We start from the raw sequence: 57,477 nt of genomic DNA on the forward strand, positions 1-57,477 counted from the left end.
AAATTCCCAAGAATTCCCAAAGGCAAATTGCCTGCGAAGCCTACTCGCAGTAAGCATTCCCAAAATTCCCAAAATTCCCACGATGAAATCGCTTCGCTAGGTCTGTTCAGAGGGGCTTGAAATGGGTATTAGCCGGCTGATGGTAAAGATTGATGATTCTCATCGTGAGCGTGTCGACGATTGAAAGTTCTGGCAGGCTCTAATATGTCATTGAGGGTTCATGGCGGTGCGCCCTAGGCGGGGTTTGTGTTATTCTCCGGCACCTGAAAGCGCGACAAGGTGAGCTGTATTCGCGCTTCCTAGCCTTTCGTTTTTAGTACACAAGAAGGTACACGGAAACGATGGTTTCTTGAGATTTCCATAAATATCAAGTGGCGCGTGTCCCTGTCGCGGGACCATTTTTATCAAGCCGCTTCGCCCTTTCGGCGGGCGGCTTTTTGCTTGTTCAGGATTCAAGCTATGAAAGTCCCCGTTCAAGTGCTTGTGCATCAGAAGACTCGCACGCTCGAACTTATTTATCAAAATAATGCTCGTGCGGTTTTTCCCTTTGAGTTTCTGCGTGTGTTTTCTCCGTCTGCTGAAGTTCAGGGGCACTCTCCTGACGAAGCTGTTCTGCAAGTAGGAAAGGCGGAAGTGGGATTGAAAGGAGTAGAGCCCGTGGGACAGTATGCTCTCAGGCTTCTCTATGACGATGGTCACGATTCAGGCGTCTACAGTTGGGACTATTTTGAGAAGCTTGATCATGAGCGTGATGTGCTTTGGCAGAAATACCTTGAAGAACTAGAAAAAGTGGGTGCTTCACGCGATCCTCATGATCCTAGAAATGCTCCTTTTGTGACAAAAAATAGACCTCCGCACGGTGGCTGCGGACATGCCTAATCCCTCAATCATTTGAAGATAAAATGACGGATAAATCGAAAAAAAACGTGAGTGAAGCGGAAAAACAAATTGATTTTGGGTTCATTAAAGTTGAAGAAGCCAAAAAAGAAGAGAAGGTTCGTGAGGTTTTTGATAGTGTGGCCCCGAAGTACGATCTAATGAATGACATACTCAGCTTTGGTATGCATCGTGGTTGGAAGCACCGTTGCATTCGAGAGGCGGAAGTCACTCGGGGCATGAAGCTACTGGATATCGCAAGCGGGACCTGTGATCTGGCAATTGCTTTTGCACATCGGACAAATGCAGAAAATATTACCGCTACCGATATCAACTATGAAATGCTCAGCTATGGCCGTCAACGTTTGGAACAATTAGGCCTCAATTGTCAGGTGATACAGGCAGACGCTGAACATCTTCCTTTTGAAGACAATGCGTTCGATCGTGTGACGGTGTCTTTTGGCATCCGTAATATGACTCACAAGGATCGTGCTTTGGCTGAGATGCTCCGCGTACTCAAACCGGGTGGAAAGCTTTTGGTGCTTGAATTTTCCAAGTGTGCTCCTCTCTTAAAGCCTTTTTACGATTTTTACTCGTTTCACTTCATGCCCTGGTTGGGAGGAAAAATTGCAGGAGATGCTGATTCTTATAGATATTTAGCTGAATCTATTCGCATGCACCCTGATCAGCCAACCTTTGCAAATCTAATGCGATCAGTCGGGTTTTCTCGTGTGAAGTGGCACAATCTGACTTTCGGAGTTTGCGCGCTCCACATCGGTATCAAGCCATAAAAATGCGCTCTTAGCGATCGGATTCCCCGATTGATCCCCTGCGGCGAGAGACCCGTCGCATCGACTTCTCAAAGGAAAAGTTAATGAAGAATCTCATCGCAGCCCTCGTCGTCTGTGTAGCCCTTGCTACCACGTCGTTCGATGCTGATGCAGCTAAACGCTTCGGCGGTGGAGCAAGTTTTGGCAAGGCCGCTCCCACCTTCTCGCAGCGTGCTCCGACAGCTGCTCCGGCGGCGCCTTCAGCACAGCCTAGAGCTAATCAAGCTCAGCCCAAGGCGGCTCCGGCACCAACACCAGCACAAAAACCATCCATGATGCGCAGTGTGCTTGGTGGTATCGCTGCAGCGCTTGGCATTACTGCACTCTTGAGTCTTCTCGGTATTAATGGTGCAGGGATTTCCAGTCTGATTACTGGTTTACTGCTTGCAGTTGTGGTCTTTTTTGTTGTGCGCATGTTCCTGATGCGCCGTCGTCCTCAAACTGCAGGTGGCCCAGCTGGATCCAATCCGTTTGACCAACAGCGTCAGACTGATATGGAGCAGACTATGCAGCGCGAGTCGAATTCTGCTCCCCAGCAAAACTGCCAACAGTCGCAGGGGGGTGTTCGTAGCGGCAGTCTCATGGATCAATTAATGGGAGGCGCTGCTTCGGAATCTTCCAGCACTGCCGAGAGCTCCGGACTTGTCGATGTGACGCCTGTAGATTTTGATCGTGAAGGATTCTTGAAGACGGCCCGCGACAACTACCTAAAGCTTCAACAAGCCTGGGATACAGGTAATGTGATAGAGATTTCTGACTTCACGTCAAATGAAATTTTTACTGCCGTGACGCATCAGTTGCGTGAGCGCAAGGGTGAGGTTTACCACACCGAAGTGAAAACTTTGGAAAATGAACTCCTTGGCATCGCTCAGCAGGACGGTACCTACTATGCAAGTGTTCGCTTCTCTGGTTCGCTTGTCGTAAATGGAGAACCTGAAACCTTTGATGAAATCTGGGTGCTTGAAAAACCTGTGACAGGGACTGGTGGTTGGCTTCTATGTGCCATTCGCCAAAACGAATCTAGTGCACAGGCATAAAGTTGAATTATTGTCGACAATAAGCGATCGGATGGTCGGCATAAAATAGCATACAGGGCCATAAACGCTTTCCAGAACTTATTGTTAACTAGTTGAATGCACTGCATTTTTTAGCGAATGCAGTGCATTTTTTTTGATCTCGATAAAGTCTTGCCCGATTCCTGACTTCAGGGAATACATTAGGGGGCATGAGAGGCGCGTATTTGGGGTGTGAAACCTAAAATGCGCGAGAAATAAATCTTACGGTTTTCCGTTCAACGTCGTTTTTATAAGGATTAGGAAGAGATGACGCTGACTGGTTTTGTCCTGCTCTATATCGTTGCTACGATTGCTATCGGTGTTATTGCAGCGACTCGTGTCAAGAACACGAGTGACTTTGCTCTCGCCGGCCGCAGCCTCCCGCTGCCTATGGTCATTACGGCAACTTTTGCGACATGGTTCGGCTCAGAAACGATTCTTGGGCTTCCTGGACGCTTCATTGAAAGCGGAATTGCCGGGGTGATCGAAGAGCCTTTTGGGTCAGGCATGGCACTGATCCTGGTGGGTACGTTTTTTGCTCACAAACTCTATAAGCAGAACATCCTTACGCTTGGTGACTACTATCGTGATCGTTACGGGCGCTCTGTAGAGTTGCTTTGTTCAGTCGCGATTGTTATCAGTTACCTTGGCTGGGTAGGCGCTCAAGTAACGGCGCTTGGTCTAGTCATTAATCTGATCACTGAAGGCGCAGTCTCGATGACCACCGGTATGGTGATTGGGGCGGCTGTGGTATTGGCTTATACGATGGTCGGCGGCATGTGGTCGGTAGCGATGACGGACTTTGTGCAGATGATAGTCATCGTTGTAGGTCTTGTTGCCATCCTGTGGTTTGCGACCGACCTTGCTGGCGGCATGGATAAGGTTGTCGACTATGCCCGCGGACGCGACCTCTTTCACGCATTTCCTGAACCCACGACCACTGGCTGGCTCTTTTGGATTTCAGCTGCGATGACGATGATGATCGGTTCAATTCCTCAGCAAGACGTTTTTCAGCGCGTCATGTCTGCAAAGAATTTGCCGACGGCAGTTGCAGGTCCCATCCTTGGGGGATCGTTTTACATTCTTTTTGCTTTCGTGCCGATGTTCATCGTTGTTGCCGCCATTCTTGTAATGCCGGATGCCGCTGAAAAGATGTTGTCTGAGGATCCGCAGCAGCTTCTTCCGACGCTCGTGCGCGATTACATGCCGATGTGGCTGCGTGTAGTATTTTTCGGTGCTGTGCTCTCGGCTGTTATGTCGACGGCCTCTGCGACGATGCTGGCTCCATCCACAATTTTTGTTGAGAATGTGCTTCGTCACTTTATGAAAATCGACGATCGCAATATGCTTCGAGCCATGCGCCTCTCCGTCGCTGTTTTCGCTGTTTGCGTTCTATCCTATTCGATCGCGCTTGAGGGGGCAGCTATTTATGACATGGTGGCAATGGCTTATCAGTTTCCGGTTGTAGGAGCTTTCTGGCCGCTCGTTTGCGGACTTTATTGGAAGAAGGCTACGCGTCTGGGCTGCTACATTTCGATTTTCCTTGGTAGCGCAGTCTGGGTGGTGCTTACCTGGTCAGCTTTAGGTGAAGTGTTTCCGAATGTCTTGGGTGGCTTTATTGCTGCTGGCTTCGGTATGGTTGTGGGGTCTTTGCTTCCGACCGCCGACAATAAAAAGTTTTTAGCTGAGCGCCATCGCAATCTCATGAGTCGTCCGGTTGATGCGGAGGTTGGTCGCGGTCGCCTTCCTGCAGTTGTGACGGTTTCAGCCTCGATTTGATCATTCAAGGCTTTCTTTTACGAGTGATTGGAAGGGCTCTGCTTCGGCAGAGCCCTTCGTTCGTTAGAATTCGCTCCATTCATACAGTCTGGGATTCATCATGAACGTAGTTGTTCTCGCTGCAGGTAAAGGCAAACGTATGCACTCTAGTTTGCCCAAAGTGCTTCAGGCGCTTGCTGGGCGCCCGCTGCTTGACCATGTACTTGATGCCACGGCGGGCTTAGCCGATCATCCGCGAGTGGTTGTGATTGGGCATGCTGCTGATATCGTGAGAAAGCATTACGAGGGCCGCACAGATATCGTCTTTGCATTTCAGCAGGAACAGCTAGGTACGGGGCATGCACTTATGCAGGCGCTGGCAGCAATTAACCCCGAAGATCCCTTGACGCTGGTCTGTTTGGGGGACGTACCATTGTTATCCCAAAAGACGCTGATGGCCATGGCTGAGGCGGGAGCTGATGGCAGTTTAGTATTACTAACAGTAGAGCTTTCGGATCCAACAGGATATGGACGCATTGTGCGCAATGCTTCAGGTGCCGTAGCTTCAATCGTTGAGGAAAAAGATGCTTCCTCCGAAGAAAAACGAATTTGTGAAGTGAATACCGGCATCATGTGCCTCCCGACAGCTCATCTTGCTGATTGGCTCAGTCGTCTGAAAAATCAAAACGCTCAAGGGGAGTACTACCTTACCGATGTGATTGGTCTCGCCTTTAATGACGGCGTGTCGATTACAACAGTCCATCCAGAGCATGTCTGGGAGGTCGAAGGAATCAACTCCAAATCACAGCTTGCACGGCTTGAAAGGGTGTGGCAGCGAGTGCAGGCTGAACGACTTCTTGAGGCCGGTGTGACGATTATTGACCCCGATCGATTCGATTTGCGCGGTGAACTCACTTGCGGACAAGATGTGGAAATCGATGTGAATGTCGTCTTTGAGGGACGAGTCGTGATTGGCAGCAATGTAAAGATTGGTGCCAACTGCGTCATCAGGGATGCCCAGATAGCCGATGGTGTACAGATTCTTCCGTTCTGCCACATTGATGGTGCATCAGTAGGGACGGGAAGCCGAGTGGGTCCATACTCTCGCCTTCGCCCTGGCGCCAAACTCCTGGGAGAAAACCACATTGGTAACTTCGTTGAGGTGAAAAAGTCTGTGGTGGGGCTTTCAAGCAAAGTGAACCATCTCACTTATATCGGAGACGCTTCAATCGGCGAACGCGTCAACATTGGAGCGGGGACTATTACCTGTAATTACGATGGCGTAAATAAATTTCGCACTGAGATCGGTGATGATGCCTTTATTGGTTCAGGTACTGAACTTGTCGCTCCTGTCTTGGTTGGTGCTGGTGCCACAGTGGGGGCGGGCACAACAGTGACGCGTTCTGTTCCTGCAGGCAAACTGGTGGTTGGCCGTGCGAGGCAGATAGTGGTGGAAGGGTGGACTCGCCCGGTGAAAAAGAACTGATTGAATTGTGGGAGAAGACATATGTGTGGCATTGTGGCTGCGGCAGCTCGTCGTAACGTCGTTCCGTTGCTTATTGAAGGGTTGCGGCGATTGGAGTATCGGGGTTATGACTCCTGCGGCATAGCCACCGTTGGCGATGATGGGCTCCGCCGCGCACGTTCAACTCAGCGAGTTGCCGAATTAGCGCGACAGGCTAAAGAACTCAATGCTCCGACAGGGATTGCACATACGCGATGGGCCACTCATGGAGCACCAGAAGTCTGCAATGCTCACCCCCACTTTTCCCGTGGACTCATCGGTCTCGTGCACAACGGCATTATTGAAAATTACGAGTCCATTCGAGAGCGTTTGAAGAATCTCGGCTATGACTTCACCAGTCAGACGGATACAGAGATGATTGCCCATCTCATTCATTCGAACTATCAAGGTGATCTGCTTGAAGCCGTAAAAAAAAGTGTGCTTGAACTTGCCGGCAGTTACGCGATTGCAGTTATTTGCAAGGATGAGCCTCATCGAGTCGTTCTGGCTCGTCAGGGTTCTCCTCTTGTAGTAGGTATTGGCAATGGTGAAATGTTTGCAGCTTCAGATGCTATGGCTGTAGCTGGTATCACTGACCGAATTTTGTATCTCGCAGAGGGTGATGTCTGTGAAATTACACCGGATGCTGTAGATGTTTTCGCTCGAAATGGGAGCGAATTTATGTCGGTTGAACGTCCGGTGCGCACAGTTCAGGCCTATTCCCACGCAGTGGATCTGGGACCTTATCGCCATTACATGCAAAAAGAGATTTTCGAGCAGCCTCGTGCCATCAGCGATACGCTCGAAGGCGTTGCCGGCATTACGCCTAAACTCTTTGGATCAGAGGCCGAGACGGTTTTCACTGGTGTGAAACGTCTGCTTTTCCTGGCTTGCGGTACTTCTTATTACGCTGCGCTGACGGCAAAATATTGGATTGAGGCTATTGCGGGACTTCATTGCGATGTTGAGATTGCAAGCGAGTATCGCTACCGTATTTCTGTGCCAGATCCGGACACATTAGTGATAACGATTTCACAGTCTGGAGAGACGGCTGATACATTGGCGGCGCTTCGTCATGCTGCCGAGTTGGGAATGACAAAGTCCCTGACGATTTGCAACGTTGCTACATCGGCTATGGTGCGCGAGAGTCGCCTTGCTTATGTGACGCGTGCTGGTGTAGAAGTCGGTGTTGCGTCAACAAAGGCGTTTACTACTCAACTTACGGCTATCTATCTCTTGGCGCTGACTCTCGCCAAACTCAATGGCCGACTCACGCCAGAGGACGAAGAAAGAGAACTTAAGGCTTTGCGCCATGTTCCTGCAGCGTTGGGAGCTGTACTTGCTCTTGAGCCTCAGGTGATTGATTGGGCTGAAAGATTCGCGCGGAAGGAGCACGCTCTTTTCCTCGGACGAGGCATGCATTATCCGATTGCCTTGGAAGGTGCTTTGAAACTAAAGGAAATCAGCTATATCCACGCAGAGGCGTATCCAGCAGGTGAATTAAAGCACGGCCCATTGGCACTCGTGGATGAGGATATGCCGGTTGTAACGGTCGCGCCGAATGATCGGCTTCTGGAGAAACTTAAAAGCAACATGCAGGAAGTCCGTGCCCGAGGGGGCGAACTGTATGTTTTTGCCGATGGGGATAGCAACATCACCTCTGAGGAAAGAGTGCACGTCATTCGTTTGCCGGAAAATTACGGCATGCTCTCTCCTATTCTGCACGTCGTACCGCTCCAATTGTTGGCCTATCATGCCGCTCTCGTTTGCGGGACGGATGTCGATAAACCAAGGAATCTCGCTAAGAGCGTGACAGTGGAATAAGCTGGTTGGAATTCAAAGAAAGACCCTATTGGAATAAAGAAGTTTCCAAGGGGTCTTTTTTATTGAATTCAAGTTGAAGTTAGCCACCGGCGATGAAAGTTCGGATGCCAGATCCGACGAACTGAACGCCAATACAGATCAGCAGAAACCCCATCAGCTTACCGATGACGAGAGTTCCAGAGGGGCCAAGGCGATTTGAAATGACATCGGAATAGCGCATGATGAACCATGAGAGACTGGTTGCGCACAGAATCGCTAGCGCCGTCCATGCAAAAGCGATAGCCATATCGATATAGCCCGGGAGCTCTGCAATTTCTGTAGAAAATCCGATGACCACAGCGATCGTACCGGGACCCGCGATACCCGGCATGGCAATGGGGAAAAAAGCATAGTCCTCGCGGTCGCGGCGAACAATCGGCGCTTTGTTCGGAGAATTACCTCCAAAAAGCATTTGATAGCCAATCGCTGCGACAACGAGACCGCCTGCAATGCGCATCGCACCGTACGAAATGCCAAAAAACGCAAGCAGTACATTGCCGCAGACAAGACTCACCAGCATGATGGCTGCAGCATAAATGCCAGCCCAATTAGCTTGTTGACGCCGTCTTTCCTCACTCATGCCTTGTGTAAGACTGATGAAGAGAGGCATTTTGGATGGCGGATTCGTGATGGTGATGAGCGAGACGAGACCGCCGAGGAAATATTGAAAATGGAGGGCTTCGAACATGGCTCCGGCTTCCCGGAATAAAGCAACACGGTGTTCAGTTCGCAGAAGCTGACGCCGCTGAGGATGAAGCTTTTGCAAAAAAGTGCAAATAGAGCTTTCAAACTAGGTAATTCTACCTGTGAACGGACTTGGGTTTGGCGAAGAAGCATAAAAGAGGAGTATTAGAAAAACCCCGCATACTGTTTTTGTATGCTATAACTCTGAACTCTTGTTCAAAGTGAACGCATGTTCATTTGCACAAACCAAGTTCCATGGATCAGTCAAGTCGGGTTGAGTTGAGAATGTTGTTGAAACAAAAAACGCTTCATGCTGCGATAGGCCTTGCGCTCAGTGCGGTTGTGCTTTTGACGGGCTGCGAAAAAAATACATTCGTCAGCTCTGCCATCGCCGCAGAGCATCAAATGCCTCCTCAGGAAGTCGTTGTGGTAACGGCTAAGGCCGAACCTCTGCATATTGCGACGGTACTCACCGGTCGGACAAATTCCTACACTGTTGCTGAAGTTCGTCCGCAAGTGAATGGAATCCTGCAGAAGCGTCTTTTTAAAGAAGGGCAGGAAGTGAAGGCTGGTGATCCGCTTTATCAGATTGACCCGGCCATTTATGAAGCTCAGCTGAAAAGTTCAGAAGCTTCGCTTGCGCAAGCGCGCGCTCAGCTTACGCAAGCAGCAGCAGATGCTAAGCGCTCGCGAGAACTTGTGAAAACTAATGCTGTTTCTAAGCAATCTGATGATGCTGCACAGGCAGCCATGAAGACTGCTCAAGCAGCCGTGAAAGCTGCGGAAGCTGCTGTACTGACTGCCAAGATTAATCTTGACTATACGAAGGTTCGCTCGCCTATTTCTGGTCGAGTGTCGCGTTCAGAATTTACGGAAGGCGCGCTGTTGTCGGCTTATCAGACAACTGCTCTTACGACGGTGCAGCAGCTCGATCCGATTTATGTTGATGTGACACAGACTGCCGACGACATGCTTCGCATTCAGCGTGAAATTGCGGCAGGCACGCTTAAGACCGATACTCAGGGAGCTGCTGAAGTAGAGCTTATTCTCTCAGACGGATCGAAATACGCTCAAAAGGGCAAACTCACTTTTACGGATGTACAGGTTGATGAAAGTACTGGCTCTGTGCGTCTGCGTGCTGAATTTGCCAATCCTGACCGTCTTCTGCTTCCAGGTATGTTTGTCCGAGCCAATCTTGTTGAAGGCTTGCGTCCGGACGGGATCCTTGTACACATGCAGTCTGTCATGCGTGATACGCGCGGCAATACTTACGTTTATGTCGTTGATAAGGACAATAAAGTCGAGCGTCGCAATATTGTTGCCACTCAAACGCAAGGCACTTTCTGGATTGTTGATTCCGGTATCCAGGCGGGTGACCGTGTGATCTTTGAAGGTTTTCAACGTACAGCGCCGGGCGCAGTTGTGACCCCAAAAGAATACGATCCCAAATCGGCTCCCGAAGGCAAGCCGCTCTTCTAACCCCGGAGACGCTGATTCATGTTTTCGCGTTTTTTTATTGACCGCCCAGTTTTTTCTTGGGTGATCGCGATCATCATCATGCTAGCCGGTATCCTGTCGATTTCGACGCTGCCGGTGAGTCAGTATCCTCAGATCGCTCCTCCTCAAGTGAGCATCACCGCGACTTATCCTGGTGCATCTGCGAGCACGATTGAAAATACCGTAACGCAGGTGATTGAGCAGAACCTCACAGGGCTCGACGGCTACCTCTATATGCAGTCGACTTCGGATTCCGCGGGGCGCGTAAGTATCACGGTGACATTTGAAACTGGCACCAACCCCGATATGGCGCAGGTGCAGGTGCAGAATAAGATCTCAACTGCTCTTACTTCTCTGCCGCAGGTAGTTCAACAGCTCGGCGTCACGATTCAGAAGACCTCTGCCAATTTCTTGATGGTGGTTGGTTTTGTGAGTAAGGACCCGTCTATCAAGACGGCTGACTTGGGCGACTTCCTGACCTCGAACATTCAGGAACCGCTTGCGCGTGTGAGCGGTGTGGGTGAAGCTCAAGTATTTGGTGCGTCTTATGCCATGCGCGTCTGGCTTGATCCGGACAAACTTGTTAAGTACAAGCTCAATCCGTCAGATATTACGTCGGCGATCAGCGCACAAAACATGCAGGTTTCGACCGGCAGTCTTGCTGCACAGCCGACTGACGGCAAGCAGGAGTTTACGGCGACTATTTCTTCATCGAGTTTGCTTGAGACTCCCGAAGATTTCCGCAATATTCTCTTAAAGGTGACAGAGGAAGGCGCAAATGTCTATTTGCGTGACGTTGCCGAAGTAAAACTGGATCAGAAGGACTACATAGCGTTGGGTACTTTCAACGGCTATGCAGCCTCGGGTATGGCCATCAAGCTGGCTTCTGGTTCGAACGCTTTGGAAACGCAGGCTGCGGTACTGAAACGAGTAGAGGAATTGAAGAGTTTGATGCCTCAAGGCGTTGAGGTCGTCGTTCCTTTCGATACGACGCCTTTCGTTCGCGCGGCTCTGCATGAAGTGGTGAAGACGCTGATTGAGGCCATTATTCTGGTGGTCTGCGTTATGTTCCTCTTCCTGCAGAATTGGCGTGCAACGATCATTCCGACGATCGCTGTGCCAGTTGTGCTTCTGGGCACCTTCGGCACGCTTGCTGCTACGGGGTTCTCAATTAACATGCTGACGATGTTCGCCATGGTGTTGGCAATTGGTCTGTTGGTTGACGACGCTATTGTGGTAGTGGAGAACGTCGAACGTGTGATGCGTGAGGACGGAACAGATCCGCACACCGCAACAGTGAAATCAATGGGGCAGATTACTGGGGCATTGGTTGGCATTGCAATGGTGCTGTCAGCTGTGTTTATCCCGATGGCCTTCTTTGGCGGATCTACCGGCGTGATTTATCGGCAGTTCTCGATCACCATTGTTTCTGCAATGGTGCTTTCCGTCATCATTGCACTGACATTGACGCCGTCGCTTTGCGCCAAGATCTTGAAGCCCATTGACCATGATGAGCATATGGGCAAAGGTGGGTTCTTTGGATGGTTTAACCGCGGCTTTGAAGCGCTTACTTTTGCAGTGCGCGACGGTGTAGGCGGATTTATTCATCATCCGCTGCTGCTCGTCGTCTGTTATGCACTCGTTGTGGGGGGCATGGTTTGGGGCTTCATGAAAACTCCAACGGCCTTCATGCCGGGTGAGGATCAGGGTGTAGCGCTGATGCAGGTGCAATTGCCGCAGGGCGCGACGATGGAACGTACGGATCACGAAGTGACTCGTATCCAGAAATTCTTGGAAAAAACGGAGTCCCGCGATATAGATTCGTTCTTCGCCGTGCGCGGGTTCTCGTTCGCAGGTTCCGGACAAAACATGGCCTTGGGCTTCGTTAAGCTCAAGGACTGGAGTGCTCGACCCAATGACGATCAGAGCGTACTTGCTATTCAGCGACGCGCGATGGGCGCATTCATGATGTCTCCTGAATTCAAGAATGCCAGCAGCTTCCTTTTCCCATTGCCAGCAGTGCCGGAATTGGGCGTCGCAGACGGCTTTGATTTCTATATTCAAGACGAAAAAGGCGCTGGTCATGCCAAGATGATGGAGCTGCGCAATAAGTTTCTTGCGGCTGCAAATCAGGACCCTCGTCTGACGATGGTTCGTCACAACGGTATGGACGATACGGCGCAGATGCATCTGAAGCTCGACAACGAGAAGCTTTCGGCCTACGGACTTGATATTGCTACAGTCAACTCCGCGCTTTCTACGGCGTTGGCCGGCAGTTACGTCAACGACTTCCTTGATCGTGGTCGTATTAAAGAAGTGTGGGTCCAAGGTGTGCCATCTTCACGCATGCAGCCTGTAGATTTGAATCGCTGGCACATTCGTAACAGCAAGGGTGAGATGGTTCCACTCTCGACTATTGCTGAAGTCGAATGGAACTATTCGAGTCCTCGTCTGGAGCGTTTCAATGGTTTGGCGGCTTTGAATATTCAGGGTAGTCCTGCTGCTGGTGTGTCTTCTGGTGAGGCGATGCAAGCTATTGAAGAGATAGCCGCAAAGGTATTCCCTGAAGGATATTCAATTGCATGGAACGGCGTTTCTTATCAAGAACGTCAGGCTGGCTCGCAGGAAGCAGCGCTTTATGCCATTTCGCTTCTCGTGGTGTTCCTCTGCTTGGCGGCTCTTTATGAAAGTTGGTCAGTGCCTATTGCCGTGCTTCTGGTAATTCCTTGCGGTATCGTCGGTGCTCTGGGGCTCACACTGTTCCTTGGCATGAATAACGATGTTTACTTCAAGGTTGGCATGCTGACAACGATGGGGTTGGTGTCTAAGAACGCTATTCTGATCGTTGAGTTTGCTAAGGAGCTGGTTGCCGCAGGGGAAGACGTGGTAAAAGCTGCTTTGCATGCTGTCGAACTGCGCCTGCGCCCGATTTTGATGACTTCGCTTGCTTTCGGGCTGGGGGTGCTGCCGTTGGCTATTGCGCACGGTGCTGGCTCCGGCGCGCAAAATGCCATTGGTGTGGGCGTGCTTGGCGGGATGATCACGGGCACGATCCTTTGCGTGGCTTTGGTACCGGCATTCTTTGTCTTCGTGACGCGTATCGCGCATCGCATCTCCGGCGGGCCTAATGCGCCGGTGAAGACGGTACAGGCCTGATACCTCTGACTTCGGAGTGCGGCGGCTTTAACAGCAGCCGCACTCACAGAGCAAAATGTAAGAAATTCCTGTCTGTGACAGAAGGTGAATACAAATGAAGAAGATGCTGTCTCTTATGCCACTGGCGGCGGCACTTGCCCTTGCGGGTTGTGTGAATTTGGCGCCAGACTATGAGCGTCCGGAAGCGCCTGTAGCGCAAGCCTGGCCAGAAGGTGAGTCTTACGCTAATAGTGAATTGAAGCGCGAAGAGCTGCCTAAATGGCAGACCTTCATTCAGGACGATCGCTTGAAAAAAGTCATTGAGCTTGCGCTTTCCAATAACCGCGATTTGCGCATCGCCGCGCTCAATGTTGAGAATGCGCGTGCACTTTACGGCGTGCAGCGTGCGGATCTTTTCCCAACAGTCGCTGCTGCAGCTTCCAATGCAACAACGCATCGCGAATCGACGGACTCCACAACGCATGCCTATTCGGCAGATTTGGCAATGGCAAGTTATGAAATTGACTTCTTTGGTCGAGTTCGTAATTTGACGGAGCAGGCGCTTCAAACATACTTGCAGTCAGAAGATGCGCAGCGTACGACGCAGGGTACATTGGTTTCAGAAGTAACGCTGGCGTGGTTGACTCTTGGCGCCAACCGCGAACAGCTTGCCTTACAGAAAGAAACGCTTGCCAGCCAAGAGGAAAGCTTCCGTTTGGTGGGAGAAAGTTACAAATATGGTGCTGCGAGCCGCCTCGATTACGAGCAAGCTCGCACAACAGTGGCGAGTGCCAGAGCTGCGATTACTACCTATGTTCGCGCAGTGGCGCAAAGCAAAAATGCACTCGAACTGCTCGTGGGCTCTAAAGTTCCTGATGAGTTACAGCCCTCTGGGGTAGAGCTCGCCGCAACTCTTCCAGCGACATTGCCCGCAGGATTGCCGAGTGAAGTCCTTCTGAATCGCCCTGATATTATTTCTGCAGAACGCGGCATGATTTCCGCTAATGCCAATATCGGTGCGGCGCGCGCGGCCTTCTTCCCAAGCATTTCGCTTACGGCTAACGCTGGCAGTGCTTCAGCTCACTTGTCTGACCTTTTTGGTGCGAATACGGGGCTGTGGAGCTTTACGCCTAGCATTTCGATTCCGATCTTTACTGGCGGTCGTAATCTTGCGAACTTGCGTTCCGCAGAAGTGCAGGAAAAGATCGCTGTTGCAACCTATGAAAAGAGCATTCAGACGGCTTTCCAAGAAGTCGCCGATGCCCTTGCGACTGAAGGTACGGTCGAGCGGGAGCTCAAAGAACGCCGTGAATTTGCGGATGCGGCTTCACAGGCTTTTGAACTTTCCAGTGCTCGTTACAAACACGGTGCTGCGGCCTATACAGAGGTCCTTGATGCTCAGCGTACCAAGGTATCTGCTCAGCAGGCTGTGATTACGGCTGAACTCTCACGTGCATCCAGTCTTGTAACGCTCTACAAGGTATTAGGCGGTGGTACTGAGCTGCCTGAACCCGCTAAAACCACTGAGGGCGCAGAGAAGTGAGCCCCGTTGCCGATCAGGAACGGACGGAGCGACTTGCCGAACAGCATCGGCGAGAAATCGTTGATGCGGCAGAACGACTGGTGAAGGGAAATGGCCTTCATCAGTTAAAGCCGCGTGATATTGCGAAAGAAAGTGGTAAGAGCCTTGGCAATCTCTACAACTATTTCCAAAACAAGGAAGCGATTATTGAAGCGCTTGTAGAGCGCGAAAAGAGTCGCTTCCTTATGGTTGTTTCTCAAAAGATTGAGCCGTTGCCAGAGGAGGACTATAAATCCATGTTGCGAAGGCATCTTGAGCTGATGGCCGACGCATATCTGGATCCTGACAGCCTGCTGCTAGCCATTTCTGTAGCAGGGGAGGCACTTGTTAATCCAGGCGTACACAAAATCATGGTGGCGGCTAACCGCCGCATTGTTGAGCATGTGGTGGCACTTATCCATCAGGATCCATCCTGCTCTATGGATAATGTGCCGAGGGAACTGCTTGAAGCGCGAGTAATTTGTATTCGTACTTTTTTTGAGTCGCTGCGCGGGGCGGTTGCCTTTTATCCTGATGTCAATCGGGAAATGCTTAAACAAGTTACGATCGAACGACTTCTTCTGATTTGGATGTGGGAGCGCTCCAAAGCGCTTGGCATGTCTCTCGAAGCGTTTGAGAAAAGTATGGCTATAAAGTGACTATTGTCCTTTGATTAGGGCTTCGTCAAAATTAATAAGCCTGAAGGTCTGTGTTGATCTTCAGGCTTATTTCCCAAACTCCCGGAGTACTAGATCTTTAAAGGGTTGAGGCTCATCAAATCAGCCTTGAATGTTATTTAGCTCACTCTGAAACTCCTGCAATTTCTCTTACGTTGAGATTGCAGGAATTTTTATTTCATGTATAATAGATACATACTTATTCATGCATATCTATCATGGCTAAATTACTGGATTCCGAAGGCAAACTCTGGGCGCTTATGTCCTCCAAAGACAAGGCCGGCCGCATTTACATCAGGGCTTACCGTAATCAATGGGATTCAGTGAAGAAACGTTCTTTCGTTGAGTCAAAGGTACAAGTCGGCCGGCTGCTTGACGATGGTTCCATCCGGCTTTCAAAGAACTTTGTGGATAAGTTCCCGCAATACGCTCATCAAACCGTATTTTGGGGCGATCATGAACTGATTTCTGAAGAAAACTTCTCTGAAGCCTTTGTGCAGAAGCCGGAATCGACCGATATCTCCTGGAGCTGTGACACCGTGCGCATCGGTGTGTCGTACGCCGCCTGGCAGTTTGGCCAAAATACCGGCATTTACGAAGATCTTCGAAGTGTGTTTGGCGAACAAACCGCACGAATTCTGTTCGCTCTCAGCGTTTATAAGCTGGACGGCGGCGGGGCAATGATGACTTTCGAGGATTGGCTCCCGCAAGTCTGGCTGCCTGAAGTTCAGCCGCTTGACGGCCGGCGAATAGCCGAAATGCTCTCAAGCATAACGCAGCCGCAGCTTGAGCGTTATTACAAACTGCGCTACGACCGCGCGTGCAAACACAGCGACTCGGCCGTTACTTTGTCTTTTGACAGTACGAGCATCTCCACATATTCAAACACCATCAATGCGGCAGCTTGGGGACATGCCAAACAGAATCCGGAGCTCCGGCAGGTCAACTATATGACGGTATGCGACCATGCCACAGGAGATGTGGTCTTTGCCTGCAGCTACGACGGATCCATCAACGATCAGACAATCCTCCCGGAGATTTATCTGCGCATGAAGTTTGCCGGTTTGGATCTAACCAACAACATTCTGGTGACAGATCGCGGCTTTCAGAGCATTTACAACACACAGACGGTCATCAACCTCAATTTGAAGTACATCCAGTTTCTGAGCCTTAAAGAAGGAGCTGTCAAAGCTCACCTGCAGCGGCACAAACAGGCTCTGTGCGATTCGATTGCACATAAAGATCCTGTTTTGGGGATCTCTGCGATTGCAGTTCCTGACGAATGGAAGGAGAACACGGATGCCGGTCCTATTCCGGTCAAGGCTTATCTGCATTTGTATCGTGACCCCGTAATGGCCGAGCTGCAGACCAATGAACTGTACCGTGATGTTCTGAAAGCACTTGAACTCAAGAATGAAGGGGCGGCAAAGATCCGAGAGATCGAAAGTGAAACTCTGAAATCCATTGAAAAAGCTGCTCAAAAAGGAGAGGCCGCCGTCAAAAGGGGGAAAAGCAGTGCGGCTGAACTCGTTAGGAAGCAGGAGGAGCAGAACTCAAAGCTCATTGACCCGGTGCAATGGAAAAAGATCAAGCGGTTTCTTTACGAAAACCGTAGAGCTAAGGACGACGAACCTGTTTGGAGCATCAAGTTCGATGAGCTTAAAGAAGCTGTCGAGTTCAAAGGCTGCCAAGCCATTCGCAGCAATGCTGAGTCCAATCCGTTTGTAGCTCTGAAACTTTATCGTCAGCGCCATATCATTGAACAAGGCTTCAATCAACTCAAAAATGAAGTCGGCGGTTCACGATTCGAAGCGACGGAAGCCGCGTACCGAGGGAAACTGTTTGTTTATACGCTTGCTCAGGCTCTGCGTATGAGCATGCTGAGCAAAGCACGAGAAGTGCATGCAGTCCATCCGGATCTGAAAATGCCGGAAGAATCAATGCGCAAGCTCATTACCCAGCTTCAGTGCATGCAGGCTTATAAGCATCGGACGACCAACGCCTTTGTACTTGGCACTGTCGCAAAACGCCATCGGGATCTGCTGGCTCTGCTGGGGATAACAAAACTCCCGAAGACTGTTTTCCGTTTTAGTTAGGATCTAGTCATTCGGGAGTTCAGGTTATTTTTATTAGATCAGTTAGATCTTGCCGCTGATTATTTCTTAGGGAAACGCACAGGGATGAAAATGCGGCCGCCATCACGCTGCACCAGAAGCAGAACCTGATCGCTACGACATGCTTCGCGCAGATCTGAGGCGCTCTTCATGAGCTTGCCATTAGCACTCACAATAATGTCGCCCGCCATCAGGCCGGATTGCTGCGCAAATTTGCTGACCTTCGTAATAAGAAGACCGGTTGTTTCAGCATCCTTCGATTCAGCATCAGTGAGTACGCGGGCCTCAATGCCAAGACGGTGTGTATCTGCCGATGAGGCTGAGTTGTCTGCAGCCGAGTTGGTTCCGATAGTAATATCGAGCTTAATCTCTTTTTTATCGCGAATAACAGTGAGTTCGGCCTTCGTCCCCGGACGGAGTGAAGATACAAGCATGGGCAGTGACGAGGAGCTTGTAACCTTGCGGTCATTCAAAGCCGTAATAACGTCGCCGGCTTTCAGCCCAGCCTTCTCTGCAGGACTGCCTTTTTCAATCTTGGTGACGAGTGCGCCTTCAGGAGTCTTCAGTCCGAAGCTTTCAGCAAGATCCTGGGTGACTTGCTGGATATAAACACCGACATAGCCGCGAGTTACTTTACCGTCTTTGACAAGTTGGTCTTTCACCTGCAAAGCAATATCAATTGGAATGGCAAAGGACAATCCCATGAACCCACCGGAAGTGGAGAAGATTTGGGAGTTGATGCCGACAACTTCTCCCTTCATATTGAAGAGTGGGCCGCCAGAATTGCCGGGATTGACAGCGACGTCTGTCTGAATGAACGGCATGTACTGGTCAGTAGGAAGGTTGCGGGAGAGCGCAGACACAATGCCGGCAGTCACGGTATTGTCAAGACCAAAAGGACTGCCAATGGCTGCTACCCATTCGCCAACCTTGAGCTGGTTGGAGTCTCCCATCTTCAGCGCAGGTAAATCCTTCGCTTCAATTTTTACGACGGCGATATCGGTTTGTTTATCTGTACCGAGAACCTTGCCTTCAAATTCACGTTTGTCGGTCAGGCGAACAACAATTTTGTCTGCCCCCTCAACCACGTGCGCATTCGTCAGAATGAGTCCGTCCGTAGAAATAATGAAACCCGATCCCGTGCCGCGTTGTTCAGGGATTTCTTGCTCACCACCGCCAAAAGGCATCGGAAATCCAAAACGGCGGAAAATCTCGGCACCTTGTTCATCCATGCCGGGGAAACCGAAATTTGGCACGGCGACGGTACGAGCATTTTTCGTGACGGATATGTTTACTACGCCAGCGCCATTATCTTCAACGAGCTTGACGAAATCAGGGAGCTGTCCCTGCGTCTGCTGCTGTGCTGGGGTGCTTTCTGCCGCCTGCACAGGCAGGGCGGCGGATGTGAGCGCAAAGGCCGCGCAGAGCGCAGCAGCCAAGGAGGTCTTCGAGAGGATCTGCATTGCTTTAATCCGTTATAGATGCGCCCGAAAACGGTTCGAAAAGAAGCTATGGAGTAGTTTTTTCGAACTCTGGGACGTAGTGCGTAAGTTAAAAACTGAAGTGATTTAACTCTAACGGATCACACGGTTGCAGGAGGCAAGCTCCTAGCAAACAGCGGTTAAATTTGTAAGTGTCTTCTGCGCTAAACACTTTCTTCGGGGCAGGAAGCGCCGAGCGGCGGGAATGAGAGAACAAAACTTGTTCCTCGGCCGTCAAGACCGTCTTCGATCGTGACTGTGCCATGATGAATGTCGACGATGCGTTTGACAATGGCAAGCCCGAGACCTGTTCCGGACGTTTTGGTCCCTAAAGCACGGTAAAAGCGGTCAAAGACGCGAGCCCGTTCATCGGGAGCAATGCCTGGGCCGTTGTCGCTTACGCGGACAACCGAACGTCCGTTTACGATCGAGCTTGAAAGCTCGATGCGTCCACCTTGCGGTGTATAGCGGACGGCATTGTCGGTTAGATTGGTGATCATCAGACGAATAGCATCTTCCATGCCGTCAATTTGTGCCGGCGAGACTGAAGCCGTGATGATGATGTCTTTTTGCTCGGCGATCGGAGCCATATCGTCGCGAATACTAGCAATCAACGCATCAAGATGAATGGTCGACATGGGCTTTTTTGAAGCGTCAGGATCAAGGCGCGCTAGTGTGAGCAGCTGCTGAACGAGGCGAGTTGCTCGGTTGATGCCTTCATTCAAGCGAGCGAAGCATTTATCTTGTGCTTCAGGGGTTTTTGCTCGTTGAGCGAGCTGCACCTGAAGTTTTAAAGCCGTTAACGGTGTTCGTAGTTCGTGTGCTGCATCCGAGGCGAAGCGTTGCTGCGCGCTTAAACTCTCACCTAGACGCGCTAATAGGCTGTTGATCGCGTTTACAAGACTTGCCAGTTCAGAGGACAAACCTTTTGTAGAAATTGGCTGCAGAGACGTTGGTGATCGCCGTGCGATAGAACGTGCCGTACGTTCCAAAGGTGCCAATCCGCTGCCGACGACAATCCAAACAGCAATAGCAATGAACGGAAGGAGCAGACACAGCGGCTGCAGGATACGAAAGGATGCTGTTGCTGCGAGAGAGGTTCGTACGGCGAGATCTTGTCCGGCAGTTATGACGAGCGGTCCTACTGCTACGGAATAGGTACGCCAATCACGCCCATCCACTTTTGATAATCCAAAACCAGGACCGTCAGGCAGTGGCAAGGCTGGAGTATTCTCACGTTGCCACAGACTATTGTTGGCAGAGTCGTAGACCTGAACGATGATGCGGTAGCTCGGAGCGTCACCGATGATGGTGAGGTGTTCAGGAGCATGCATGGGCATGCTGCTTCTCACAGAGTCAGCCAACGACTCTGCCGTCTCACGCAGGTGCGCATCGAGGAAGTCGTTGAATTCAGCCTGAGCAGAAAAGAAGGTCGCTGCTGCGGCGGAAAACCCCGCCGCAAGCAGAGCGGCCAAAAGCGTGAATAAAAGCGTCCGGCGGATGCTCGTCATGATGTAAATGGCTTTTAAGTTTCGAGCATGTATCCGACTCCGCGTACGGTTTTGATCGCCGAATCAGCGAGTTTCTTACGCAGATGGTGGATATGAACCTCAATTGCATTAGACCCTACAGTGTTGTCCCAGTTGTAGAGCTTTTCCTCAAGCTGTGCACGGCTCCAAACGACCCCCTTGCGTTCGGCAAGAGCTGCAAGAAGAGCGTATTCCTTTGAGGAGAGAATGACGGGCTCTCCTTTATAGGTCACTTCACGAGTGGCCGGAGAAATCTTGAGCTCCCCACGTTCAATTACTGGATCTGCTCGTCCGGCAGACCGGCGTAGTAAGGCGCGAATGCGTGCAGAAAGCTCATCAAGATCATAGGGCTTGATTAAGTAATCATCAGCACCGCTGTCGAGGCCCTTAATACGGTCATCGACCGTATCACGCGCGGTGGTGACAAGAACCGGTGTTGGGTCGCGTCTGCCGCGCATTTCTTTTAAAACTTGCAACCCGTCTTTGCCAGGCAGGCCTAAATCGAGGATGACGAGAGAGTACGGTGTTGTATTGAGTGCGAGAAGTGCTGAGTTGCCATCCCGCACCCAATCGATGGCATGCCCTTCAGTTTCCAGGCCAGCCATGACGCTTTCGCCGATCATGTCGTCGTCTTCAACGAGCAAAATTCTCATGATGGATTACCAAATCGTTCAATCAGGCGCTCGAGCACAATGCGCAGCGTTTCCGCCGCCAAGAGCGCGAGCAGGATGAGGCCGGGAAGCGATTGTCGAGCCTCAAAGAGGCCCAGTCCGCCGGGACAGAGCAGGATGAAGAGTCCCCATGCAGCTACTGCACCAAGATAGGCGCTGATAGCTGAGGCAACAGTCAGCCAGGCAAGAAACCGCAGTCTAGGCTGACCACCAGCACCGGCGGCAGCGGCTAGATCCCAGCGGAACAAGTGAAATGATTGTAACCCGACGGCGGTAGCGACTGGCGCCTGGTGAAGTTGTGTTTGAATACTTTTGGGCAGTCGAATCAGTGCCCAGTGTCCGGCAGCCGTCCAAGCGTAAAGTGCTGCATCACGCAGACAACCACCCACTGCAGCCCAAAGCGGCAGCGTCCAGCTGTCAGCCTCAATCCCAATAAAAAGACCCGCCGTCGCAGCTCCCCAACCCGGTGAAGCGAGTGCGGCGAGAAATACCAACGCAGCGTGCCAGCTGATGAAGAACTCAACCATAGAATTGCGGTATGGATAAAGTGCCGTTAACGGCGCAAAGGATTATCAATGACGGAATTTAACAGCGGCCGAGGCGGTCGCGACGATGATATTGTGGATCTGGAAGCGCAGCCAGTGAACGCGACTGGAAACAGTGCAGAAGGATCCTCTCGAGAGCCTATAAAGCAAGAACCGCTTTCAGGTACCGTCACCGTGGCTCACATCGTCTACTGTCTCCACTCGATTTCGATTCTCATCGGGCTTTTAACTGCCGGGCTTTCAATCGCCGGAGCTTTTGTCTTTTCAGCGCCGTCCATCCTAGCGGTCATTATCAACTACATATTCCGTTCGGATGCATCTGGAACTTGGTTGGAGAGTCATTTTTCCTGGCAAATCCGCACGTTTTGGTATGCCCTGCTTTGGCTCGTTGTGTTGTATTTGGTGAGCCTTCCGTTGGTATTTTTCGGTATCGGGATCTTTGTTTTCATTGCCGGGATGCTTGTGTTGGGTATATGGGTTGCCTGGCGCATTTTGTCAGGGTGGCGCCGTCTCGCGTCGCACCGCGAAATGCCGCTGAGCTGAGCGTTATACTCACAAGCTTTCAAATTTCACCAGGCAGTCTTTCTATGGCCCTCGGCGCTACGGTATATAAAGCTCAGCTTTCCATTTCCGATCTTGACCGGAATTGGTATGGCGAGCCTGTGCTCACGCTTGCGCGACATCCCTCTGAGACGGAAACGAGACTGATGCTTCGAGTGCTCGCTTGGTGTATGCGTGCGGGGGAAAAACTGGAATTTGGCCGTGGGCTCTCTACTGACGGAGATCCAGCTCTTTGGGAGCTTGACGATACTGGAGCCATCATTGATTGGGTGGAGTTGGGTGTCCCAGATTTGCGAACGGTAAGGAAGGCAGCCGGAAAGAGTGAACACGTGCTCGTGTTGGCTTACGATGAAGCTCGTACGGCTCCTTGGTGGGAAAGCTTGAAGGGGGATTTTTCTAAGATCAGCAAACTCGCTGTTGTACTCATCCACGATGACAAAGCGAAAGCTTTGGGAAGTATGGCTACACGCAACATGAAGCTTGCTGTGACTATCCAAGACGGCGTTTTTTGGGTGAGTAACGATCATTCAAGCCTACAAATTGATCCCGAGTGGCTCAAGCGTGAGGATGAACGTTGGACCTGAGTGACCCAAACTCCCGACGGCTAGCTCAGAACAGGGTTGATCCGAGTCAACTATAAAGTCAGTTATTTTGCTAACCCCGTAATCTTCAAGAAATTTGAAGTTGCGGGGTTTAATTTTATGCTATAATAGCTCCTATATCATTTCATTAATGAGCTAGTCATGTCCCGCAAAGCTGCAGTCGAACCTAAATGGAACTTCTATCTGGATACAAACAAATCCACTGGGATCAAATATGTCCAGACTTCCTACAACATTTGGGTTCCGGAAAAGAAGCAGCCTCGACTTGGTGGCAAGGCCTACGTCGGCCGGCTCTTCCCTGACGGTTCCGTCCGCCCCTCGAAGACTTTCCTGGAGCGTTTCCCGCAATACGCTGATAAAAAGCTCTATTACTTTGAAAATCAACTGGTTGATCGTGAGGGTTATCTGAAACTCAATCCCAATGCTGAGGCTCAATGGGAAGAACTTCAGAGTCAGGAGAAAACTGCTGAACAACAACAAGAAGAACGCCGCGAGTCAATTGAAAACGACTGGCGATGCACAGCACGTCAATGTGGGCTGACGAGTGCTGCATGGAGTTTTCTGGCTGAGTCTGGTCTATTGAAAGATCTTGAAGACATGCTGGGCAAAGAAGATGCCCGAGTTATCGGAGCCTTGGCTGTTTATATGCTCGATAAAGGCGTCAGCATGAACAGCTTTGCGGATTGGCTTGGCCGCGTTTATATCCCCGGTGTGCAGCCGATATGCGGGCAGCGCCTTTCAGAGCTGCTCGCCAAAATCGAACCGGATATGGTCGACAACTTTTTCCTGAAACGTCATCAGCGGGCCATAACGAAGGCTCAGGCTCGCAGACGGGAACTTAAGGCAAAGTCTTCAAAAGCGTATATTCCGCCTCTGACGCTGGCGTTTGACAGCACCAGCATCTCTACGTATTCCGGGACGATCGACCATGCGGAATATGGCTATGCCAAAAGAGATCCGCACTTAAAACAAGTCAATCTTGTCTTGGCCTGTGATCAAGATACAGGGGAAGTGGTCTATGCCTGCGAGAACTTCGGCTCCATAGACGACAAAACGAGCTTTAAACCGGTTCTGGAGCGGATGCAGAAAGTCGGCTTTGACATGAGCGAAACCCTCCTGATCACGGATCGCGGCTACAAGTCAATGTCCAACATTCAGAAGCAGCTCGATGTCGGATTCAAATTCCTGCAATGCACGCCGTTAAATGAAAAGAGTGTCAGAGCTCTGATTGATAAACACAGTTATCAGCTTAAGGGCATTGAATTCTATGAGCCCAAATACCATTGTTCGGCTGTTGCACTTCCGACGGAAGAGTGCGAATCGTGGTCACAGTGCCTGCCCGGCAGCGGCAGCACTCAAAGCGTAAAAGTCAGCGCGTATCTCTACTACGACGATCACAAGGCAGTGGACGAAAAACACTGTGAAATGGCAGCAATTGACCGGGTGCTCGAACTTAAAAATGCCGGAAGTCAGGTCGATGCTGCTCTATGGCAGGAGTATCGCTCCTGCGTTCAGGAAACCCAGAACCACAAGGGTGAGAGTGTTTGGGTGCGTAAGAACCAAGGCATTGCTCAGCGGTTGAAATACAGCGGCTGCATGGCGCTTCGTACCAACGAAGTTTCCAATCCCTTCAAAGCATTAGAATTCTACCGTCAGCGCAATGCCGTGGAATGCAGCTATCGTGTCTTTAAAAATCAGATTGAAGGAGACCGCATGCTGGCAACGCAGACAAGCTATCGAGGCAAGCTTTTTGTCTTCACGCTTGCAACATGTCTTCGCACCATGATGCGGGTCAAAGCCGAGGCGCAGGCTAAAGAATTTAATCTCAAGATTCCCGGCAACTCTTTGTCTCAAGTCTTTGAGATCCTGCGCGGCGTCACCATGCAGCGCTGGGGTTCCACTGACAGCTGGCGAATCAACATGCTGACACGAAAACAACGCGAGTGCTTCGCGCTGTTTGGGATGACTCCAATAAGGGGGACTAGAAAGGATTAAGAGCTAGTCCCCGGGAGTTTGGGGAGTGAATGAGAAAACGCCGCATGTTGTCAGAAACATGCGGCGTTTTTGAAGTGTTCTCAGCGATCTGTATTGACGAGTGATTCAGCCATTTTGGCGAAGGCTCCTTCAAGACGAAGGCGGACTTCAGGATCGGATACCGTTTCGGCCAAAGCTGAACGCATCGCGCTCATCCACTGATAACGCGCGTTCTGTGTAATGACGAGTCGGCGATGCCCTTCCCGAAGCATCGGCATGCCGTGGCGTTCAAGATAGAGAGGCGGGCCGCCTAGCCATCCTGAGAGGAACTCCTTGAGGCGAGCTTCGTAATGTGCGAGGTCTCGTCCTGCGTATATGCTGCGGAGCTCCTCTAATTGCGGATCGGCGAGCAGAACGCGAATGAAGGCGGCGGTGAGGCGATCAAGACCTGCATCGCCGCCGACACTGTCATATAGCGTTTTTTCGATCGGCAAGTTAATAACCTTTCATCGACAAAAAACGATCCAACCGAAACCGAGCAAAAGAATCCACCCAAGCAACGGTGAAAGGAGATAGCGGAAGATGCGATGCTGAGGTGTGAAACCAAAGCCGTAGACCCAGAGGATGCTCATACCGAAGAGCATGCCGACTAACGCGCCATGAGGCACGCCGGTGGCATCTTCGGCTATTGCACGAGGATAAAGAACAACGACGGCGGCACAGGCTAGAGCACCAAGGAGCGAAATGATTCGTAAAGCAGTCGATCCCCGCGAGGATGCGGCAGGCTTTGTTTTAGTCATCGTTGCGGGTCACCGTAGTTTCGATGACAGCGGCAAGTACAACGGCAAAGCCAAGTGCCATGATCCAATAGAAGTAGCTCATGAAGAACTCCTAGAAAGCAGATGGAGTGCGCTGCAGATACATCTGCAGCGCACAGTTTGAACATCAATCAGTAGAGATGATGCGTGTTCTTTTCGATGTATTCAGCATTAAGTTTGCCCGACATCACGCGGTACGCCCAAGTCGTGTAAAGCAGCACGATTGGAAGGAAGATCAACGTCACAAAGAACATGATCTCAAGCGTGAGCTGGGAGCTGGTGCAGTCCCAAAGCGTCAAACCGGCATTGAGCATCGTTGAAGACGGCATCACAAATGGGAACATCGAAACAAGCGGCGTCAGTACGATTCCCAGAAGCGAAATGGATGAGCAGATAATCGCAGGCCAGCCGCGGCCAGCACGAATCATCAAAGCACCACCGAGAGCGCCGAAGATCCCTAAGGCAGGAACAAGCCAGAGTACGGGATAGGCTGCAAAGTTGGAGAACCAGGCACTTGCCTGCAGCTCGACAGTCTTAGCCAACGGATTGGCCGGACCTGCAGGGTCAAGCCCTGCAACAGCAACATACCCGTCAATGCCAAGATACGTCCAGACGCCACCGAGTGCGAAAAGAACAGCAGTCAAGACCCCCGAGATTGAAGCAATACTGACGGCGCGCTGATGCAGTGATCCTTCCGTACGCAACGCAAGATAGTTGGCGCCGTGGAAGATAACCATCACAATTGAAACGATGCCGCAGAAAAGTCCGAACGGGTTGAGCAGTCCGAAGAAGCTGCCGGTATAAACCGGACGCATCGTCGAATCAATTTCAAAAGGCACGCCCTGAAGCAGATTGCCAAATGCGACACCGCAGATGATCGGCGGCACGGCGGAGCCAACAAACAAAAGCCAGTCCCAAGACGAGCGCCAACGTTCGGCTGGAACCTTACTGCGATAGTCAAAAGCCAACGGGCGGAACATCAGCGCTGCAAGGATTACGAGCATGGCCCAATAAAAACCCGAGAACGCGATGGCGTACATTAACGGCCAGGCAGCAAACATAGCGCCGCCGCCGGTAACAAACCACACTTGGTTGCCGTCCCAATGCGGGGCAACCGAGTTGATCATGATACGGCGTTCGCTGTCATTCTTGCCCAGGAAAGGCAATAGCGTGCCAACGCCCATGTCCTGCCCGTCCATGATGGTAAAGCCGACAAGCAGTACGCCGATGAAGAGCCACCAAATGGCCTTCAGGATTTCGTAGTCAATCATTTTTTAAGACTCCTGCGGAATTACTGCTGCTCGAAGTGATAGCGTCCCGTGCCGAGTGAGCTCGGTCCCTTACGGCAGAAGCGAACCATTAGCCACATTTCGGCGATGAGCATCAGGGTATAGAGCACAACGAAACCAAGAATGGAACCAATCAGGTCACCGGACGTCAGTGAGGACACAGAAAGGTGCGTGGGCAGGATGTTGTAGATGGTCCAGGGCTGACGGCCGTATTCAGCAACGAACCAACCTACCTCACAAGCGATCCAAGGCAGCGGCAATGCGAGCAGCGTGGCGCGCAGATAAAGCGTCTTTGTGTCGAGCGTCTTCTTCACGGAGAAGTAAAGCCCAACGATATAGAGCAACAGAAGAGCTAAACCGCAGCCGATCATGACGCGGAAGCTCCAGAACATGGGGGCGACTTGCGGAATGGTGTCGGCAGCGGCCTGCTTGATCATTTCGGGGGTAGCCTTCGTGACATCCTCGGTATAGCGCTTCAGCAGAAGGCCGAAACCAAGATCTTTTTCGACGGCTTTGAACTCCGTCTGAAGAGCTTCATTTTTCGGATCCTTACGCAATGCTTCAAGCGTCGAGACGGCTTTTTGGCCGTTGACGATGCGAGTTTCTGCATCAGCAGTCAACTGTTTGATGCCAGGAATCTCTGTTGAAAGGGAGCGCGTACCCATCAGGCCGAAAAGCCAAGGCACGGAAACTTCCATATGATTTTTCTGCGCTTCCTGATCAGGAATGGCAAAGAGCGAGAGCGGTGCCGGAGCTTCATGCGTGTCCCAAATAGCTTCCATGGCAGCGATCTTGGTGGGCTGATCGCGCGTGACGAGGTAGCCCGATTCGTCGCCCATATGGAGCGTAAGCGCTGCCGCGACGAGACCGAATGCTGCCGCAAGACGGAAAGAGGAAGCGGCGAACTTCACATCTTGACGCTTGAGCATGTAATAGGCGGAAATCGCCATCACGAAGAAGGAGCCGGTCATGTAGCCACCCCCAATCGTGTGAACAAATTTCGCCTGTGCCCATTCACTCGTGAAGACTGCCCAGAAATTGGTCATCTCCATGCGCATCGTTTCGAAGTTAAATTCAGCCCCGATCGGATTCATCATCCAGCCGTTGGCAACCAAAATCCAGAGCGCGGAGAGGTTTGACCCCAAAGCCATCAAAAATGTGACCAAGAGGTGCTTGCCGCGCGAGAGGCGGTCCCAACCGAAGAAGAACAGACCAATAAAAGTCGATTCCAAGAAGAAGGCCATCAGGCCTTCAATGGCGAGTGGAGCGCCAAAAATGTCACCCACATAGTGGGAGTAGTAGGCCCAATTCGTGCCGAACTGAAATTCCATCGTGAGGCCAGTAGCCACACCGATGGCGAAGTTGATGCCAAAAAGCTTGCCCCAGAACCGGGTCATGTCCTTGTACATCTGCTTGCCGCTTATGACGTAAGCGAGTTCCATCACGACAAGCATGAAGGACAGGCCAAGCGTGAGCGGCACGAAGATGAAATGGTACATCGCGGTCAGCGCAAACTGCAGGCGTGACAGGTCTACAAGATCAGAGGGGATCATTGAGGACTTCTCCTGATGTTAATTGTTGAATTGTTGGAGTGATAGTTAGTTAGCGTTTGGCGGGGGGAGTTTGTACTTCAGACGGAGCAGAGCTAAAGATCGCATCGCCCATCTTGTCGGGTGTAACGGTCGTGCGGTGCTCGGGGCTGAAGAAAAGCCACCAAAGGCAAAAAATGATGCAGAGCTTGCAGGCAATAACCAGAGCGATCTCAACGATCAATCGAGGTCGACGCTTTGGGGCGGGACGTGGTTCCATGCGATGCAGTTCCTTAAAGGCGTTTGCCGGCCAGTCATCAAAGGATTCGAGTGCCGGTTAAAAACTGTTGCCATATTAAGCGGGTGGAATGCATAGCATTTGGCAAAACGCTCTCCCAGAAGGGTTGACGGCCATAGGTTTTTTGGGGGACACTGCCAAATTGGCAGTATTTTAAAAAGTTGGCAGTCATGGCAGTTAATACCGCACTTCAAGGCATTCTTGATGCCCTCGGCGAGCCTCGTCTTTTAATTCGTCCCGACTACTCTGTGGCTTACGCTAATCGAGCATTCCGCCGCCGCTTCGGCATTGAAGACTTTGAAGGCCGACGTTGTCATGAATTAGTCTTTCATGAGTTTCGGCCTTGTTCGGCATGTGGGCGAATCTGTCCTATGGAACGAGCGGGGTTGAGCGGACAGCCGGAGCGCACTATTGAGCGTGATTTTGTGCCGGGCGGCGAACGGTTTGTTGAGCTTGAAGCCGTTCCGGTGCCAGCTCCGGATGGGGCAGCCGTATATTTCATGGAGCAAGTTCTCGTCCGTGATGATCCGCAAAGTGTTCGCGAACGCGAAGGCATTGTTATGCATAGTGCTGCAGTGCAGCAAACGGTGGCAGCAATAGGGCGAGTGGCAGCAAGTGATGTGCCAGTGCTCTTTTGTGGTCCGTCGGGAAGCGGTAAGTCAAGGTATGCCAGACTGCTGCATGAAAACTCTCGACGCGCTGTGCATGCATTTATCAAGATCGACTGTACGACTTTGAATGATGAACGCTTTGAGAATGAACTGTTGGGCCGACTCAATACCGTAGGGAGCTCGAGAACGGGAGGTCTTTCAGCCAGTTCGGGCGGCACGCTTTATTTTGATGAAGTGACTGCGCTTTCAATGGGAATGCAGCGTCGGCTGCTGACACTTTTAGAAACCGGATTCGTTCGTGAAGCTGGGAGTGAACATAGTGTTGCTGTAGGGTGGCGAGTTGTCTGTGCAACGAGCGCATTGAATCCTGCTGCTCTCGTGGGTGCTGGACAACTTCGTGCTGATCTATGGCTTCGTCTTTGTGTTGCGAGAATTCGTGTGCCTGCACTTGCGGAGCGAATAGAAGACATAGAAGAACTGGCTCAGCTGATACTTAAACGCTTGCCGCGAGCGGAGCGAACCGCCTTGAAACTGTCGCCAGAAGGTTTAATGGTGCTTAGGCGTCGGCCATGGCCAGGGAATATTCGCGAATTGGAAAGTGTTCTTGAGCGTGCCAGTCTTTTATCAGATTCGGGGGAAATTGGCCCAGATAGTCTCGATGACCCTTTAGGTGGAAATGGTTTGCAAGACGTGATGCCAAAATGGGGGGAGACCACAGACAGTGTCGTATCGGTTGACGGTAAAACCAGACGAGAGCTTGCTCGGGCGCTCGGAATCTCTGAACGAACGCTGTATCGGCGTTTAAGGGAACGTCGTGACAGCGGCAATGGAGAACTTTTATGAGTACGCTCTCTCCGGCCGTACATCTTCTTTTCCCGCTTGTTGCAGGAGAAACTCGTCTTGTTATTCCTCTTGAAGAGACGGTTTTATCTGCTGCACTGAAACCCGCTTCCGACCGAAGCCAACGATTGATCGTGTTTGTTCATGGAGCAGCTTCCAATGCTTCGCGGTGGGAAGAATTTGTCGATACAACCGCGCTTAGCCAAAGGTGGACATTGGTGCGTTTTGATCTGCGTGGTCATGGTGCAAGTCCAGCACGTCGTCCCGGACGTCTTGAAAATTATGCTGACGATATTGCAGCCGTGATTGGAGCTGCTGGAGCGCACGGTCCCATTGTTGTGGTAGGACACAGTCTTGGAGCTGCAGCCGCACTTGTGTTGGCAAGGCGTTTCCCGCACATTGTCAATGGGCTTATTCTGATTGATCCATTGTTAGAGGGCTGCTTGACGCCGGAGGCGCTTTGTATGCGCCGTCGTGCTCCTCTGCTTCATTTGCTGGAAATCTGCGGACGTATTGCGGGTTTATGCGGTCTGTCTCGAAGACTGGCGCCCTGTAGATTACGGACGATGGATGAAGAGGCTAGGCAAAAGATTGCTCAAGGTGGGGCAGCGCTGCTAGCTTTTAAAAAATCTTATTCTTCAGTATGGAACGACTTGAAGCATGAGCATCTTGATGTCTTCGCAAGAGATCTGCTTGAAGTTGGACGTCCAACTGCATCTCTTGCTGAGCTGGGACTGCCGCTGCTGGTGCTCGGTGCTGATTCGGGAACTTTTACGAATGCGGCTGCTATGCAGCGGGAAACTGAAGAGGCAGGCGGTCGATTTGAACTGCTGCATTGTCTGCACTGGCCACTAACGGAATGTCGACCAGCCGTTGAGGCGGCATTAATAAGGTGGGCGCAGCAGTTTTAAGGAGTCCAATAAAAACCGCCATAAAACAATGTTTTAGGCGGTTAATATTGGCGACGAAAATATATTGTTAGTTTGCGGCGGCAGACTTTTCTGTCTTATTTTCGCTGTTAGGCTCCGCTTCTTCATCATGCGGAACGACGATGCGCACGATTGGAGGCGCAACGGCTGCGTCTTCTTCGCGGATGCCCCAGACTTCGAGAAGTTCAGCCTGAGTAGGCAGATCTTCAATGGGACGGCCGCGTCGCAGCTTCAGAGATGCACGGACGATGTTCTCAACAACGTCGAGAGGCAGGCAATTAAGATCGCGGAACTCTACGCAGCGGTGCTCAACATCAAGCCCCTTCCATCGACCGACACCTGCTGCTGCGGCATCTTTTTCGGCGTAATAAAGCGTAAGTGACTTGTCGTGGGACTTGACGGCAAAAATAGGACCGTCAAGTTCATAGAAGGCGAGTCCAAAGCGCATGCTTTCACGCACGCCTCGGGCGGAGCGGCGAATCATGCTGCAGACGCGGGCCATTGAAACGCGGCGGTCGTTGGGCAGGCTTTGAAGATAACCTCCCACCGTGGTGGCTGCAGGAACCATGACTACATCTCTCCCTTATAAAACCATCAACAGCTCCTGTCTGATATGACAGAAGCCGTCAAGAGAACTAATTTTAGCAAATTGCGGGAGGGAATTCCCGACAAAAGCTGTCGGGATTGTGTCCAACTTAGAATATCACCGATAGAAAACGTAGCGGGCACGAAACGGAACTCTCAAGAGATGTCCTCGCTGTGAAGCCGAACATGAGGCGAGCGGCATGCCGCCCTCGGGCTGACGTCTGGCATAGTAGCGCACACCGGAAAGCAGGCCGTGGTTGGTGGATTCAACAGCTATTACAGCAGTGCGCAGGTTTCTGGCGGACTCTTGAGGGCCTTGTTCAATAATGCGACCTTTTACGAGGGAGCCGTCGCGTGCTGTGACGCTAAAGTCCGAACCAAGGACAGCCTGCTCTCGACCTTTATCATCAAGCAGTTTTCCTTGCGGATACAAAAAAGCCCAGAAAAATCCTCGCTCGTCATAGGTGCAGCGAAAGACCATTTGCCCCTGAGCTTCCCAAGAGTAAACAGCAACAGCTTTCTGCTGTTCAAGAACGCTTTTTGTCGGTGCGAGGGAGCAGCCGACAAGCAGGGCAGAGACTGAGGTGATCAGGAGACAGGCGGAAGCAAGGCGCATGGTTGCAGTGAATGAGATGGAACACAACGGCAGAAAGTCTAGTGTTCATATTGAGGAATATTGAATTTTTGACCTGCTGCGAGTGCAATTGTTTCACGGTTAGTCATATTGGTAAGGTCGGGAAAAACGTCTAGGTGTATAAGAAAGAATCTTGATAAAGTCGTAATTGAAGAACCCACATCAACCGCATTGCCTGGCAAGAGCACCGACGAAGAACAAAGGCGCCATCAGGTGATGTTCAGCCGACCCCATTAGGTTGAGTAGAAGAAACCAAGCAGCGGCTTTCTGCGGCATCGCATGCAAAGCGAGTTTCGATTTAATCCGCTGTTTGAGTCCGGATGATCGAAGAACCATTTCGTTCTGATTTTTCTGGATATTTCTCCTGACCTCACGGGGCGGCCCCAATATTCAAAGGGGGACCCCGAAGTGTTTCAAATACGCTTACATGGCCGTGGCGGTCAGGGCGTCGTGACGGCGGCCGAAATGCTCGCGCTTGCGGGCTTTATGGAGGGACATAAAGCACAGGCTTTTCCGAGTTTTGGCTCGGAGCGAACTGGCGCGCCGGTTGTTGCCTTTGCACGTCTTTCATCTGTAGAAATTCGGTTACGCGAGCCGATTCAAGAGCCGGATGTAGTTCTAATTCAGGATCGAACACTCCTGGAAAGTGTTCCGGTTTTTTCTGGTCTGCAACCAGAAGGCTATGTGCTCATTAATTCAAGCCGTTCGCCCGAAGAGCTTGGTCTCGAAGATCTTATTAAGCAGCTCCCTAAGGGTCATGTGATGAGTGTTCCAGCTACCAACTACGCTCTTGAGTCGTTAGGTCGACCGCTTCCAGGAGCAGGCATGCTTGCAGGATTTGCAGCGATTACCGGCAGCATGAAGCTCGAAAGTGTGCAGAAGGCTTATGCCGTTAAATTTGCCGGACGCATTGCTGAAGCCAATGCAGAAATCGCACGCCTTGCATATGAGGCTGTTCTGTCTCAGAAGGAGAAGATCCATGCTTAAGCAGATCGAAGGCAGTCAGGGCGTTGCTCAGGCCGTGGCGCTTTGCCGTCCGGATGTTGTCTGTGCATATCCGATTTCGCCGCAGACACACATTGTTGAGAACTTAGGATTGCTTTGTCGAAAGGGTGTTTTGCAGGATTGCGAGTACATCAATGTCGAAAGTGAGTTTGCCGCAATGTCCGTGGCAATTGGAGCTTCCGTTGCTGGCGGGCGAGCCTATACGGCGACTGCAAGCCAGGGGCTTCTTTATATGGCCGAAGCTGTCTATAACGCGAGCGGTTTGGGCCTTCCTGTTGTCATGACGGTTGCTAACCGTGCCATTGGCGCGCCAATCAATATTTGGAACGATCATTCCGATTCAATGAGTCAGCGCGATTGTGGATGGATTCAGCTTTTTGCGGAAACGAATCAGGAAGCCTGCGACCTGCATATTCAAGCGTTCCGCATTGCTGAGGAACTTTCGATTCCCGTCATGGTGTGCATGGACGGATTTGTACTGACGCATGCATTTGAGGCAATGGACATCCCCGATCAGGCTGATGTGGATGTATTCCTGCCACCTTATTCACCTAGGCAGGTATTGGATCCTGATCATCCTTATTCGATTGGCGCAATGGTGGGGCCAGAGGCTTTCACTGAAGTGCGTTGGCTTGCGCATGAACACATGCTGGCAGCCATTCCAGTGATTGAACGTACACAGAAGGCGTTCCAGAAGATTTTTGGCCGAAATTCTGGCGGACTGCTTTCGAACTACTGCATGGAAGACGCTGAACTCGCCGTTTTCTCCATGGGGGCTTTAACAGGCACCATTAAAGATGCCGTCGATGAAATGCGTGAGGCCGGTCAAAAAATCGGTGTGGTAACGCTCAAATGTTTCCGGCCGTTCCCGTTTGCCGCTGTGCGTGAAGCGCTTAGATATGTTAGCCGGGTGCTCGTCATTGAACGCATGATGAGCGCGGGCGGTGCGGGTGCTGTTTCGCTCGAAGTAATGAAGGCGCTCAAGGGAACAGCCGTCGATCAAAAAACGGTCTATGCGGGACTGGGCGGTCGCTCGGTTTCCAAAGCTTCTTTCAAAAAGGTTTTTGGTGCTGCTCTGAGAAATGAGCTGCAGGAAGATGAGTTTTTCCTCGATCTCGATCGAGAGCTTCTCAGTCGTCAGTTGGAGCGTGAAAAAACGTCACGTCATATTGGACCATTGCCAGAAGCGCTTAATCGCCACGTCAATGAACGAAAGCTCGCGCGCGGAGAGGAGATTTGAAGATGACGCAACTGGTTCATTTTTATCAGACCGGAACTTTTACTGCAGGGAATCGCCTTCTCGACCCGGAGGATCGTTCAATTCAGTCGTCAATGGAGCGGTTTAACTCTCTTACTTCCGGACATCGCGCTTGTCAGGGCTGTGGTGAGGCTTTGGGCGCTCGTTATGCAGTTGATGCGGCAATGCGCGCTGTGAACGGCAGGTTGGCTGCAGCTAACGCTACCGGGTGCTTGGAGGTCTTCTCGACCCCATATCCAGAAACAAGTTGGCAACTACCTTGGTTCCACTCACTTTTTGGCAACACTGCCGCGGTGGCTACAGGTATGGCGGCGGCCTTTCGTATGCGTGCCAAAAAGACAGGCAAACCGATGACTCGCGTGATTGCTCAAGGCGGAGACGGCGGGACTACTGACATTGGTTTTGGCTGTTTGTCAGGCATGTTTGAACGTAATGACGACGTACTCTATATCTGCTATGACAACGAAGCGTATATGAATACCGGCGTGCAGCGTTCCTCTGCAACGCCGCCGGCTGCGCGCACGGCAACTACCCAGATCGCCGGCAGCGAACCGGGCAATGCATGGGGTCAGGGGAAGGATGTACCTCTGATAGCGATGGCCCACGGAATTCCTTATGTTGCGACAGCAACCGTAGCTGATCTTCGCGACCTTGAACGAAAGGTTGAGAAGGCAATGTCGATCCATGGGGCCCGCTATATCCACATCTTTGTGCCGTGTCCACTGGGCTGGGGCGCTCCGTCAGGTAAAACCGTCGAAATTGCACGATTAGCTGCTGAAACGGGACTCTTCCCTGTTTTTGAGGCTGAGTATGGTGAAGTTACTCACGCACGCAAAATCCGTCGATTGCGTCCAGTTGAGGACTATCTCAAGATGCAGAAGCGCTTTGCACATCTTTTCGGCAAAAAGGGTGATCCGGCAACTGTAGCCCGCATTCAAGCCGTTGCGGACCGCAATATTGAGCGCTTTGGATTGCTCGATGGTGAAGAAGATAAAGAAATGATTATTCCTGTCCCTGCTCAGGCAGATGCTCGTACGCAGGCGAGGTGATGTGATGCAGACCAAGGAAACAATGATGCGTGTGAAACCTTTTGCCATCACGCTTGATGTAGGAACGTCGCTTGCTAACCGCACGGGATCGTGGCGTACTCTTAAGCCTGTCTATGTTGATCGATTACCGCCCTGCAATGCTAAATGTCCGGCAGGAGAGCAGTGTCAGGCTTGGCTGTTTCATGCTCAAAGCGGCAATTATGAGAACGCTTGGAAACAGATTATTGAGGACAATCCATTTCCTGCCGTTATGGGGCGTGTTTGCTATCACACCTGTCAAGGTGCGTGTAATCGTAATGGAATCGATGAACCCGTCGGCATTAATGCGGTTGAGCGATTCTTGGGAGACTACGCCCTCGAAAAAGATTGGCAACTGCCGGTTCCTGCAGCAGATACCGGCAAGCGCATTTTGATTGTGGGGGCGGGGCCTGCGGGACTTTCTGCCGCGTATCAGTTGCGTCGCCTTGGTCATGCTGTGCATGTAGTCGAAAGTGCTGAAGCTGCCGGAGGCATGATGCGATACGGTATTCCAAAATATCGTTTGCCTCGGGAGGTACTGGATCAGGAAATCGCTCGTATTGCAGCTCTTGGTGTTGAGTTTGAGTTTGGCCGCGAAGTGAAGGACCTCAATGCTGAAATGAAATCGGCAGGCTATGACGCAGCATTTCTCGGCGCAGGAGCTTCGCTGGCACATCGCGCATACATTCCTGCCGGGGATGCTGCGCATATCCTTGATGCTGTCAGCGTGCTTCGTTCTATGGAGGCGCCTGCTCAAGGTGAAGAAACGCCCATGCTGGGCCGTCGAGTTGTTGTTTACGGAGGGGGTAATACAGCTATTGACGTCGCTCGAACGGTCAAGCGGCTAGGATCTGAACCGATTGTGGTTTACCGTCGTACTCGCGATCGTGCTCCAGCGCATGCTTTTGAAATTCAGGAGGCGATTGAAGAGGGCGTTTCCATGAAATGGCTGTCGACGATTTCTGAAGCGGAAGCCGGCGAGATCCGTATTGAAAAAATGAAGCTTGATGAAAGCGGATATCCGCAGCCAACAGGTGAGTATGAAACGATTGCTGCAGACAGTGTTGTGCTTGCACTTGGACAGGATACCAATCTAGGGTTCCTGGCTGCTATGCCGAACCTGCAAGTAGATCGTGGATCTGTAGTTGTTGATGCCGACATGATGACATCGGTGCCGGGGATTTTTGCTGGCGGTGACATAGTGCAGGGAGACCGAAATGTGACTGTCGCAATCGGTCATGGTAAACGCGCTGCCAGGGCGATTGATGCATGGCTGAAGGGAGTGACAGCAACAGAAGAAAAGCCTGTTGGCTCCGCATCCTTTGATCGGCTTAATCCTTGGTATTACGCTGATGCTCCGCAGAAAATCCGCCCACAGCTCGATATCGTTCGTCGGCAGACGACGTTTGAGGAAGTTCTGCAGGGACTGACAGAAGAAAATGCACTCTTTGAAGCCCGTCGCTGCATGTCCTGCGGCAATTGTTTTGAATGTGATAACTGCTACGGTGTTTGTCCGGATAACGCTGTTATAAAACTCGGCCCGGGTAAACGATTCCGCTTTAATTACGACTATTGCAAGGGCTGCGGCATTTGTGCAAATGAGTGTCCTTGCGGCGCCATTGATATGGTTCGTGAAGACATTTAACGTCTACTCGTCAACGGTTTTTCAGTTCTGAAATGCCTCTCGGACTTATAGTTCGGGAGGTATTTCATTTTCGGAACGTTTTCATGACGACTTCTTTCCTGAACGCAGAGACGCTTCGTCGATCGCTTTATGCACAGTTCAAATGTGTTTTTTGGCTCATCACAATATTCGTCGTACTTGCTGCTGGTCCCGCGATAGTGCTGACGGAGCAATCCACTGGTTCGGGCGGTGCAATTAATGTTTCTGGGAGCCTGCGCATGATGAGCTATAAGCTCACCGTAGCGGTTTCCAATCCTTACGCTACCTATCAAGAGCGTGATAAGGCCAGTCGTGATGCTGTCAAGGAGTTTGGTACTCGACTGGAAAGTCCTAGCCTCACTGCATCAGTACCACTCGATGCTAAAAACCATATTCGAGAACTGTATGAACTTGTGCATAAACGATTCTCTGATGAAGTGTCTCCGCTGGCCTTTGAAAGCATTGACTCTGAGGCGGCAAGGAGAGCATTCCTACTAAAAGTGCCGGGTTTCGTGGATGATGTTGACCGTTTTGTTTTTGCATTGGAAGAGAGCTTGTCTTGGCGCTTGACGCTCTTGAAGGTTTGTTTACTCATTACGCTTGCGGGTGCCATCGCTCTGACTTTCATTATGCTGAGCGTAATGCGGCGTAAAGTCTTTGCCCCGCTTGAAGAGTTGGAAGCATCAGCCGAGCGTGTTCGTCAGAAGAATTTCACAGCACGATCGAAATCGGCGGACAGTTCTAATGAAATCGGGCGATTTGCTAAGAGCTTCAACTTCATGGTGAGTGAGCTTGAGCGCCTCTACGGTTCGCTTGAGTCTGAGGTTGCAAGAACTACAGCAGACCTACACAGAAGAAATCGCGGGCTTGAATTTCTAGCGCGTGCCTCTGAAGATTTAATGGTCGATGGGCCCAGCCTCGCTGGGGCAGTCTCTGAAGTTTTAAAGGGGGCGGTGGAGCTTGCCGAAGCTCGCAGCGCGGTCTTTTATGTAGCGAAGAACCGGGAACAAGGGTGGACTTCGGAAACTGGATATCTCTTTGCTAAGACAATTGGGTGGGCAGATGCGATTGGATCATCAGAATTCGCTGCCCATGGCTCAAGTATGACTTTGGTAGGGATGATGAAAGTAGAGTTTGGCGAGGTACCGGATGCATGGCGAAGAAATTTTTTTGAAATGACAGCGAGTCTGATTGGAAGAGCGGTCGAGGCAGTACTGCGCGTTACGGACGAGCAGCGCCTTGCAGTGCTCGAAGAACGCTCGACCATTGCTCGTGAACTTCATGACTCGATTGCTCAGTCGCTCTCTTTTTCCAAAATTCAGTTACTGCGCCTGCGGCGTGCCTTGATGCCGGGTGCACCACAAGGGATGGCTCAGGAGGTCCTTTTAGAACTCGATCATGGCATTTCTACGGCCTATCGGCAGCTTCGAGAAGTCCTTTCAGCGTTTCGCCTGCAACTTTCTGGCGCTGGTTTCCCAGGGGCAGTAAATACTGCAGTGGATGCATTTAGAAATCGTACGGGATTAGAGATTACGGTGAAAAATGCATTAATCGGCGTTGAACTGTCTTCAAACGATCAAATTCATTTCATCCAGATTCTTCGAGAAGCTTTAGCCAACGTTGAAAAACATGCCCGTGCAACCAAAGTGGAAGTTTGTATTGAACGAGCGCCCGATGGGGCCTGCACGATGCAGGTCGTCGACAACGGTGTCGGTATACCTGAACATGCTGAAAAGGAAAATCACTTTGGTTTGAGTATCATGAGGGAGCGAGCCGCTGCGCTAGGGGCGGTTCTTTCCATCAGCCGCAGGCCAGAGGGCGGGACGATCGTATTCATGAGCCGACCGCCGCAAAAGAGCGCATTATGACGACCATGAATCCCATTACTCCTGTTGAACAACACACCGTCCTTGTGGTGGATGATCATCCGCTTTTCCGACGGGGTGTCTGTGAGCTCTTTTCGCTTGATCCCACAATCCGCGTTGTAGGGGAAGCAGGAACTCGGGAAGAAGCTCTCGATTTGGCCGAAAAACTCTCTCCCGATCTCATCGTCTTGGATCTCAATATGAAGGGTTCGTCTGGTGTGGAAATTCTTACGACCTTAAAAGAGCGAGATCCCTCTCAGCGCGTGGTAATTTTGACGGTCAGTGATTCTGGTGAAGACTTTTTCTCCTGCATTCGCGCGGGGGCTGATGGATATTTTCTTAAGGATATGGAACCGGAAAAGGTTCTCTATTGTGTGCGTGAGTCTTTAGAGGGGCGACTGACGGTCGATCCGGCAATGGTGCGATACCTGACGGATTTGTTGCGCGGCAAGGCTCCAAAGGTTGAGGAGACGGTGTCGCTCACTGATCGCGAAGAAGACGTGTTGTCGTGTATTGCTCGCGGAATGACCAATAAGATGATTGGACGAGAGTTGAAGATATCTGACGGCACAGTTAAAGGGCACGTCAAGCATCTTTTGAAGAAGCTGGGTTTCAATAGCCGCGTAGAAGCAGCTGTTTGGGCTGCTGAACGAACCGAAAAACAAAAACGGCAAACCTGACGCCTACAAGGGCATCCGATTTGCCGCATGTTAGATTCGCTGTTGAATTGTCTGTCGACGCGTATCTTAATTACGGAGCTGTCGAATCATTGGGGTCGACAGGCGCGAGTGGTTTGGCATTGGAACTTTCGGCGTGGCAAAGCAGACATTCATACCGCTCACCGGCAAGTTTGCCCGATGCCGTGAAGTGCGACTTGGGAATTTCTCCCTTGACGCGGACGTCGCCCTTTTGCTCCTTATGGCACATCACACACATATTTTTATTAACCGTGATCGGCAGATAATCTTTCACCGGATGCGGAACTAAGCCGGGGGCACCATAAATTTCGCTGTCGACGGCAGAGGCGGGCATAGCTAACGCCATTAATACGGCAGCAGCGGCGGCAGAAACAGAGACGGAAATAAGAGGAGAGCGGGTCATAATGGATCTCCGGTAGGTTTTGTTTTTTGGCTGCCCAAACGAAAATGCAGTGCATTTTCAGAGCAGATTTCAATGCAGCGGCCGCAGTTGAGACAGTCCCCAGACGGGATGCGGCCGGTTTGAGCCAGCTCTTTAAAGCGGATAACTTGCTTCTCAGGGCAGACTTTGAGACAGTCAGCACACCGTGTGCAATGCTCATCAATAAAAGCAATCTGAATGATTGGGCGAGGAGAGGCTCTTCCGGCGAGGGACCAAAAGGCACCAAGTGGGCAGAGATGTCCGCACCAACCATCTTTCATAAGTCCGAGTTCAAGTGCAAAGACAGTGAGCACTGCGGACAGCGCGGACAACCCTGTGCCGAAAATGATGTCACGCCAGAGAAATGCCTGAGGACTCACTGTTTCGAAGGCTGCTGAACCTGTGAGAATGCTCGCTAGCAATACACCGGCTAAAGTGGCGTAGCGCGTTAGGCGAGGCAGCCGCACCGCATCTGCGGGAAGATTGAGCTTCCTTCGCAGCCATGCAGCAGTTTCGACTACGAAGTTCATGGGACAAACCCAACCACAGAAGGTACGTGAACCAAGCAGACCATAAAAGAGCGTAATCAGCAGAGCCCCTATAGCCGCTGATGCAGTGGGGATAATGCCTGCACACAGACGTTCAAACAGTGCTAATGGATCATCAAGCGGAATGACGCCTAAGATTCTCGACGAAGAGAGGTCTCCGACAAGCAACGGTTTGCCAAAAACTTCCCATCCCCAACGAGCTGTACCCGTAAAACAAATCAGCACAAGGAGCTCGGTGGCACGACGCAGGAGTGTCCAGCGGTAGCGGCGGACAAAGCCGTTGACAGCAAAGGCTTTATTCATGGTACGTCTCCGCTGTTGAGATAATCGAGCCCAGGTGCGGATTCGGCTGAGTCACTGGCAGGGTTGGGATCGTTCTTGGGTACTGACTTTTCGGGGGTGGTCTCTCGGCGGGTATTTTTTGGGTCGTCTTCTGAGAGCCAACTCAAGCGATAGTGACTGCCGATCGTGCCGAGTACCCCACGAGGGTCTGCGACTCGAATCGATGCTTCATCGGTGGGGCATCCTTTTTCACACAAACCGCAACCGGTGCAGGCATCAGGATGAATTATCGGTACGAAGACTGCATGTTTAGACAGTTCGCGCGGATGAGTCTCGATGGTGATCGCTCGACCAGCCTCAGGACACTCTCGGAAACACACCTCACAGCGCAGCCCCTGCCAGGAGAGACATGCATTGGGATCAACTACTGCAACACCCATTTTGGCGTTGCGGACATCCTCAAGCTTCGGATTTAAAGCGCCTGTAGGACAAGCCTTTACACAAGGCAAGTCTCTACACATTTCGCAGGGAATGCTGCGAGGTGTGAAGTAAGGGGTACCGGCGGGGGCAGGATCAAACATTCCTGCAAGACGCAGCGTACCGTAAGGACAGGCGACTACACACTGTCCGCAGCGAGCACAGGCTGCAAGAAAGTCTGATTCGAGCGATGCCCCTGGGGGACGAGGTCGCCACGCCGCCGCGCTTTCGCGCGACGGCACCATGCTGAGGAGAAAGGTCCCCGCAGCTGCGGCACACCCGGAAGCCAGTGCAGCTTCCAGGAAGGCGCGGCGCCCCAGTGATGGAGGCTGCCTGGACATGGGTTATGCTCTGGTTACACGAACAGCAGTCTTTTTGAAATCTGGCTCGAGCGAGATCGGGTCTGTGGAGTCAATTACAACAGCATTCGTTCGCACCTTCTCGTCAAAGAAGGCGAGCCAAGTAGATCCCGCAGGCATGATGTTTCGAACCTGCGTTTCAACAACTGCTTTGCATTCTCCGTGACGACTCGTCACGAGAGCTAAATCACCGCGTTTCAGACCACGCTTTTGTGCGTCGTCAGGATTCATGTAAAGAAGGGCACTCGGTGCGGCACGGTGAAGTTCGGGCACACGTCCTGTCATAGAGCCGGTATGCCAGTGCTCAAGAATGCGGCCGGTACAAAGCCAGAGATCGTACTGACCGTCGGGTTGTTCGACTGGCGCAGCATATGGACGGAAAAAGATCTTTGCCGTGCCTTTGTATGCTTTTGCTTCTGGATTAGTAACACCGTAAAGATCGCCGGTAGCTACAGGCTTCATCAGCATGCCGTAGAAAAGATTGTCAGCCTTAGCGTAAGGATCGTACTCAAGATTGAAACGATAAAGCGTTTCTTTGCCGTTTACTACTGGCCAAATGAGACCGCGGCACTTGGCAGATTGATAGGTGTCGAAGTCCGCAAGATCATGGCCATTGCCAACGGTGAATTGGCGATATTCGTTGAAAAGGGCTTTCTCTGGGAAATACTTCAGACCTAGTGCATCACCAGTAGCGTTGAGCTCATTCGGATAGAGCGGATCCGGCCACACAGCTTCAGCACGTTTGCCAGTTGGGGCAAATAGGACGTCAAAAAGGGTATCTGTGGGCTTGTAACCCAATTCAGCGGCCTTATCCAGAACATTTGGTAGTTTGTCGCCGGGAACGCCTTTTAGCGTTTGTTCACACCAGGTTTCACCAATTGTGAAGCGCTTGGCAAGTTCCATCAGCGTCCAGACATCAGTACGAGCTTCCCCAGGAGCCTGAACCAACTGGTGCCAGCCTTGAGTACGGCGTTCGGCGTTGCCGTAGAGCCCCCATTTTTCGAAATGACCGGCAACAGGGAGAATCAGGTCAGCACAGCGAGCGGAGAAAGTCGGATAAATATCGGACACTACAACGAAAGCGTCCGGACGACGGCAGGCTTCTATCCAATGGGTGTTATTCGGCGCAGATTGAATGATATTCACTACCTGCGTCCAGAGGAAATCGATGGATTTATCTTCAACGCCACGCAGAATGGCCATTAAATCGGCCCCAACCTTTGGGTTCAGCGTTCCCGCAGGAAGATTCCAAATTTTTTCTGTTTTTTCGCGGTGCTTTGGATTGGCGACAAGCATGTCAGCAGGGAGACGGTGACTGAAAGCACCCACCTCACGGGCGGAACCGCAGGCTGAAGGCTGTCCTGTCAGCGAGAAAGCGCCGTTACCGGGCAGAGCATGTTTCCCAAGGAGTAAATGCAGGTCATAAATCTGCTCGTTTACCCAAACGCCGCGTTGGTGCTGATTTACGCCCATGCACCAGTAGCTCATGATGTTACGGCTGTCATCGCAGACATAGTCGGCGAGTTCCATGAGTTTTTTCTTGAAATCAGCAAGAGACTCAGCGTTATCGCCTTTAGCAAGTTCAGCAACAAAGTCGAGCGAGTAAGGTTCAACGCCTTTCTTGAAATCCTCAAAACTAATGCGCCAATGTTTGCCAGCAGTTGCACCGGTATTCTTTTGCGGAACAACTTCGCCTTCCTTACGGCCCTGGCCAATGGCTTCCCATTTATCGAGTTTGATGGAAAGCTGCTTGGCCATGATGTCCTTTTCAGCGGGCCAGGCATATTTGTCAGTTTGGCGGAGTCCGTATCCGATATCGGTAACGCCCGCACAGAAAATACAGTGTGCGTCGACGAATTCCTGATTGACTTTCCCGCGGTGAATAATTTCGCGAATGACGAAATTAAGAATGGCGAGGTCCGTGTTCGGTTTGAAGATGATGACCAGATCCGACAGATTCGACGTGCTTGAACGATGAGTTGTGAGCTGTACGATACGGGTGGCTTGGTGCGTCAAACGGCGATTGGCAACACGCGACCAAAGCACAGGGTGAGCTTCGGCCATATTGTTCCCCCAGAGAAGGAACAGGTCTGCTTTCTCAATATCGGCATAGCAGTTTGCCGGTTCGTCAACGCCGAAAGTCTGATAGAAGCCAACCACCGCGGATGCCATACACAAACGCGCATTGGGATCAATGTTATTGGAGCGGAGACCGCCCTTCATGAACTTGCTCGCCGTGTAGGCTTCGGGGATGGTGTATTGACCAGAGCCAATGATTGAAATGCCTGCTGGTCCCTTGTCCTTGTAGGCGCGCTTCATTTGTTTGGTCATTTCGGTCAAGGCCGTTTCCCAAGACACAGCTTCGAAACGGCCATTCTTGTCGAACTTTCCATCCTTCATGCGCATCAGAGGGCGAGTGAGGCGGTCCTTGCCATAAAGGATTTTGGCGTTGAAGTAGCCCTTGACACAGTTGAGGCCCCTGTTGACAGGCGCATCGGGATCGCCCTTGGTAGCAACAACACGACCATTTCGGACGCCTACTTGCAAGCCGCAGCCGGTGCCGCAAAAGCGGCAGACGCCCTTGTGCCAAGCAATGTCATTGTCAAGTTTGGCCGCTTCTGCAGCTGCAGTTGAGGTGACAGGAATGCCAAGCGCCATTGCGGCACTTGCAGCTAGTCCTGTTTTGAGTATTGCGCGGCGGTGGAAGGTAATGGGACATTCAGAGGTCATAGCGGATCTCCAATCAGGGATTTGACTGGTTCCAAAGCGCAAAAGCAGAGCAACATCAGCTGTCGCAACTGAAGAGACTTATGCAAGATCGAGTCGATGTTCAATCAGACTGACATCATTGACGCCGTCAAGCTCTGCAACGCGATGGAAGAGACGGACTTCGTCATCTGTCGTCGGCGCTTCAATCGTGCAGATAAGCCGATCGGAATCGGGGTCGGAGATATGAGCTTCGACGCCTTCAATACGATTGATGGCTGTAATGACGTCCTGGAGACGACCTGGAAGCGCGATAACAAGAATGGCGGAATAGTTCATAGGGGTCGACGAGGAAAGTGTTTGTGGATGAGAGTCAATCCTCAATACTTATTCTCGAACCGACGCTCTGGAAGAACTAGCTCCCGAAGCGGAGAAGCACTCGAAAGTGGAGCATCCCAAAATGGAGGGAAAACGTACCTATTGTTGGTTGTCTGTAATGGCTTTCCCGATGCCAAGGCGTTGTGAAAGGAGTAAAGCAGCCGCTACTAAAAATGCGGCAAGGAAATACGGTGTGCCTGCTGCAATATCGTTTGGTGCATTCTGCGTCGTGCAGAAAAGAAGTGGAGTGCCGATTACCGGGCTTACCGCTCCTGTAAAGCTATTGAGAGAACTAGCCGCTCCTAAGCGGATCCCTTGAGTTGTACGTGACCCCGTGCGGCTGATGATGCTTTGCAATGTGGGACCGACTATGCCCATGAAGGCAAATGCGGCGAGCAATATGAGAGCGGGTCCTCCCGTAGGAGAAAGGCCAATGCCGAGGAGTGCTGTAAGGCCAATCAGAAGCCCTCCCGTAATGAGATGCCCAGCAGAAAAGTGATTGGTAAGTCGCGGAAGCAGCCATCCCTGGGTAAAGGTGATTGCCGCACCAAGAAGAAAAATGGAGAAACCAATGGTACGTGGTGTCCACCCATAGCGAAATTCTGTATAGAGCGCCCAGGTGCATTGCACGAGACTCTGCGAGAGCGTGTAGAGCGTAATGACAAGCAAAATTGGCAGAACAACAGGCTCACGTGAAAGTGCGGAAAGCGAGGCGAAAGGATTGGCGTGAGCCAGCGAAAATGGTGCTTCAGACGGCTCTCTTAGACTTTCCGGTAATACGAAGAGCCCGTAGAAAAAATTGATGATGCAGATCACGCCAGCACAGAGAAACGGAATGCGGGGATCTACTTCGCCGAGCATGCCACCCAGTGCTGGGCCAAGAATAAAAGCGATACCGAATATTGCACCGATGCGCCCAAAAGCAGCGACGCGCTTGGATGCCTCTGTGACGTCTGCAATGTAAGCTTGAGCGACGACAATATTGGAACTCATGATGCCGCCCACGAGCCGTGACGCAAGAATAAGCCACAGGGAGTCGGTGAATGCCGGCACGAACATCATGACGGCCAGTCCTAAGATTCCAGTCAAGAGCACCGGACGGCGGCCAATGCGGTCGGAGAGAGCGCCGATAGCTGGCGCGCTTAAGAACTGCATGAGTCCGTAACTCACCATAATCGAGCCGTACCATGAAGTCTGAGCATCGGCATTGGCTGCTAGTGTGCCAATTAGCCTTGGAAGCACCGGGATAATGAGTCCGATGCCGAGAGCGTCAAGGAAGACGCAGGCGAGTATGAAACCTACGGCGGGCAATCGGGACATGGATGAGCGAACGTGAATCAAGATAGTGGGTAACCATAATAACGGTCGGAGGCCATGCACGCGAATGCGATTTCCAGACGGAGAGAGGTCTGCAAATTATTGCCTAGCTAAATTAATGCAAATCATATTTACGCGCTTTGATGAGGGTATATGTCGACTGATGTCCGCAGTACAACTTAGGTTCAGACTGCCGAGTAGCAGGAAGAATTGCTAGTGTTAAGCGACGCAGGAGGTGAAATGCCTCTCTTTGGTGCGGTTGCATGTAGCCACCATTCATTACAAAAAATCAAAAGTCCTCGGAGCCTTCTTTACTATGAAGCGAGTCTTTAAATTTGCGATGCCTTTCCTTCAGGCATCGCTCGTCAAGCAGATTCTCGTCGGCCTAATACTAGGCATGGCGCTCGGCCTCACTTTTCCCGATGCTGCCAAGTCTGTGGGCTTTTTGGGAACAGTGTTTGTTATGGCCTTGAAAGGGGTCGCACCGATCCTCGTTTTTGTGCTAGTGATGTCCTCTATTGCTAATCAGAGTGATATCAGCCAAGGCAATATGCACGTCAAGCCGATTATCGTTCTCTACTTAGTGGGAACATTTCTCGCTGCAGTTATCGCAGTTGGCGCGAGCTTTTTGTGGCCGACAGAAATCACGCTGCAGGCTGCGCAGGATACTGTTGCAACTCCGGGTGGCATTGCTGAGGTATTCGGTAACTTGATACTTCAGGCCGTCGATAATCCCGTGCATGCTATCGCTAGTGGCAACTACATCAGTATCCTCGTGTGGGCTATCGCCATGGGGGCTGTATTGCGTCAGTCGCATAGCTCAACGCGTGAAGTTCTGCTTGATGCCGCTAAAACAGTGGAATTTATTGTTCGCTTGGTGATTCGTTTCGCCCCCTTTGGCATCTTCGGCATTGTCGCCTCTACGCTTGCTACGACGGGTCTTGAAGTTTTTGCGGGATATCTCAAGCTGCTTGCCGTTTTGGTCGGCACAATGTTCTTTATTGCCCTTGTGGTCAATCCGATCCTGGTTTGGCTGATGATCCGTCGCAACCCATATCCCTACACGCTGATGACGTTGCGCGAATCGGGCGTGGCGGCTTTCTTCACGCGTTCGTCTGCGGCAAATATCCCGGTTAATCTCGAAATCTGCCGGCGGCTGAATTTGCCAGAATCAACTTATTCGATTTCGATTCCTGTAGGCGCTACGGTGAACATGCAGGGTGCTGCCATCACGATTACGGTGCTGACGCTCGCTGCAGCCTTCTCTTTGGATGTACAAGTGAGTACCGCTACGGCGATCTTCCTTTCGTTTGTAGCTGCGCTCTGTGCGTGTGGCGCCTCCGGTGTTCCCGGTGGGTCGCTGATGCTGATCCCGCTTGCTTGCGGTCTTTTCGGCATTGATCAGAACACCGCTATGCAGGTAGTTGCTGTCGGTTTCATCATTGGCGTGGTTCAAGATTCATGCGAAACGGCGTTGAATTCGTCAGCGGATGCACTCTTTACGATTGCAGCTTGCAAGCGGGCTGATCGCCTCGCAGGAAAAGATATTTCGGATTAAACCAAATGACCGTGCAGGACGTCTGATTGGACTGCCTGAGCTTGTTTGAGTCTGCCCTGTGGGGAAGACGACAGACGTCGTCTCCCGCACGGGGCTTTCTCTTTTAGAATTCAAATTTTTCTTGTCCTTACAGACTTCACTGTTTCCATGCACCGCTATTCGTCACCCAAGGAAGCGCTTAAGCAGGTTTTCGGTTACGACGCCTTCCGCGGCTTCCAAGAAGAAGTCGTGCGCGCTGTGGTTCGTGGCGAGGACGTTTTAGTGTTGATGCCGACAGGTGGCGGCAAGAGTCTCTGTTATCAAATACCTGCACTATTGCGCGACGGTGTGGCAGTGGTGGTATCGCCCTTGATTGCGCTCATGCAGGATCAGGTGGATGCTTTGGAAGAGCTTGGCGTCAGTGCGGCGTACCTGAACTCGACATTGACACCGGAAGCTGCTGCGGATGTTCGCAGAAGGCTGCGTTGCGGTGAGCTTGATCTGCTTTATGTTGCGCCGGAAAGACTACTAATGTCGTCTATGCAGGCTCTGCTCAGCGAAGTGAAAATATCGCTTTTTGCGATTGATGAGGCGCACTGCGTAAGCATCTGGGGGCATGATTTTCGGCCGGAATATGGAGCGCTTTCTATATTGCGGGAACACTTTCCCAATGTGCCGAGAATTGCACTCACGGCAACAGCTGATCCCAAAACGCGCGAGGAAATTGTTAACAAACTTTTAGTGCATCCCAAAGAGTTTGTGGCAAGTTTTGATCGACCGAATATTTTTTATCGTATCGTTGATAAAAAAAATGTTCGTTCACAGCTCGCGCAATTCATTAAGACAGAGCATCCAGGGGAGTGCGGCGTTGTTTACTGCATTGCTCGACAAACATGCGAATCCATTTGCGAATATCTCTGCAGTAAAGGCATTCATGCGCTCTTTTACCATGCCGGTCTTTCGAATGAGGAGCGAGCTGAGCGACTTGCTGCATTCCAACGCGAAGATGATATCGTGATGGTGGCGACAATTGCTTTTGGTATGGGTATTGACAAACCCAATGTGCGCTTTGTTGCGCATGCGGATATGCCGAAATCCATTGAAGGATATTTTCAGGAAACAGGACGAGCTGGTCGTGATGGATTGCCATCCGATGCATGGATGGCCTACGGGCTTGCGGATGTGGTTAATCAGCGCTATTTCATTGACAAAAGTGGCGCGGATGACCTTCATAAGCAGATTGAAACCGAAAAATTGGATGCAATGTTGGGTTTAGCTGAAGCCTGTACTTGCCGTCGCGTTCAATTGCTAGCCTATTTTGGTGAAAAAAGTACGCCTTGCGGAAACTGCGACAACTGTGTGGATCCGCCACAGATGATGGATGCAACGATTGCCGCCAAAATGATCATCAGCTGTATTTGGCGTATTCAGCAAAAATCCAATATGAGTTTCGGCACTTTGCACGTAATCAAAGTCCTTTTAGGCGAGAGCACCGAAAGTACAAAACGTCATGATCATGAAGCGCTTTCAACCTGGGGAATTGGGAAAGAGCTGACTCTTGAACAGTGGCGCAGTGTCATGCGTCAGTTAATTGCACGCCATGTTTTGTGGATTGATTCAGCTAATCACAATGTAGTGCGCTTAGGAGCGTTGGCCAACAATGTGCTTCGCGGCGCAATGAAAATTGAAGTGCGCCGTACAGTAATGGCGAAAGCACAGAAACAGTCGAGGTTTTCGTCTCCCGAACGTGATGAAATGCTCGCACAGCTTTCGGTCCAGGAGCGCCAGATTTTTGAGGCGCTCCGTGTTTGGCGGCGTGATCTAGCGAAGGAGTTGGGTAAGCCGCCTTATGTACTCTTCATTGACCGCACGCTTGTGGCAATAGCAAAGTTAAAACCAGCCTGTATTGACGATCTGCTAGGAATACCCGGTGTGGGGCGCCGCAAAGTCGAGCGTTATGCAGATAGCATTCTGGAGATAGTCGGCAACGAACTTTAAAAATTACTGAGCTGTTGTGCGGGGTTTTTGCTTGCGGTTGGCGAGGATTTTGTCCCACAAGCCGTCCGGTACGCAGCGCATAATTTTGGCAAGCACCCCCATTTGCCAAGGGATTACACGATAGCGGGCGCGAGCTGTAATGGCTTCGACAGCTTCACGTGCAAAATCCTCGGGTTCCATAATGAACGGCATCTTATAAGGATTCTCGGCAGTGAGCGGAGTACGGACGAAACCTGGACAGATGGTTGATACGCGAATGCCGTATTTCTGCATTTCAACCCGAAGGCTTTCGCAATATGTAATGACAGCGGATTTGCTTGCACAATACGCTTCAGAACCGGGAAGACCGCGGATGCCGGCGACAGATCCTATGCCTACGAGTTGACCATTGCCCCTAGCTTTCATAGGGCCAATAAAGGCATGAAAGGTATAGGCCATGGCGAAGACATTAAGGCGGTAGATGTCTTCGAGCATATCAAGATCTTCAAGGTATTCCGTTTTGACACCGTGAGACATGCCGGCGTTGGCGATCACTACAGTAGTGCCACCGGAAAGTCGCTCAAACTCTTCAGCCGCCGCAAAAACCTCTTCACGAACAGTGACGTCGCAAGGGAGAACAATGTTTCGGTCTCGTCCTCCCGGGAGTGCATCCGCTAAGGCCTCAAGTTTGTCGCGGTTACGGGCGACGAGTCCGACGACGGCGCCACGGGATGCGTATTGGCGAGCCAAAGCGGCACCGATGCCTGTAGATGCGCCGGTAATGAAGACATTGAGCACAGGAAATCTCCGAGTGGGTAATGCAGATATGCAAAGGCGCCCCAAGCATAAAGCCTGCGGGCGCCTCAGGCATAAAGGTCTCGTTACTTGCGCTGAGCGCGAACTTGTTCAATCAAGTAGTCGATGCAGGCAGGTGTGCCTTCACGAGTACCAACCAGATGTGGGCCAGTCGCATAGATACCGCCTACGCCAATCATCGGCGTACTGTCAATTTGGTAAGCATTCCAAAGCTGGCGAGCTTGACGAGTCTTATTCATCACGCTGAAGGAGCGCATCGTTTGTTCCCACTTTTGACGGTCAACGCCGGCCTTGGCCATGAAATCAGAGATGTCGGCCGAGGGGTTTTCAAAATTGTAGGGATGTTCTTGATAGATGACGCTTTCAAAAAACGGCATGGAAAGCTTATCAACAAGGCCAAGGGCTTCGAGAGAGAAGTAGGTCTGAGTGAAAGGATCAAGCTTGGGCTGCCAAGCAACAGGGCAGATGCGGATGGCAACATCAGCAGGGGCTGTTTTGGCCCACTTCGCGAAATGCGGTTCAAACTGCAGACAGTGTGAGCAGGTATAGGCGAAAAAGAGCACAACTTCAATCTTGTCCCGACTGGTGGGAGCCGAAGGCGTGACGACCAGATATTCCTTTCCGGCAGTAAAGCTTTGAGCGGCAAAAAGCTGGCCCGAGAGCGGGAGCGCTGCTGCGCCCAGCACAAATTGACGACGAGTAATCATGGTGGAATGTTTTCCTTTTAAAAAACGCTGTCCTGAGCGGAGCAGGCAAGCGGTTATTTCTGCTCAACGATGGTGGGTGAGAGACCTTGATCGGTAAGCCTGTCGAGCATTTCACGGGCATCTGGACGGCTATCGAACGGTCCGACGCGCACACGCCAACCTGCAGGTCCGCCTTCTTGTACTTGTGCAATGATGCCTTGCATACCCAGGGCTGCCGAACTATTTATGGCATCAGTCTTCTGACGAAAAGCCCCTACCTGAACCCAAAAAGTAGCTGCAGGAGTTGCTGCTCGGGTATTCGCTGTGGGTGGGGTGGCGGACTTCAATTTTGGATCTTTATCGACGACGGTTACGGTCTGTACACGTCCCGTTTCTCCTGTTGGTTCCTCGCCTGCAGTTTGATTGAGCCTTGCATTAGGATCTACTGCGCCGGCTAGTTTGGCGGCGGGGTCGACATCCGCGGTAACTTTGTCGACTTTGTCAACGAAAGGGACGGGACTTTTCGCAATCACGAGCATGGCGCCGGCGGCAACGCCGAGGCCGGTTACCACCCCGATTAAGAACCCGGCGAAGCCGGAGGCGAATCCGCTTTTTGCCATCTCGAACTCCGTATTAATTATTGAGCATCCGCCTCGTCATCGCGGCGAGCCATGCGTTCAGGGGCGGAAATGCCAAGCAACGCCAAGCCATTGGCAAGCACCTGACGCGCTGCGGCGAGAAGGGCCAGACGGGCATTGCGTTCGACAGCATCATCCACTAATACGCGTTCGGCATTGTAGAAGGCGTGGAAGGCTGCAGCGAGGTCCTTCAGGTAGTAGCAAAGGATATGCGGAGCATGGTCGCGAGCGGCGAGACGCAACGTATTGGGGTATTCGGCAACGGCACCAATCAATGCTTCGGCGGCTTTCGAATTTAAGGGGGAGAGATCCATTGTGGCGAGCGCTTCACGGTTCGGAATTTCGTAGCCCTGCTCAAGAGCGTTGGCAAAAACGGAACAGATGCGCGCATGGGCGTACTGCAGATAGTAGACGGGATTTTCGTCACTGTTTTTCTTGGCAAGATCAACGTCGAAAACGAATTCAGCATCAGCCTTGCGGGAAACGAGGAAAAAGCGAGCAGCATCCCGCCCTGCCCAGTCGACCAAGTCACGCAGCGTCACATAATTGCCAGAGCGTTTGCTCATTTTGACGACTTCGCCACCCTTCACAACGGAGAGCATCTTATGGAGGATGTATTCTGGAAAGGTCTTCGGGATAGTGACCCCAAGAGTCTTGGAAGCGGCCTGCAGGCCAGCACGAACTCGAGCAATAGTGCCATGGTGGTCGGTGCCCTGAATATTCACGGCCTTGGTGTAGCCGCGGCTAAATTTATTCAGGTGGTAGGCGACGTCTGGTACGAAGTAGGTGTAGGTGCCGTCGGACTTCTTCATTACGCGATCTTTGTCATCGCGAAGGCCATTGCCGAGATCTTCGAATGCAGTCGTGCGCAACCATAACGCGTTGTCGGCTTCATAGGTGTAGCCCGCATCAATGATTGCCTGAACCGTTTTTTGTACGGCCCCGGTGGTGTATAGCGAAGACTCCAGAAAGAAATTATCGAAGCGAACGCCTAAGGCAGAAAGATCGTCATCTTGCTCATTGCGCAGATAGGCGACGGAATAGCGGCGTATCAGATCAGTATCACCGTAGTCTCCGGTGGATTCAATAGGCTCGCCGCCGTGCGGAATGACGGGTTTTTTATCCAGAAAATCGCGTGCGATAGAGACGATGTATTCGCCGTGATAGGCGTTTTCTGGAAGCTCCAGAGATTCGCCTTGCAGCTGACGGCAGCGGACCTGTACAGACATGGCGAGATTGCCAATCTGCACACCGGCGTCGTTGTAATAGAACTCACGCGAAACTTTCCAGCCTTGACTGTCAAGGAGATTGGCGAGGACATCACCTAACGCACCTTGACGAGCATGACCGAGATGCAGCGGTCCTGTGGGGTTGGCGGAAACATACTCGAGCAACACCGACTTTCCGGCAAACTCGTTGCTGCGGCCAAACTTTTCACCCTCCTGAAGCACCTGACTCACTATTGCTGCACGAGCATTTTGAGCCACGCGGAAATTAATGAACCCAGGGCCAGCAATTTCTACAGTTTCCAGCAGTGCCGCGAATGCTTCATCAGCTTTCATCTCAGCAACAAGCGTTTCAGCGATTGCGCGGGGATTTTGCTTCAGACGGCGCGCAAGCTGCATCGCTACGGTACAGGCAACATCGCCGTGTGTCGGATCTTTGGGTTTTTCGAGCTGTGGGACAACGTCCGCAACATCGAGAGCTGCGAGTGCTCGGACGATGAGGTTTTGAATGGCGTCTTTTTGTTGATCAAGCATGTTTCTTTACTCGTCTGAGGGTGAAGTGGCGGATCAGTTGGTCTTTGTACGCTTATCGTGTTCGATCCAGGCATAGGCAGAGTGATTGTGAATCGATTCAAAATTTTCCGACTCAACACGATAAGCCGTTACCCGCGAATCCTTATTGAGTGATTCAGCCATGTCCCGAACAATATCTTCAACGAATTTCGGGTTGTCGTAGGCGTATTCGGTAACAAACTTTTCATCTGCGCGCTTCAGCCGAGCCCAAAGAGGCGCTGACCCGGCAGCCTCTGAAAGCGCAATCTGTTCTCTGAGACTCATGGGACTGGCCAGAACAATAGAGCTTGTCAGGCGGGAGCGCTGATTGTGAGCGCCGTAGCGAGAAATTTCCTTCGAACAAGGACAAAGACTCGTTACTGGGGTGATGGTTTCCTGCCGCAGTTCAAATGCAGCTGGTGAAATAGTAGCCGTCCAAGCACATTCGTAATTCATTACGCTTTCGAGTCGGCTGATCGGCGCTGCTTTGCGCAGAAAGAACGGGAAGCGAATTTCGAAGGTGCCTTCTTGAGCCTGTAGTTCAGCGAGCATTGCTCGAATCGTAGACTGAACGACTTCGATTGTATATGGCTCGGTTTGAGCTTCCAGAATGCCAATGAAGCGCGACATGTGGGTGCCGCGGTGATCGGGTGGAAGGGCTACTGACATCGTGAGCCTTGCCACTGTGTGCTGCACATCAGCCTCATCAGCAACGGTAACGGGGAGTTCAACTCCGCGAACGCCGACACGATTGATGCGGATATTTCGAGGATCACCGGAAGATTGAATATCCGGCAAGGAATTGGTTTGTGGAGCTTCCATATCTAGGCGAGGCCACTGAAACGACGATGAACTCAGGCAGCCGGTACGCTTTTAGAAAAGTCAATTATCTTAACTGAACGGAGGGATGCCCGAGTCTTCTCATGGCCGTTCTCGTTCAGTAAAGTGGAAACTATTGCTTGCATAATGACGCAAGGAAGGACAGATCTAGTCCCCATATAGTAGAAACAGCGCCAAGCGCTTTTGTTCTGCGGATCGATATACTTTTCTAATAGTAGATTCAGCATAGAGCTTCCAACAGACCCTAAAGAGCTCCCGAAGGAGATAGGCCGTATGCCAATGTTCATTTTCCCGCAGCCGGGCGGCAGCCCACTTTTGAGCCTGCTTGTAGGGCTAGCAGCAATTGCCATCGTTATCGGCTTGATCATTTTTTTCCTGCCGCTGATTGCTGGGATTTTCCTCGCAGCCGTTGTGTTGATTGGCGCGGTCATCCTGTGGGGTTGGATTAAGCGCAAATTTGGGTTGGAAAGCTCTGATGAACGGCGTTTCCGCGAGGCTATGGAGGCAGCACAACGCACTGCCCGAGAACAATTCCGCAGCGGGATGAAGCCGTCGGGAACGGTTTATGAACGTGAAGAGGTTCTCGTAACAAAAATCGGACAGCCGCAACGCCGACGCATGCAGGATGTGGAAGACATTGAAGAAAATCCGCCGCAGCCCAACGAAAAAGAGACTCACGGCGGGAAGCCCAACGCTTAACAGGTATCTGAATGGGAAAGCGCCGGTTGCGGCGCCTTTCCATTTATAGAAGCGGTGAGATGAGGTAAGCCGCCCCTTCTTTAAGTCGGTTTGAAAGCGGGCGTTGACGCCACTCTTGTGGTGAAACCTCGATGCACTTAGCTTCATAAGTGCGGTGAAGCTGCTTCAAGGAAGCGACGAACTCGTCGTCAAAAATCACCATCATCAACTCAAAGTTGAGATGCAGTGACCGATTGTCGATGTTGAGTGTGCCAAAGACGGCGAATTCATCGTCAACAACAATAGATTTGGTATGTAGCAGCCCGCCTTGATAGCGCAGGATTCTGATGCCGCCTTGAAGCAGATCGTCAAAATAGCGCCGCATTGCCCAATTGACAAATGCATTGTCAGCTTCGATGGGAACGATGAGCCTGACGTCTACTCCACGTAGCGCAGCGTTGAGGAGCGCAGATACTACGGATTCGGTCGGAATGAAATAGGGCGTAGTAATGGAGAGGCTGTGTTCGGCATGACTAATCGTTTCGAGGATGAGCAGTAAGTTGCGGTCGCCGCTTTGATATGGTCCTGAGGGAACAGCAACCAGGGTGGCAGATCCCATTGATGGAATGCGCATCTGTGAAAAGTCACCATCAAAATCTAATGGAGTCCCGTCAGGCTGAAGCGCCCAGTCAAATCTCCAGACGGCTTCAAGCATTTTTGCGCCAGGCCCCTCAATCCGTACCATGGCATCAATCCAGGATCCGATGACTTTGGCTTCGGCATAACTATGAGGTTCGATCATGTTGAAGCTTCCCGTATAGGCGATGCTTCCATCGATGACAACTGTTTTGCGATGAAGACGTATATCGGCGCGCTGAAGATCGAAGAGCTGAAGCAACCTCATCGGCATGGCAGAAGCAATCTCAACGCCAGCAGCTTCAAGGTCTCGTCGAGCATTCGAGCGCAAAAAGTTTCGAGAGCCAAAGTCATCAACCAATAGCCGCACGGATACTCCGCGGCGTCTGGCAGCAAAAAGAGCGTCAATTATGACGTCAACGGATCCGCCTTCCTCCCAGATATAGAACTCCATTTCGATGGAGTAGCGCGCGTTTTGAATGTCTTTTTGAAGAGCTGCGATGGTTTCAGCTGCAGAGGCCTTCAGACTAACGGCAGAACCGCCCATGACCGGCATGCCGGCTAATTTGGAGGCTAAATGGATGTAAGTGCGGTGACGCACGAGATGATAGGGCAGAGGGCCTAGCGGAGGGCTTCGGACCTGAGACAACCTGCCCCAGTAATGTGTTGCGTGGCGTAAAAGCCGTGCACGCAGACGACCGATGGGGCGCTCTCCCAGCATCAGATAAAGGAAGAAGCCGACATAAGGCAACACTACCGTGAGCAGAATCCAGGCAAATGAAGAACCCGGAGGATGCCGAGTCAAGATGACGCGGATCACAACGCTCACAACAATGAAGAACTGCACCGCCATCAGCAATATGCTGATTAGCGAGAGATTGTCAAAAACTGGCATTGAAGAGTGTGTTAATCAACGTTGAACCATCATGGTAGGCGACCTGATACCTCTTTGCGGGATTTTTATCTGTAACTCTTGACAGCTTACTGTCTTTCAGTAATAATTTCATTCTCTCGCGACGGAGGGGTGCCCGAGTGGCTAAAGGGGGCAGACTGTAAATCTGTTGGCTTACGCCTACGATGGTTCGAATCCATCCCCCTCCACCAGCGATACTGCTGCAGCAATTCAGCAGGAAAGTTCCGCGGGGCGGAATGATATAGTCCTCGAACTTGAGCGGGTGTAGCTCAATGGTAGAGCTGGGGCCTTCCAAGCCTCCGACGAGGGTTCGATTCCCTTCACCCGCTCCAGATCCTTGCCCATGTGGCTCAGTGGTAGAGCACTCCCTTGGTAAGGGAGAGGTCATGCGTTCGATCCGCATCATGGGCACCAGAATTCCTTAATACGTCCAATCTGATCCGAGTTAATCGGATTTTTTGTTCTTCAGGAGCCACCATGGCCA

General features: G+C 51.5%; 50 protein-coding genes and 3 tRNA genes (1 of these 53 running past the window's edge). 29 read left to right on the forward strand and 24 right to left on the reverse strand.

The window, feature by feature from the left end; genetic code table 11:
- Positions 1-459: 459 nt before the first annotated feature.
- From DES29_RS01635 to glmS, 6 genes are all read left to right on the forward strand, one after another.
- On the forward strand, positions 460-879 hold the full coding sequence (locus DES29_RS01635; RefSeq protein WP_005431489.1) for a gamma-butyrobetaine hydroxylase family protein: 420 nt from the start codon (positions 460-462) through the stop codon (positions 877-879).
- A gap of 23 nt (positions 880-902) precedes the next feature.
- Positions 903-1,667, forward strand: a complete 765-nt coding sequence (gene ubiE, locus DES29_RS01640) for a bifunctional demethylmenaquinone methyltransferase/2-methoxy-6-polyprenyl-1,4-benzoquinol methylase UbiE (RefSeq protein WP_016475324.1) — start codon at positions 903-905, stop codon at positions 1,665-1,667.
- An 83-nt stretch (positions 1,668-1,750) separates the two neighbouring features.
- The gene (locus tag DES29_RS01645) at positions 1,751-2,743 is read left to right on the forward strand and encodes a Tim44 domain-containing protein (RefSeq protein WP_016475325.1); all 993 of its coding nucleotides are present in this window, start codon (positions 1,751-1,753) and stop codon (positions 2,741-2,743) included.
- 285 nt (positions 2,744-3,028) lie between these two features.
- A complete protein-coding gene (locus tag DES29_RS01650) occupies positions 3,029-4,540 on the forward strand; it encodes a high affinity choline transporter 1 (protein ID WP_016475326.1) in 1,512 nt (503 codons plus the stop codon).
- Between the two features lie 100 nt (positions 4,541-4,640).
- The gene (glmU, locus tag DES29_RS01655) at positions 4,641-6,005 is read left to right on the forward strand and encodes a bifunctional UDP-N-acetylglucosamine diphosphorylase/glucosamine-1-phosphate N-acetyltransferase GlmU (protein ID WP_016475327.1); all 1,365 of its coding nucleotides are present in this window, start codon (positions 4,641-4,643) and stop codon (positions 6,003-6,005) included.
- A gap of 21 nt (positions 6,006-6,026) precedes the next feature.
- On the forward strand, positions 6,027-7,847 hold the full coding sequence (gene glmS, locus DES29_RS01660; protein WP_113854354.1) for a glutamine--fructose-6-phosphate transaminase (isomerizing): 1,821 nt from the start codon (positions 6,027-6,029) through the stop codon (positions 7,845-7,847).
- A 79-nt stretch (positions 7,848-7,926) separates the two neighbouring features.
- On the opposite strand, the gene DES29_RS01665 is transcribed toward glmS, so the two are convergent.
- Positions 7,927-8,574 carry a MarC family NAAT transporter gene (locus DES29_RS01665; protein WP_005431497.1) on the reverse strand — a complete coding sequence of 216 codons (648 nt, stop codon included), beginning with the start codon at positions 8,572-8,574 and terminating at the stop codon, positions 7,927-7,929.
- 281 nt (positions 8,575-8,855) lie between these two features.
- Between DES29_RS01665 and DES29_RS01670 the strand changes: the two genes are divergently transcribed.
- From DES29_RS01670 to DES29_RS01690, 5 genes are all read left to right on the forward strand, one after another.
- Positions 8,856-10,049, forward strand: a complete 1,194-nt coding sequence (locus tag DES29_RS01670; RefSeq protein WP_046446776.1) for an efflux RND transporter periplasmic adaptor subunit — start codon at positions 8,856-8,858, stop codon at positions 10,047-10,049.
- A gap of 18 nt (positions 10,050-10,067) precedes the next feature.
- Positions 10,068-13,223 carry an efflux RND transporter permease subunit gene (locus DES29_RS01675; protein ID WP_021995051.1) on the forward strand — a complete coding sequence of 1,052 codons (3,156 nt, stop codon included), beginning with the start codon at positions 10,068-10,070 and terminating at the stop codon, positions 13,221-13,223.
- Between the two features lie 94 nt (positions 13,224-13,317).
- A complete protein-coding gene (locus DES29_RS01680; RefSeq protein ID WP_016475331.1) occupies positions 13,318-14,745 on the forward strand; it encodes an efflux transporter outer membrane subunit in 1,428 nt (475 codons plus the stop codon).
- Complete coding sequence (locus DES29_RS01685) at positions 14,742-15,422, forward strand: TetR/AcrR family transcriptional regulator (protein WP_113854356.1); 681 nt, start codon at positions 14,742-14,744, stop codon at positions 15,420-15,422. Before DES29_RS01680 ends, DES29_RS01685 begins: the two co-directional genes overlap by 4 nt.
- 236 nt (positions 15,423-15,658) lie before the next feature.
- Entirely contained in the window at positions 15,659-17,536 is a 1,878-nt protein-coding gene (locus DES29_RS01690) for an IS1634 family transposase (RefSeq protein ID WP_016475333.1), read from the forward strand.
- Positions 17,537-17,595: 59 nt separating this feature from the next.
- Here the strand turns inward: DES29_RS01690 and DES29_RS01695 are convergent, their stop codons facing one another.
- The 4 genes from DES29_RS01695 to DES29_RS01710 all read right to left on the reverse strand — a co-directional run bounded on the left by DES29_RS01695 (position 17,596) and on the right by DES29_RS01710 (position 21,762).
- Complete coding sequence (locus tag DES29_RS01695; protein WP_016475334.1) at positions 17,596-19,017, reverse strand: DegQ family serine endoprotease; 1,422 nt, start codon at positions 19,015-19,017, stop codon at positions 17,596-17,598.
- A 182-nt stretch (positions 19,018-19,199) separates the two neighbouring features.
- Entirely contained in the window at positions 19,200-20,546 is a 1,347-nt protein-coding gene (locus DES29_RS01700) for an ATP-binding protein (RefSeq protein WP_113854357.1), read from the reverse strand.
- A 14-nt stretch (positions 20,547-20,560) separates the two neighbouring features.
- On the reverse strand, positions 20,561-21,217 hold the full coding sequence (locus DES29_RS01705; protein ID WP_005431514.1) for a response regulator: 657 nt from the start codon (positions 21,215-21,217) through the stop codon (positions 20,561-20,563).
- Entirely contained in the window at positions 21,214-21,762 is a 549-nt protein-coding gene (locus DES29_RS01710; protein WP_016475336.1) for a hypothetical protein, read from the reverse strand. Before DES29_RS01710 ends, DES29_RS01705 begins: the two co-directional genes overlap by 4 nt.
- 48 nt (positions 21,763-21,810) lie before the next feature.
- Between DES29_RS01710 and DES29_RS01715 the strand changes: the two genes are divergently transcribed.
- From DES29_RS01715 to DES29_RS01725, 3 genes are all read left to right on the forward strand, one after another.
- Complete coding sequence (locus DES29_RS01715) at positions 21,811-22,323, forward strand: DUF4870 family protein (protein ID WP_005431516.1); 513 nt, start codon at positions 21,811-21,813, stop codon at positions 22,321-22,323.
- A 44-nt stretch (positions 22,324-22,367) separates the two neighbouring features.
- The gene (locus DES29_RS01720) at positions 22,368-22,925 is read left to right on the forward strand and encodes a YaeQ family protein (protein WP_113854359.1); all 558 of its coding nucleotides are present in this window, start codon (positions 22,368-22,370) and stop codon (positions 22,923-22,925) included.
- A 159-nt stretch (positions 22,926-23,084) separates the two neighbouring features.
- Entirely contained in the window at positions 23,085-24,938 is a 1,854-nt protein-coding gene (locus tag DES29_RS01725; protein WP_021994733.1) for an IS1634 family transposase, read from the forward strand.
- Between the two features lie 80 nt (positions 24,939-25,018).
- Here DES29_RS01725 and DES29_RS01730 read toward each other — a convergent pair whose 3' ends face one another.
- The 5 genes from DES29_RS01730 to cydP form a co-directional block, all read right to left on the reverse strand.
- The gene (locus DES29_RS01730; protein WP_005431518.1) at positions 25,019-25,411 is read right to left on the reverse strand and encodes a group II truncated hemoglobin; all 393 of its coding nucleotides are present in this window, start codon (positions 25,409-25,411) and stop codon (positions 25,019-25,021) included.
- A gap of 12 nt (positions 25,412-25,423) precedes the next feature.
- Complete coding sequence (locus DES29_RS01735; protein WP_016475339.1) at positions 25,424-25,717, reverse strand: cyd operon YbgE family protein; 294 nt, start codon at positions 25,715-25,717, stop codon at positions 25,424-25,426.
- A gap of 149 nt (positions 25,718-25,866) precedes the next feature.
- A complete protein-coding gene (gene cydB / locus DES29_RS01740; RefSeq protein WP_016475341.1) occupies positions 25,867-27,006 on the reverse strand; it encodes a cytochrome d ubiquinol oxidase subunit II in 1,140 nt (379 codons plus the stop codon).
- A gap of 20 nt (positions 27,007-27,026) precedes the next feature.
- A complete protein-coding gene (locus DES29_RS01745) occupies positions 27,027-28,577 on the reverse strand; it encodes a cytochrome ubiquinol oxidase subunit I (RefSeq protein WP_005431524.1) in 1,551 nt (516 codons plus the stop codon).
- A gap of 49 nt (positions 28,578-28,626) precedes the next feature.
- The gene (gene cydP, locus DES29_RS01750) at positions 28,627-28,833 is read right to left on the reverse strand and encodes a cytochrome oxidase putative small subunit CydP (protein WP_016475342.1); all 207 of its coding nucleotides are present in this window, start codon (positions 28,831-28,833) and stop codon (positions 28,627-28,629) included.
- Positions 28,834-29,021: 188 nt separating this feature from the next.
- On the opposite strand from cydP, the gene DES29_RS01755 reads away from it, so the two are divergent.
- Both DES29_RS01755 and DES29_RS01760 read left to right on the forward strand, forming a co-directional pair.
- On the forward strand, positions 29,022-30,305 hold the full coding sequence (locus DES29_RS01755; RefSeq protein WP_021994732.1) for a sigma 54-interacting transcriptional regulator: 1,284 nt from the start codon (positions 29,022-29,024) through the stop codon (positions 30,303-30,305).
- Positions 30,302-31,213 carry an alpha/beta fold hydrolase gene (locus tag DES29_RS01760; RefSeq protein WP_016475344.1) on the forward strand — a complete coding sequence of 304 codons (912 nt, stop codon included), beginning with the start codon at positions 30,302-30,304 and terminating at the stop codon, positions 31,211-31,213. Before DES29_RS01755 ends, DES29_RS01760 begins: the two co-directional genes overlap by 4 nt.
- Before the next feature lie 67 nt (positions 31,214-31,280).
- On the opposite strand, the gene DES29_RS01765 is transcribed toward DES29_RS01760, so the two are convergent.
- Together DES29_RS01765 and DES29_RS01770 are read right to left on the reverse strand one after the other, a co-directional pair.
- Positions 31,281-31,799 carry a DUF1801 domain-containing protein gene (locus DES29_RS01765; RefSeq protein ID WP_005431531.1) on the reverse strand — a complete coding sequence of 173 codons (519 nt, stop codon included), beginning with the start codon at positions 31,797-31,799 and terminating at the stop codon, positions 31,281-31,283.
- 135 nt (positions 31,800-31,934) lie between these two features.
- Complete coding sequence (locus DES29_RS01770; protein ID WP_016475345.1) at positions 31,935-32,432, reverse strand: DUF3455 domain-containing protein; 498 nt, start codon at positions 32,430-32,432, stop codon at positions 31,935-31,937.
- A gap of 426 nt (positions 32,433-32,858) precedes the next feature.
- Here DES29_RS01770 and DES29_RS01775 point away from each other — a divergent pair, with 426 nt between their 5' ends.
- The 6 genes from DES29_RS01775 to narL all read left to right on the forward strand — a co-directional run bounded on the left by DES29_RS01775 (position 32,859) and on the right by narL (position 39,988).
- Entirely contained in the window at positions 32,859-33,437 is a 579-nt protein-coding gene (locus DES29_RS01775) for a 2-oxoacid:acceptor oxidoreductase family protein (RefSeq protein ID WP_005431535.1), read from the forward strand.
- A complete protein-coding gene (locus DES29_RS01780) occupies positions 33,430-34,695 on the forward strand; it encodes a transketolase C-terminal domain-containing protein (RefSeq protein WP_016475346.1) in 1,266 nt (421 codons plus the stop codon). Before DES29_RS01775 ends, DES29_RS01780 begins: the two co-directional genes overlap by 8 nt.
- A gap of 2 nt (positions 34,696-34,697) precedes the next feature.
- Positions 34,698-35,762, forward strand: coding sequence for a thiamine pyrophosphate-dependent enzyme (locus tag DES29_RS01785; RefSeq protein WP_005431538.1), 1,065 nt, complete (start codon positions 34,698-34,700; stop codon positions 35,760-35,762).
- 4 nt (positions 35,763-35,766) lie between these two features.
- A complete protein-coding gene (locus DES29_RS01790) occupies positions 35,767-37,425 on the forward strand; it encodes an NAD(P)-binding protein (protein ID WP_016475347.1) in 1,659 nt (552 codons plus the stop codon).
- Positions 37,426-37,508: 83 nt separating this feature from the next.
- On the forward strand, positions 37,509-39,311 hold the full coding sequence (locus tag DES29_RS01795; RefSeq protein ID WP_113854361.1) for an ATP-binding protein: 1,803 nt from the start codon (positions 37,509-37,511) through the stop codon (positions 39,309-39,311).
- A complete protein-coding gene (narL, locus tag DES29_RS01800; RefSeq protein WP_005431545.1) occupies positions 39,308-39,988 on the forward strand; it encodes a two-component system response regulator NarL in 681 nt (226 codons plus the stop codon). Before DES29_RS01795 ends, narL begins: the two co-directional genes overlap by 4 nt.
- 70 nt (positions 39,989-40,058) lie before the next feature.
- On the opposite strand, the gene DES29_RS01805 is transcribed toward narL, so the two are convergent.
- From DES29_RS01805 to DES29_RS01830, 6 genes are all read right to left on the reverse strand, one after another.
- Complete coding sequence (locus tag DES29_RS01805; protein WP_005431547.1) at positions 40,059-40,409, reverse strand: nitrate reductase cytochrome c-type subunit; 351 nt, start codon at positions 40,407-40,409, stop codon at positions 40,059-40,061.
- A complete protein-coding gene (gene napH / locus DES29_RS01810; RefSeq protein ID WP_005431548.1) occupies positions 40,406-41,278 on the reverse strand; it encodes a quinol dehydrogenase ferredoxin subunit NapH in 873 nt (290 codons plus the stop codon). The genes DES29_RS01805 and napH overlap by 4 nt, the downstream gene beginning before the upstream one ends.
- Positions 41,275-42,075: a ferredoxin-type protein NapG gene (gene napG, locus DES29_RS01815; protein WP_016475349.1), complete on the reverse strand. Its 801-nt coding sequence runs from the start codon at positions 42,073-42,075 to the stop codon at positions 41,275-41,277. Before napG ends, napH begins: the two co-directional genes overlap by 4 nt.
- 3 nt (positions 42,076-42,078) lie before the next feature.
- Positions 42,079-44,823 carry a nitrate reductase catalytic subunit NapA gene (napA, locus tag DES29_RS01820; RefSeq protein WP_005431552.1) on the reverse strand — a complete coding sequence of 915 codons (2,745 nt, stop codon included), beginning with the start codon at positions 44,821-44,823 and terminating at the stop codon, positions 42,079-42,081.
- Positions 44,824-44,901: 78 nt separating this feature from the next.
- The gene (locus tag DES29_RS01825) at positions 44,902-45,138 is read right to left on the reverse strand and encodes a chaperone NapD (RefSeq protein WP_016475350.1); all 237 of its coding nucleotides are present in this window, start codon (positions 45,136-45,138) and stop codon (positions 44,902-44,904) included.
- Between the two features lie 138 nt (positions 45,139-45,276).
- Positions 45,277-46,497, reverse strand: coding sequence for a tetracycline resistance MFS efflux pump (locus tag DES29_RS01830; RefSeq protein WP_005431556.1), 1,221 nt, complete (start codon positions 46,495-46,497; stop codon positions 45,277-45,279).
- A 313-nt stretch (positions 46,498-46,810) separates the two neighbouring features.
- Between DES29_RS01830 and sstT the strand changes: the two genes are divergently transcribed.
- Both sstT and recQ read left to right on the forward strand, forming a co-directional pair.
- Positions 46,811-48,052, forward strand: a complete 1,242-nt coding sequence (sstT, locus tag DES29_RS01835) for a serine/threonine transporter SstT (protein ID WP_005431557.1) — start codon at positions 46,811-46,813, stop codon at positions 48,050-48,052.
- Between the two features lie 147 nt (positions 48,053-48,199).
- Positions 48,200-50,029 carry a DNA helicase RecQ gene (gene recQ / locus DES29_RS01840; RefSeq protein ID WP_005431559.1) on the forward strand — a complete coding sequence of 610 codons (1,830 nt, stop codon included), beginning with the start codon at positions 48,200-48,202 and terminating at the stop codon, positions 50,027-50,029.
- A 3-nt stretch (positions 50,030-50,032) separates the two neighbouring features.
- Here the strand turns inward: recQ and DES29_RS01845 are convergent, their stop codons facing one another.
- The 5 genes from DES29_RS01845 to folE2 form a co-directional block, all read right to left on the reverse strand.
- Positions 50,033-50,806, reverse strand: coding sequence for an SDR family oxidoreductase (locus DES29_RS01845; RefSeq protein WP_016475352.1), 774 nt, complete (start codon positions 50,804-50,806; stop codon positions 50,033-50,035).
- An 83-nt stretch (positions 50,807-50,889) separates the two neighbouring features.
- Positions 50,890-51,531, reverse strand: a complete 642-nt coding sequence (locus DES29_RS01850) for a thiol:disulfide interchange protein DsbA/DsbL (protein WP_016475353.1) — start codon at positions 51,529-51,531, stop codon at positions 50,890-50,892.
- Positions 51,532-51,584: 53 nt separating this feature from the next.
- On the reverse strand, positions 51,585-52,130 hold the full coding sequence (locus tag DES29_RS01855) for an SPOR domain-containing protein (protein WP_021994777.1): 546 nt from the start codon (positions 52,128-52,130) through the stop codon (positions 51,585-51,587).
- Positions 52,131-52,147: 17 nt separating this feature from the next.
- Positions 52,148-53,908, reverse strand: coding sequence for an arginine--tRNA ligase (gene argS, locus DES29_RS01860; RefSeq protein ID WP_021994778.1), 1,761 nt, complete (start codon positions 53,906-53,908; stop codon positions 52,148-52,150).
- Positions 53,909-53,941: 33 nt separating this feature from the next.
- A complete protein-coding gene (gene folE2 / locus DES29_RS01865) occupies positions 53,942-54,748 on the reverse strand; it encodes a GTP cyclohydrolase FolE2 (RefSeq protein ID WP_005431565.1) in 807 nt (268 codons plus the stop codon).
- Positions 54,749-55,039: 291 nt separating this feature from the next.
- Here folE2 and DES29_RS01870 point away from each other — a divergent pair, with 291 nt between their 5' ends.
- Positions 55,040-55,465, forward strand: a complete 426-nt coding sequence (locus tag DES29_RS01870; protein ID WP_016475356.1) for a hypothetical protein — start codon at positions 55,040-55,042, stop codon at positions 55,463-55,465.
- 43 nt (positions 55,466-55,508) lie between these two features.
- Here the strand turns inward: DES29_RS01870 and cls are convergent, their stop codons facing one another.
- Complete coding sequence (cls, locus tag DES29_RS01875; protein ID WP_005431568.1) at positions 55,509-56,975, reverse strand: cardiolipin synthase; 1,467 nt, start codon at positions 56,973-56,975, stop codon at positions 55,509-55,511.
- Between the two features lie 123 nt (positions 56,976-57,098).
- Between cls and DES29_RS01880 the strand changes: the two genes are divergently transcribed.
- The 4 genes from DES29_RS01880 to tuf form a co-directional block, all read left to right on the forward strand.
- A tRNA-Tyr gene (locus DES29_RS01880) sits at positions 57,099-57,184 on the forward strand.
- Between the two features lie 67 nt (positions 57,185-57,251).
- Positions 57,252-57,325: transfer RNA gene (locus DES29_RS01885), tRNA-Gly, on the forward strand.
- Positions 57,326-57,332: 7 nt separating this feature from the next.
- A tRNA-Thr gene (locus tag DES29_RS01890) sits at positions 57,333-57,407 on the forward strand.
- A gap of 63 nt (positions 57,408-57,470) precedes the next feature.
- On the forward strand, positions 57,471-57,477 hold the 5' portion of the coding sequence (tuf, locus tag DES29_RS01895; RefSeq protein WP_016475357.1) for an elongation factor Tu. Its footprint extends 1,184 nt past the window's final position; 7 of the gene's 1,191 nt are visible here — the first part of the coding sequence; its start codon is at positions 57,471-57,473; its stop codon lies beyond the right edge, outside the window.

The organism is Sutterella wadsworthensis (genome assembly GCF_003315195.1).
Classification (GTDB): domain Bacteria; phylum Pseudomonadota; class Gammaproteobacteria; order Burkholderiales; family Burkholderiaceae_F; genus Sutterella; species Sutterella wadsworthensis.

What these genes read in the sequence shown, in the direction of transcription:
- DES29_RS01725 (WP_021994733.1), top strand. Translation starts at nt 23,085, where the DNA reads ATGTCCCGCAAAGCTGCAGTCGAACCTAAATGGAACTTCTATCTGGAT.
- DES29_RS01805 (WP_005431547.1), bottom strand. Translation starts at nt 40,409, where the DNA reads ATGACCCGCTCTCCTCTTATTTCCGTCTCTGTTTCTGCCGCCGCTGCT.
- DES29_RS01825 (WP_016475350.1), bottom strand. Translation starts at nt 45,138, where the DNA reads ATGAACTATTCCGCCATTCTTGTTATCGCGCTTCCAGGTCGTCTCCAG.
- DES29_RS01745 (WP_005431524.1), bottom strand. Translation starts at nt 28,577, where the DNA reads ATGATCCCCTCTGATCTTGTAGACCTGTCACGCCTGCAGTTTGCGCTG.
- sstT (WP_005431557.1), top strand. Translation starts at nt 46,811, where the DNA reads ATGAAGCGAGTCTTTAAATTTGCGATGCCTTTCCTTCAGGCATCGCTC.
- DES29_RS01690 (WP_016475333.1), top strand. Translation starts at nt 15,659, where the DNA reads ATGGCTAAATTACTGGATTCCGAAGGCAAACTCTGGGCGCTTATGTCC.
- napG (WP_016475349.1), bottom strand. Translation starts at nt 42,075, where the DNA reads ATGTCCAGGCAGCCTCCATCACTGGGGCGCCGCGCCTTCCTGGAAGCT.
- glmU (WP_016475327.1), top strand. Translation starts at nt 4,641, where the DNA reads ATGAACGTAGTTGTTCTCGCTGCAGGTAAAGGCAAACGTATGCACTCT.
- glmS (WP_113854354.1), top strand. Translation starts at nt 6,027, where the DNA reads ATGTGTGGCATTGTGGCTGCGGCAGCTCGTCGTAACGTCGTTCCGTTG.
- DES29_RS01760 (WP_016475344.1), top strand. Translation starts at nt 30,302, where the DNA reads ATGAGTACGCTCTCTCCGGCCGTACATCTTCTTTTCCCGCTTGTTGCA.
- narL (WP_005431545.1), top strand. Translation starts at nt 39,308, where the DNA reads ATGACGACCATGAATCCCATTACTCCTGTTGAACAACACACCGTCCTT.
- DES29_RS01755 (WP_021994732.1), top strand. Translation starts at nt 29,022, where the DNA reads ATGGCAGTTAATACCGCACTTCAAGGCATTCTTGATGCCCTCGGCGAG.
- DES29_RS01830 (WP_005431556.1), bottom strand. Translation starts at nt 46,497, where the DNA reads ATGTCCCGATTGCCCGCCGTAGGTTTCATACTCGCCTGCGTCTTCCTT.
- napH (WP_005431548.1), bottom strand. Translation starts at nt 41,278, where the DNA reads ATGAATAAAGCCTTTGCTGTCAACGGCTTTGTCCGCCGCTACCGCTGG.
- cydP (WP_016475342.1), bottom strand. Translation starts at nt 28,833, where the DNA reads ATGGAACCACGTCCCGCCCCAAAGCGTCGACCTCGATTGATCGTTGAG.
- DES29_RS01665 (WP_005431497.1), bottom strand. Translation starts at nt 8,574, where the DNA reads ATGTTCGAAGCCCTCCATTTTCAATATTTCCTCGGCGGTCTCGTCTCG.
- DES29_RS01765 (WP_005431531.1), bottom strand. Translation starts at nt 31,799, where the DNA reads ATGGTTCCTGCAGCCACCACGGTGGGAGGTTATCTTCAAAGCCTGCCC.
- DES29_RS01715 (WP_005431516.1), top strand. Translation starts at nt 21,811, where the DNA reads ATGACGGAATTTAACAGCGGCCGAGGCGGTCGCGACGATGATATTGTG.
- DES29_RS01695 (WP_016475334.1), bottom strand. Translation starts at nt 19,017, where the DNA reads ATGCAGATCCTCTCGAAGACCTCCTTGGCTGCTGCGCTCTGCGCGGCC.
- DES29_RS01735 (WP_016475339.1), bottom strand. Translation starts at nt 25,717, where the DNA reads ATGACTAAAACAAAGCCTGCCGCATCCTCGCGGGGATCGACTGCTTTA.
- argS (WP_021994778.1), bottom strand. Translation starts at nt 53,908, where the DNA reads ATGCTTGATCAACAAAAAGACGCCATTCAAAACCTCATCGTCCGAGCA.
- DES29_RS01635 (WP_005431489.1), top strand. Translation starts at nt 460, where the DNA reads ATGAAAGTCCCCGTTCAAGTGCTTGTGCATCAGAAGACTCGCACGCTC.
- DES29_RS01670 (WP_046446776.1), top strand. Translation starts at nt 8,856, where the DNA reads ATGTTGTTGAAACAAAAAACGCTTCATGCTGCGATAGGCCTTGCGCTC.
- napA (WP_005431552.1), bottom strand. Translation starts at nt 44,823, where the DNA reads ATGACCTCTGAATGTCCCATTACCTTCCACCGCCGCGCAATACTCAAA.
- DES29_RS01790 (WP_016475347.1), top strand. Translation starts at nt 35,767, where the DNA reads ATGCAGACCAAGGAAACAATGATGCGTGTGAAACCTTTTGCCATCACG.
- recQ (WP_005431559.1), top strand. Translation starts at nt 48,200, where the DNA reads ATGCACCGCTATTCGTCACCCAAGGAAGCGCTTAAGCAGGTTTTCGGT.
- DES29_RS01780 (WP_016475346.1), top strand. Translation starts at nt 33,430, where the DNA reads ATGCTTAAGCAGATCGAAGGCAGTCAGGGCGTTGCTCAGGCCGTGGCG.
- DES29_RS01650 (WP_016475326.1), top strand. Translation starts at nt 3,029, where the DNA reads ATGACGCTGACTGGTTTTGTCCTGCTCTATATCGTTGCTACGATTGCT.
- DES29_RS01770 (WP_016475345.1), bottom strand. Translation starts at nt 32,432, where the DNA reads ATGCGCCTTGCTTCCGCCTGTCTCCTGATCACCTCAGTCTCTGCCCTG.
- DES29_RS01785 (WP_005431538.1), top strand. Translation starts at nt 34,698, where the DNA reads ATGACGCAACTGGTTCATTTTTATCAGACCGGAACTTTTACTGCAGGG.
- DES29_RS01680 (WP_016475331.1), top strand. Translation starts at nt 13,318, where the DNA reads ATGAAGAAGATGCTGTCTCTTATGCCACTGGCGGCGGCACTTGCCCTT.
- cls (WP_005431568.1), bottom strand. Translation starts at nt 56,975, where the DNA reads ATGCCAGTTTTTGACAATCTCTCGCTAATCAGCATATTGCTGATGGCG.
- DES29_RS01675 (WP_021995051.1), top strand. Translation starts at nt 10,068, where the DNA reads ATGTTTTCGCGTTTTTTTATTGACCGCCCAGTTTTTTCTTGGGTGATC.
- DES29_RS01870 (WP_016475356.1), top strand. Translation starts at nt 55,040, where the DNA reads ATGCCAATGTTCATTTTCCCGCAGCCGGGCGGCAGCCCACTTTTGAGC.
- DES29_RS01700 (WP_113854357.1), bottom strand. Translation starts at nt 20,546, where the DNA reads ATGACGAGCATCCGCCGGACGCTTTTATTCACGCTTTTGGCCGCTCTG.
- DES29_RS01720 (WP_113854359.1), top strand. Translation starts at nt 22,368, where the DNA reads ATGGCCCTCGGCGCTACGGTATATAAAGCTCAGCTTTCCATTTCCGAT.
- DES29_RS01710 (WP_016475336.1), bottom strand. Translation starts at nt 21,762, where the DNA reads ATGGTTGAGTTCTTCATCAGCTGGCACGCTGCGTTGGTATTTCTCGCC.
- DES29_RS01795 (WP_113854361.1), top strand. Translation starts at nt 37,509, where the DNA reads ATGACGACTTCTTTCCTGAACGCAGAGACGCTTCGTCGATCGCTTTAT.
- DES29_RS01855 (WP_021994777.1), bottom strand. Translation starts at nt 52,130, where the DNA reads ATGGCAAAAAGCGGATTCGCCTCCGGCTTCGCCGGGTTCTTAATCGGG.
- ubiE (WP_016475324.1), top strand. Translation starts at nt 903, where the DNA reads ATGACGGATAAATCGAAAAAAAACGTGAGTGAAGCGGAAAAACAAATT.
- DES29_RS01645 (WP_016475325.1), top strand. Translation starts at nt 1,751, where the DNA reads ATGAAGAATCTCATCGCAGCCCTCGTCGTCTGTGTAGCCCTTGCTACC.
- DES29_RS01850 (WP_016475353.1), bottom strand. Translation starts at nt 51,531, where the DNA reads ATGATTACTCGTCGTCAATTTGTGCTGGGCGCAGCAGCGCTCCCGCTC.
- folE2 (WP_005431565.1), bottom strand. Translation starts at nt 54,748, where the DNA reads ATGGAAGCTCCACAAACCAATTCCTTGCCGGATATTCAATCTTCCGGT.
- cydB (WP_016475341.1), bottom strand. Translation starts at nt 27,006, where the DNA reads ATGATTGACTACGAAATCCTGAAGGCCATTTGGTGGCTCTTCATCGGC.
- DES29_RS01705 (WP_005431514.1), bottom strand. Translation starts at nt 21,217, where the DNA reads ATGAGAATTTTGCTCGTTGAAGACGACGACATGATCGGCGAAAGCGTC.